Raw genomic sequence first — 57,671 nt, 5'->3', positions numbered from 1 at the left:
TTGATTGAACGGTTGAAATAGCATATTGAATCATTGAAAATGCCCACAAATGTGGGCATTTAAAATTACAGATAATTCACTTCAATACTGGCATGTACGATTTCTTCATGGATCGACAAAGCATGTTTGATACTTTCAGGTGTAATCGCATGATTTTCAGTTTTGATAGCGAGAATGCAGGAAAATTTTTCTCGACCAACTTGCCATACGTGCAAATCTGCCAGTTCAACATCTAAATCCTGCATCATTTCTTTAATTTCTACGACGACAGGTACATCCATTTCAGCTTCAAGGAGAATTTTTCCTGTCTGACGAATCAGTCCTAAAGCCCATTTTGACACCAAAATTGCGCCAACAATGCCTAAAATTGCATCTAAAAAATCCCACTGCAAATATTTTCCAGCGAATAAGGCGATGATTGCCAGTACAGATGTCAGTGCATCTGCGATGACATGTAAAAATGCAGCACGTTGATTCAGATCATGGCTATGGTGAGTATGCGTTGCTTCATGTTCATCGTATGAATGTTCGTGATGAGAATGATCATGGTCATGATGATGGTGGCTATGATGCGAATGTCCGTGATGTGCGTGTCCATGGTGTTGTGAATGCCCTTGATGTGCATGATCATCATGCAGTAACCATGCACAAACGACATTCACGATTAAACCTAAAATCGCAATGCTGATTGCTTCGTTATAATGAATTTGCACGGGATGAAATAGGCGTTCAATCGAGCTAATACACATAATTAACGCAACGAGCATGAGTAAGATCGCACTGCTATATCCTGCGAGAATTTCGATTTTCCATGTGCCAAAGCAAAAGCGTGGGTCATTGGCATAATGACGTGCGGCACGATAGGCAACATAAGCCAAGCCAAGTGCCAACATATGCGAACTCATATGCCATCCATCAGCAAGTAGTGCCATGGAGTTGAAAATCCATCCACCAGCAATTTCTGCAACCATCATAACGCCAGTAAAAATGGTCGCAATCAGAATTTTTTTCTGAGCAAGCGGATTGCCTTGATCAAACTGATGAGAATGATTGGCTTGGAGGGGATTTGAGGTAGATGAAGCCATGATCGCTACTTTTTTAAAAATATGTTAAAATACTCCCCTATAGTATTTTGGATTTCATGAAGAATTGCAATGGGTCATTTATCAAATAATCGAAAAGTTCTGAATCGGATCAGTCGTCTACAAGGACAGGTCAATGCGACCTATAAAGCGGTATCAGAAGGGCAAACGCCTTGTATTGATGTGTTACAGCAAGTGGCTGCGATTCGTGGGGCGGTGCATGGTTTGATGAATGAATTGTTAGAAGCGCATTTGGTGGAGCATATTTTGCCTGAGCAATATGATGAAGCGCAGTTGCAAAAGTTTTTAGATTTAATCAAAAAGTATAAATAGTGATTTGAATTAAAAAGGCAGGAAAATCAATTTCCTGCCTTTAGATTTTGTTTGCGATAAATATAAAAAAACAATCTTAGCTATTTTTCTCACGTGCAATGGCACGGTAGCCAATATCGCTACGATATTGCATCCCTGTAAAAGTCACTTGACCGCACACTTCTAAAGCATTGATTTGTGCTTCAAGAACACTCTCACCAAGCGCAGTCACACAGAGCACACGACCACCCGCCGTAATTACGTGACCATCTTCAGAGAGTGCTGTACCTGCATGGAAGATTTTGGTGTCTTCTGGAGATTGACCAAGACCTGAGATCACATCACCTTTACGTACACTTTCAGGATAGCCTTCGGCAGCTAAGACCACACCGATTGACTTGCGCTCATCCCACTTTGCTTCATTGGGTAGATTGCCAGCAATACCTGCTTCAACTAAATCGACCAGTGAAGATTGCAAACGCATCATGATCGGCTGAGTTTCAGGATCGCCAAAACGACAGTTAAATTCGATCACACGAGGTTGACCTTCCGCATCAATCATTAAGCCCGCATAGAGGAAGCCAGTATAGTCATGACCGTCTTTTTTCATGCCGTCTACGGTTGGACGCATGACTTGTTCCATAGCACGTTGGAACACTTCATCAGTCACCACAGGCGCAGGGGAGTAAGCACCCATCCCGCCAGTGTTCGGACCTTGATCACCTTCAAAAATACGTTTGTGATCTTGCGAGGTCGCCATTGGTAAGATGTTATTGCCGTCGATCATGCAGATAAAAGAGGCTTCTTCACCCTCTAAGAATTGCTCAATCACCACACGGCTACCTGCATCGCCAAATTTATTGCCTGCAAGCATGTCGTCAATGGCAGCAAAGGCTTCGTCATTGCTCATGGCAACGATCACGCCTTTACCCGCAGCAAGTCCATCAGCTTTGATCACGATCGGTGCGCCATGTTGTTCGACATAGGCTTTAGCAGGTGCAACCTCAGTAAACACTTCATAAAAAGCCGTTGGGATGTTGTGCTTTTTCAAAAAGTCTTTGGCAAATGCCTTTGAGCCTTCAAGCTGTGCAGCGTATTGGGTTGGTCCCCAAATTTTTAAGCCTGCAAGACGGGCAGCATCGACTACGCCATTGACCAGCGGTGCTTCTGGTCCAACGATGATGAGGTCGATTTGGTTATTTTTAGCAAACTCGACGATGGCAACATTGTCCAAGATGTCGAGCTGTACATTTTGACATTTGTCTTCATTGGCGGTGCCTGCATTACCCGGTGCAACAAATACCGTGCTGACTTTGGCATCTTGAGCAATTTTCCAAGACAAGGCATGCTCACGACCACCACTACCCAAAACTAAAATATTCATCAATTATTTTCCCTTTTCATCTCGCAATGAAATCGAATTTATCAAAATGCTGTGATGCAAAAAATTTCATCAAAAATTATGAATGAAAAAATCCCGATGTACTAGCCCAAAATGAGGTATTGAACTGTACAAAGGGATTTTAAAAATCAGTGACGGAAGTGGCGCATGCCTGTAAATACCATGGCAATGCCGTGTTCATTGGCTGCAGCGATGGTTTCTTCATCACGCATCGAACCACCCGGCTGGATAATACATTTGATGCCAGCTTTAGCCGCATTATCAATACCATCACGGAATGGGAAGAATGCATCCGATGCCATCACTGCACCTTCAACCACGAGTCCTGCATGTTCTGCTTTGATCGCTGCGATACGTGCAGAGTTAACACGGCTCATTTGACCTGCGCCAACACCGATGGTTTGACGATTTTTCGCATAGACAATCGCATTTGATTTGACATACTTCGCCACTTTCCAAGCAAAAATAAGATCGTCAATTTCTTGCTCGGTTGGTGCACGGTCAGTTACGACTTTGAGATCAGAGGCTTTGATCATGCCTAAGTCTTGATCTTGTACCAAAAGTCCACCGTTGACACGTTTGAAGTCGAACTGCGGTGCACGTGCATCAATTGCAGGTAGTTCGCCACAAGTCAAAACACGTACATTTTTCTTAGCGCCAGTGACTTCAAGTACGCCATCGGCAATACTTGGCGCAATGATCACCTCGACAAACTGACGATCAACAATTGCTTGCGCAGTTGCCACGTCTAACTCACGGTTAAAAGCGATAATGCCACCAAATGCAGACTCAGGATCGGTTGCATAAGCAAGATCATAAGCAGTTTGAATACCCTCTAAAGACACTGCCACGCCACATGGATTGGCATGTTTTACGATCACACAAGCAGGCTTAGCAAAGGTTTTGACACATTCCAGTGCTGCATCGGTATCAGCGATATTGTTATAAGACAGTTCTTTACCTTGTAATTGCGTTGCAGTCGATACAGAAGCCTCAGTCGCTGTACTTTCCACATAGAACGCTGCGGATTGATGTGGGTTCTCACCGTAACGTAAATCTTGTGATTTATTCATTTGCAGGTTGAAAGTACGGGCAAATTGATCGGCTTCACCTTCTGCTTTGTCAACACGTGCACCAAGATATTGCGCAATCATGCCGTCATATTGCGCTGTATGTTCAAAGGCTTTCACTGCCAAATCAAAACGAGTCGCATGTGAAAGTGTACCTTCAGCTTTTAATTCAGCAACTACGGTATCGTAGTCAGAGGCATTAACGATGATACCGACTGATGCGTGGTTCTTCGCTGCAGCACGTACCATGGTTGGACCGCCGATGTCGATGTTTTCGATCGCATCTGCAAGAGAGCAATTTGGCTTAGCCACAGTTTCAGCAAATGGATAAAGATTGACAATGACCAAGTCGATTGCATCAATATTGTGCTCAGCCATGACAGCTTCATCAAGCCCACGACGCGCCAAAATCCCGCCATGAATCTTTGGATGTAATGTTTTGACACGACCATCCATCATCTCTGGAAAGCCAGTGTGCTCAGACACTTCAATCACAGGAACTTGGTTGTCTTTAAGTAGCTTATAAGTGCCACCAGTTGAAAGAATTTCAATATTCAAGCTTGCAAGCGATTGTGCAAACTCAACGATACCAGTCTTATCAGAAACGGAAATTAAAGCACGAGAAACAGTCATAGCGGTATGTTTAAAATCAAAAGTGAAAGGGGAAACATCTAAAAATTAGGCATAAAAATGCCCGCTCGTTGGCAGGCATCTTATCATTTATTCAACTATTCAGCCATTAAACCGTGAGCTTTTAACTTCTTACGCAAAGTGCCACGGTTAAGTCCCAGAATCTCCGCAGCACGTGTTTGGTTGCCACGAGTATATTCAAGAACGACTGATAATAATGGTTTCTCCATTTCAGCCAAAACCATATCGTAAACTTGCGCAGGCTGTTCACCTTGCAATTGAGCGAAGTAATGGCGAACTGCACGGTCTACGTGAATACGTAGCGCAACGTCAGATTGTGCAGTAAAAATAGGAGACTTACTATTCATGCGATAAATCCGAAAATTTTGACCACTAGATAATTAATGTAGTTCATCAACATTATCTTAGCGGTGGGTTAATATGTTAAGCATCTAGTGACCCATTCAAGACCATCAAAATAATGATCGTTTAAACAGTCACAGCTTCATCCGAAATGAAGCACAAACAATTCATTTTGCGGTGCAACTCAAGCGTGTTTGACTGTATGAAAAATATACATGTCAAAAACAACGAAAAACAAAACCCTACACCAACCAACATTGGCAATTAAAAGGGAATAGTTTTCAAACTGCTAGAACCAGCAAAGGAGACAAGTTAAAACTTCAATTGCACATATCATAGCATTTTCTCGCCCAAAGTGAGCAAATAAAGTTCATTTTTTCGTAATTATTTTGCTGTATATTTGGAAAGTTTCAGCGTATATTCCTCAACTTTTTGTTTTTCCTGAATTGTTTAAAAAATATGCAAAGCTGCTTTTTGTAAATAAAGTCAAATTAATTTGGAATTTTGGACAACAAGACGGGTTGATGTGACGGATTAGATGTAGTGAAAGAAGAAAATTTGAAAAATCAATAGAAGCACCAGTAAAAAATTGAGCACACCCCAAGTCACATAATAATTGCGCTGGTTATCTGTCATTTTCGCCTTACGAACATAACGGACTTCATTCTTTTTAGGATTGATCTTGGGTGTTGCGACCGTTACTGCTTTCAAACCAAACTGATTTGGGCTCATGGTGTCAAGGTGATTCAGATAGGTGTACAGATTCAGTCTTGAGCCCTCTACACTACTATTCATCATATCCATCACATGATCAATGATACTTGCATTTTTTGAGGCATGTGCCATCAAATCAAATGGGTTTGTTTGGATATCTTTGGTGTCGTGTTGTAGAGAGTAGTGGATAAAGTTTTGCGCATTGGTGTTGGGTAGATAATCAGGATCGAGAATAAAATGCGCAAAAGCATCAAATGTTGCATGACATTCTGCACAGCGCACTTTGCCCTGAGCTATGTTAAGTTGCATTAAGGTCAGTTCATAAGTGCTTTGGCAGTTTGGACATTGGCTATAGTAGCGCATTGATTCTCAATCCAGTGTTTGTTTAATATTCCAGTTTAAGCCTTTCGATGTCCTGAAAGGCGACACCAGTTTTCTTCACGCATCTGTTGCCCAGTGATTTCAAAATACGGTGCGTAAGCAGCTTTGACATCTTCGATCTGTTCTTCGATCAATCCTGCAAGTGCAATCTGTGCATTCGGTACAGTGAGATTGTAGAAGGTTTCAACAAGCATCATCAGTGGTTTTGCTAAGATGTTTGCGACCAAGATTTCTGTTTTGTCTTGATAATGTGCTTCAAACTCTTCAGGTAATCCGACCCAAAGTCGATTTGCCACACCATTCAATTCGGCATTTTGCTTGGTTGCAAGGACGGCTTGCGGGTCAATATCTGTGGCATAAACATATTTTGCACCCAATAATAGTGCAGCGACACCTAGAATCCCTGAGCCACAACCGTAGTCGATCACCACTTTATCTTTGAGGTCAATGCTTGCAAGCCATTGTAGGGAGAGGAAGGTACTAGCATGGTTACCCGTACCAAAAGCAAGCCCTGGATCAAGTTTGATATTGGTCACTTCGGGATTGGGTGCTTCAAGCCATTCAGGGACGATCCAAAGATTGTCTGCGACTTGGATCGGCTCATAATAATCCATCCAAGCACGTTCCCATGCTTGATCTTCGATGACTTCTGAGCGGATTGCAGTATGCTCGATCTGCGTAGAAATAAACTGCGATAATGCATCTGCATCTATAGGTTGCTCTTCATCTTGCTGAAAAATACCAGTCACAATGACATTATCCCAAAGCGGTGTTTCACCCGGCAATGGTTCAAGCAAAGCTTGATCTTCCGCATCGTCTAAAGTCACGCTCACTGCACCTAAAGATAACAGTAGCGATTCGCAGATTTCGACTTGAGATTGTTGTACTGTGATATGGATTTGCAACCAGTTCAAAAGATGTCACCAAAAAATTCTATTGTTGCGATGTATTGTAGCTGATAAGCACAATAAAAGATTGGGCACTGTGAAAATTCGCACAAAAAAATAAGGGTCTTAAGAAAGTAAAGCGCATCAACAGTGGCTGTTCATGCGCATTGATTGGTTGAATTTTTAGCGAGAATTAATGATTGAGACTCTCAGCTGTTGCATCTTCAGGTAGTGGCGCAATGCGATTGAGTAGAAAACCAAATGCCACCGCAAAAAAATACATAAAGATCGAATACACCGCCGCAGGCATGGCAATGGTGGTACTTGCCATGATGGTAATGGCGATGGTAATCGCCAAAGTGCCATTATGAATACCGATCTCAAACGCCGAAGCACGTGCTTGGCGTGCGCTGATACCAAACATTCTCGGAACGAAATAGCCAATGCTTAGGCTTATTGCGCAGAATAATGCGGTTGCGACACCGACTTCGCCAATATAGTTCACGAGGTTTTCACGCTCGCTCATGATCGCACCAAGAATGATAATCACGAGGAAAACCACAGCAAAAATGCGAGTAGGTTTATTGAGCTTATCCGCTGTGCTTGGCGAGTAATGACGAATTAACATCCCGATCAATACAGGTACGATAATGATCACAAACACTTGCACAACTTTGGCAAACTGTAGACCAATCTGTTGATCGCCTTGCATAAAATGATTAATGGCGAAGTTCACCACGATCGGTAAAGTGACGGCAGCCAAGATTGAATTGATCGCTGTTAAGGTAATATTTAGAGCAATATCACCTTTAAATAGATAGCTCAGCAAATTGGCAGTTGCACCACCTGGGGATGCAGCAAGTAGCATCAAACCGACTGCGAGTAATGGTGAAAGGGCAAAGATTTTACACAATGCAAAAGCGACACCGACCAACAAGACCAATTGGCAAAACAGTGCCACAAATACGGCTTTGGGATGTTTTCGAACACGACTAAAATCTTTTGGTGTCAGCTCTAAACCTAAGCCTGCCATGACAATACCGAGTGCAATCGGTAAAAATACGGTAACGAGTGCGGAGTCCATTATTATTCATCCTTGAATATTCTAAGCGATTGATTTTGAGTGTAGCGTAATTTACTTGCTTTACAAGCGGTTTAAAGCAAGCAGTTAAAATGGTGTAATTAAAATCATGCCATTAGAGTCATGTAATACAACATCGAAATGATTCCATTGCAGGCTACAACAGTTTGTCTAAAAAATCTGTCATCGTCATGACAGTCTTGCACATGTTGCACAGCAAAATAGGCTACACTATGCCAAGTTTTAACTATACATTTTGATTGTGCAGAAATTTGATGAGTAAACAGCAAGCGTCGAGTCGATATTGGGTGACCTGTGCCGATGGTTTGGAAAACCTATTGCAGGAAGAAATCACTGCATTAGGCGCAGAGGTAGTCGATCGCAAAGCAGGGCGATTGATTATTCAAGGTCAGCTTGAAACTGCATATCGTATTTGCATGTGGTCACGCCTTGCCTCACGTGTGTTGTTGCCGATTTTCTCGCAAGAGATTGAACAAAATTATGATGATCGTGATGTCGCAGAAGAGCTATTTGAAGCGGCAGTCAATTTTGATTGGTCATTGATCTTTGCACCGCAAAGTACCTTTGCCATCCGCTTACATACCGAACGTGAAATCAAGGTCAATACTCAGTTTGCGACTTTACGTGTCAAAGATGGCGTGGTCGATAGCTTTATGGAAAGTCAAGGTCGCCGTCCAAGCATTGATACCAAACAACCTGAAATTACGCTTTACGTGCTTGCAGGCAAGTTAGCGCATCATTTCTGCCTTGATCTGTCAGGCGACAGCTTGCACCGTCGTGGCTATCGTCGTTATATGACCGATGCGCCGATCAAAGAAAATCTTGCCGCAGCGATTTTGCAAAAAGCACAACTGACTCAGCGCAAGCCTGACATGATTCTTGATCCGATGTGTGGTTCGGGGACATTTATTATTGAAGCTTTGATGATCTTGACTGAGCGTGCACCGGGCATGGTACGTCGCTTTGGTTTTAATGGTTGGCATGGGCACGATCATGAACTGTGGCAAAGCATCAAGCGTGAAGCGGTCGAACGTCATCACGTAGCGATGGAGCGACCATTGCCGAAGTTTTATGCGTTTGATGCCGATTGGGATGCGGTACAAGCTACTCGCAAAAATATTATCGCCGCAGGTTTTGAATCGGTACTCGATCAAATTCAGATCGAAGAACGTGTCCTTGGGGATTGGTGTGATTTTGGTTTAACAGATGGTCAAAAGGCATTCGTCGTGACTAACCCACCATATGGCGAACGTCTAGGGGATAAAGCTTCGAATCGTGCTTTGTATCAAGGTTTGTCGATGTTGCTACAGGAACAATTTAGCGGACAATATGCGGCGGTAATCGCTGCGCATATTGAGCAAGCCGATGTATTGGCACTGGCTGAACCTGAAACTTTACGCTTGATGAATGGTAATTTGCCGATCTACGTGCGGATGGGGCAGGTCAAAGTAGCGATCGATCGCCAACCCTTTTTACAAAACTGGCAAGCTGAAAAAGTTGAAATCGAAGAAGCACAAGACTTTGCCAATCGTCTACAAAAGAATATGCAAAGCCTGAAAAAATGGGCAGTGAAAGAGCAAGTACACTGTCTGCGTTTGTATGATGCGGATTTGCCTGATTTTAATTTGGCGGTGGATTTGTATGGTGAGCTGTTGCATGTGCAAGAGTATGCGCCACCGAAAAAAATTGATCCTGAAAAAGCCAAAAAGCGTTTTAATTTGGCATTGGTTGCGATCCGTGCGGTCACTGGGATTCCACGTGAAAAAGTCTTTATTAAAACCCGTGCTCGTCAGTCGGGTAAAGCGCAATATGAAAAGCAAAGCCAAGCCTCTAAACGCTTTATCGTGCGAGAGGGTGATGCCAAACTGCTGATCAATATGACTGATTATTTGGACACAGGTTTGTTCTTAGATCATCGTCAGATTCGTTTACAGATTGCCAAAGAAGCACGAAATAAACATTTCTTAAACTTATATAGCTATACTTCAACAGCAAGTGTGCATGCAGCCTTAGCAGGTGCGGCGAGTACCACCAGTGTTGATCTGTCGAATACTTATCTGAACTGGGCGAAAGAAAATTTTGTACTGAATGGCTTAACAGTCGATCACCCTGATGAACAGCATCAGTTCTTTGTCAGTGATTGTTTTGAATGGCTCAAAGAAGGGCATGAACAATACGACTTGATCTTTATTGATCCTCCGACATTCTCCAACTCGAAAAAATTCTACGGCACATTCGACGTGCAACGTGATCATTTGTCATTGATCAAACGTGCGATGAATCGCCTCAGCAATGAGGGCGTTTTATATTTTTCCAATAACTATCGTGGTTTTGAGATGGATGAGGAGATTGAAGCGATGTTTGACGTGGAAGAAATTACCCAGTGGACAATTGGTCCAGACTTTAAACGGAATCAAAAAATCCACCGTGCATGGCGGATTCGTCATTTTGATGTATAAGTTGATTTTTAGTCCATTAAGCCAAAAATCCCTCCCAACCTCCCTTTAACAAAGGGAGGAGAGGTGCAAATTTTTTACTCTTTTTTTTACTCATCTTTTAATGCACATTCAAAGCTCGATGGATTGTGTGAGCAACGAATACGTTTCAGAATATTCATCATATCTTTGTTGTAATAACCTTGTTTGGTCATCGAGATACGAGATTCTCGCATCAGTTTGAGATAGCTTGGCTTATCATCTTCATGCAGTTCTACCCAATATTTCTTTGGAATGCGGTTTTCTAATTTATCAACAAAATCAAAAGCAGGTTGCAATTGCTTAGAAATAATTTCACGTGTGATCGGTCCCATTCCCGCAGGAAACTTATCACGGTGGATGATCAATGTCCCTGTTACTTGGATCAATGGGAAACGGATAATACCGCCTTTTGCCTTGCCTGATTTGTCCGTCATACCACGATGAAGTTCTAATGTTTCAAACAAAAAGGTCGCAAAGGTGATTCGGGGTCATATCAGCAAAGTCATTCAATTTTGAAGACATAAAAAATACGCTATTCAAACTGAATAACGGATTTCAAAAAACTTATTGGAATTGAATTTAGAACCAATTCACTAGCGATACGCCCAAGCCGACATAAGTCGCTTTGTGGTTATAATCAATCAGACTTTCACCGTAGCCATCAAAGATTTGCAAGTGCCCACGAAGTGGACCTGACAGTGGGAATGCCCAATCAAACTGCAATGCACCATGACTATCGTCACCACCTTTTAAGCTATGACGTGCCATTAATGAAAAGTTATGATCTTTCCATTTGTAGTTGGCAGTAATGTCACCATGCCCAAGATAGTCGGTAATGTCAGGATTATTGTCATCAATCTCATCTTCTTCAAGGCGATACCACGGACGAATCATCAATGCGAAATTGTCACGTTCTAAGCCAACGTTGAGCATGACACGGTTCCAACTTCTTGAAAATGGATCAGAGCGACCATTGGATTGGTGATTAAGTGTTACACCGAGCAAACGTCCATGCAGACCAAGTAAGTTGTAATTGGTACGTACAACTAAGCTTGCTTCAGGCTCATAGTTGGTTTCACGAAATGGACGAGATCCGTCTTCGTTATAGACTTGCCAACGTGAAGACTGCGTATAACCAATCCATACGTCACCAGTATCACCAAAGATATCTTCAAGTGCTTTGGTCTTAAATGAAAGTTGAAATTTGGCTTCGGTATTTTTCAAATCCTGTTCAGTGGTGACATCATTCAATGGATTTGGGCTATGCGGTGTGGTATTGGTTTTTGATGTCCACATTGCAGGCAGGAGATAGACTGGCTGATATGAACGAATCTGCCAAGTCCCTAGTTTTGCTTCAGGGCTCAGCTCCCAACGCTTATCCAGTAGTGACGTATTTGGATTAAATGCAGGTGCAGCACCAATCAATTTCAAGTCTTCAGCTTTCTGTTGAATATGTTCTGTAACAGTCTGCGGTTCGGGCTTTGCTTCGACTAATACATTGTCTGCTTCATTTTCAGGCGCAGCGTCAGTCACTGCATTTTCTGTGGCTTTAAAAACCAAGTCATAGCAAGCAAGACGTTCAGTCGCCGAAGTTAAACCAACACATGCAGTTGCTGATGCGGGTGTTGGATCACTAGAATCTGCACCCACCACAGGTAGCGTATCTTCTGCAAAGGCAAAACTTGAGCTAATACATGCACTAAGTGTCGCCATTTTTAATAATTTCACTGAATTGGTCGCATGCAATGGGTAACGCAGTTTAAGCTGTGGGGTAGACATAAGAACTCCAGAAAATCACTTAAAACAAAACATGATAAATATGCACAAATTCTAAATACGTTTGATTTCAAAACCAAGCTCAGACAAGTCATTTTGACGAGCGATCGGGGCAACTACAGATCGAGATGGGCTTTGATCAACGAGGTACTGCGCGGTGACACGACGTAAATCTTCAATCGTCACATCCAAAAGTCGCTGACGAAGTGCCTGACGGAAAGCATGCCCTCGCTGATGAAAGTCAGCGTAGCAACTGGTGATCGCCTCACCTGCAGGTGAACCAGGTTTATCCATACTCGAAATCACCCCAAGAATGGCTTCTTCGATCTGATGCGGTTTGGCATCATGATTCATGAGCCAATCAATCGAGCGCTCAAAATCAGCAAAAGTTTCACTCAAGCGTGGGTCACGATAGCTAAAAAAACGAAAAGCACAGGCATTGGCATCATAGCCCGCACCGCCACCATAAGCACCACCTTGCTCACGAATTGCTTGGTGTAAGAAGCCATCACGTAGATACGGTCCAAGAATGGTCAGTACCGCCGCATCAGGATGATCAATCGCTACCGCAGGGTAGACGCTTGCGCAGAACTGGACATTGGATTGAATCAACCAAGCTTGATCGTGAGTATTGGTTTCAAAAGATGGAATGGTTAATGGTGCAGTTTCAGTTTCTACAGGATTTTTAGACCAAACATCGACAAGTTTTTGCAGAAGTTCATCGCTAAACTCTTTTTCACAAACCAATAAGAATTGTTTAGGTTGATTGAGAATGCGTAGCTGTAAAAATTGAATTTGAGTAATAAATTGAGTGTAGCTCAGGTCATTTTCACGAATATCATCAATCAGCTTCGATAACAATTGCAAGGCAGGCAAACCAGTCACATGATAGTCACGTTTTGCATAAGCACTCATGTTGCGTGAAGCAGTCTGCATGGCATAACCATGTCCTGCATTGCTGAGGCGAGCTTGCCAACGGGCTTTGCGTTGTTGTAAAAGCTCAAGGATACGGCTCTTTTCATCCAAGCGAATATTGCAAAAAGCGTGTTGCAATAGTTGCATCGCCTCAGGATGACGATTTAATGCTTTGGTGGTTAATGTCAATAAGGCACTGATTTGATCAGCATCATCGACCTGACTACGCAAGCTCACACCCATGCCGACACCGCCACTGATTTCTGTCTGACGCTGTTGCAAGGTCAGATAATCATCATCGCCTGCGCCGACTTCACCCATGAGCAGAGCAAAAATCCCTAAATATGGCGATTGCACCACATCATCAGGTAGTTCAATCAACACTTGTTGATAATACAGTCCATTGGTGCCTGCATGATACAGTTTGACGAGTGTTTCATGATTTGCCAGTTGAATGGTGGTGTCGATCGGCTCGATGTGCTTTAGATCGGCAGGAATATCTTCCAAACCGACTTTTGGCAATAACGATAAATCATCTTCAGTGGCTTGACGTGCTTTCAATGCTTCGGCTTGTTCGATCAATTGCGTGCGATCTGCATCGGTTAATTTTTCATTGATTTGATCAAGTCGAGCTTGCTCCGCCGCTTGCTCTTGCGTAGAAATATTTTGATCGGGAATGAGCGTCATACGCACACGATGCGGATTATCAATGAGATAAGTCTGAATCAGATTGGACAGCCACATTGGATCTTGCAAATCGTCACGGATTTGCGACAAGGCTTGATCAACATCCCACACCGCCACAGGATCACCGTGATGAATTGCTGCCCCTAAACCACTTAAAATCAAACTTAAACCATACGGTGTCCCATCACCGCCGACTTCACGTTGATGCAGTTCGATCTGATGCAAAATCGCTTCGATTTGGCTTGGGTCAATTGGCTTCGAGGCGACACTTTTAAGAATCTCAAGCGTACCTTGCTCAAACTGTTCGGCTCGATCTGCTTCTGAACCTTGAATACCGCAGTAGAAAGTCATTTCAAAATTGCTATCATCCACGCCAAGCATCGGACCTATAGACTGACCAAGCCCGCTGGTTTCCAAATATTGACGTAGTGGTGACGCCGAGTTTTCCAACAAAATGCCTTCGACCAAACGCATAGCAAGACGCAGTTTAATATTGGTCATCTCAGGCAACAACCACGCCATGACATGATAGGTTTTTTCGCTTAAATCGTCTTCATCAACCGCATAGGACTCGACCACTTGGATTGGTTGGCTGAGGCGTTGCTCAGGTTCGGAGTGAATGGTGTTGCCTTGATCAAAACCTTGTAAGGCTTGCGATTCCACTTGCGCATGAAATTCTGTCACATCCAAATCGCCAAAGCTCATCAACACCGCATTCGACGGGTGGTAATGACTTTGATAAAAGGCTTTAAGTTGCTCATAACTCAAGTCGGGAATGTCTTTTGGATCACCGCCAGAGTTGTAGTGATAAGTGGTTTTTGGATAGAGATGATGCGCCAGTTTGTGATACAGCTGATCGGTGGCGGCGCTCATTGCGCCTTTCATTTCATTGAACACGATGCCTTTATACACAGGGCGATCATTTTCCAGTTCAACACGAATGCCTTCTTGGGCAAAATCCAATGGATTCAAATTGGCATGAAACGCCGCATCCAAATATACCGAGAGTAAGTTATTAAAATCTTTATCATTTTGCGTAGCAAACGGATACGCCGTCCAATCCGCTGCGGTAAAAGCATTCATAAAGGTATTTAGCGAACGGCGAATCATCGAAAAGAACGGATCACGCACAGGATATTTCTGCGAGCCACACAGCGCAGTGTGCTCCAAAATATGTGCTGTGCCTTTGGAGTCCATCGGCTGGGTACGAAACGCGACTAAAAAGACTTTCTCAGGGTTTTGATTACCCAAATGGTAATGCACCGCATTAGTTTTTTTATGGCGGTATTCAAAGACGGTGGTGGAGAGCGCAGGGATGAATTGCTGACGTACCAAATCAAATGCAGGGTGAGTAGATGGGGCGACTGAATTTGAACTGGTCTTCGACATACGGACTCCAAAATAAAAACGGTATAGATGCTTCACAAAGCTAAGCATCTAAAAAATACAAAACAGCTTTGGAGTATACCTAAAAATAGAGGAGAGCGGAAAACTTGAAATTTTTTCTTTGATTTTGAACGTGCGAAATGAGCCATGCCATTGTTTGTGGTAATCTAAGGCAATTTTTTAAAAACATTGGAATATTGCACATGACTGCGCCTGCACTGTTTTCACTTGGAAATGCTTTGGTCGATCAAGAGTTTTTGGTCGATGACGAATTTTTAGGTCATGCCGAGCTGAATAAAGGCACCATGCAACTCTGTGATGCAGCACAACAAGCCAAATTGGTGGAGTATTTGGCAGATGCGGAACACAAAGGTCAAGCCAGTGGCGGTTCGGCGGCGAATACCACAGTTGCCTTCAGTGCACTTGGTGGAACAAGTTTTTATGCTTGTCGTGTGGGCAATGATGAATTAGCAAGTTTTTATCTCAATGACTTGGCATCCGTAGGTGTGCAGACCGACGAAAAATCAATTAGCGAAGGGCAGACAGGTTCCTGTATCGTGCTGATTACGCCAGATGGCGAGCGTACGATGTACACCCATCTTGGTATTACTGCTGAATTAAGCGCAGATCAAATCCATTTTGATGCGTTAAAGTCTGCCGAGTGGCTCTATATCGAAGGTTATCTTGCGACCAGTCCAAGTGCGATCGAAGCGGTTAAACTCTCTCGTGATATCGCCAAAAAGCATCAAGTAAAAATGGCAATTTCTTTGTCTGATCCTGCGATGGTGCAATATGCAAAAGCAGGTCTAGATGCGCTGATTGATGATGGTGTAGATGTGCTGTTTTGCAATGAACAAGAAGCCTTGATGTTTACTTCGACAAGCCATCTTGATGATGCCGTGCAGGCGCTACTTGAGCGTGCAGAAACCGTTGCCATTACTTTGGGTGCAAAAGGCGCATTAATCGCCAATCGAGAGCAAGAAACATTTATCGTACAAGGGCAGGCGGTACAGGCTGTGGATACTAATGGTGCAGGTGATGCTTTTGCAGGTGGGTTTTTATCGGCATTGGTCAAAGGGCAAACTTTAGAAGAAGCGGCGACTTTGGGTAATTTGGTCGCATCAAAGGTGGTGAGCCAGTTTGGACCTCGTCTAAGCCTTGAACAGTATCAGGCTTTGCTATAATTTCCAATTAATTAATACTTTAAATATATTGTTTATCATCAAGGTGTGGAGTAAATATGCATCTGATCTGCCAAACTGAAGATGTGCCAGAACGTGAAGCACGTGGCTTTGAAACGCCAGTTGGGGAGTTGATCGTCACGCAACGTGATGGTTCATTCTACGCCTACAAAAATATCTGCCCGCATCTCCAAGTCAATCTTGAATATATGGAAGATGAGTTCTTAGATATGGATAAGGAATATATTATTTGCTCGACGCATGGTGCACTGTTTAATGTTGAAGATGGTGAGTGTATTTGGGGGCCGTGTCAGGGCGAGTCATTGACGAAGGTTGAATTAGAAATTCATTCCGACGGTGGCGTATATCTCAAAGATTAAAGCAGTCGCATATTGAACTTGTTTAGATCGAGGATAGAGGAATAAGGCAAATGACAATAACCACAGCGTTATTTTTTCATAGTGCATTATTGCCTTTTCATATGAGCGTGTTGACGATTTTTATTCTGATCATTGGTGAAACCATTGGGATTTATATCAAGCATCGTCCATCACAGTTGATCAGGCAGATGGTACCGATGTGGCTTCGAGATGCACCACTACTCCAAGTACAAATCTCTCGATTTATTATTTTGTTATTCTTTTTGATCAATTTTAGCTTCGCAGGCTATTTGATACAGCTCAGTGCTTTTGCCTTTTCAGGAGATTTTGTGCATACAGGTTTTGTGCTGATTCCTGCGTTACTCATGGCATGGTTTTTTACCTTATTTATGATGCATTGCTTGGATCAAGTGATTAAACCGACGCAATCTTATCAACAGGTCTTTTTGCTCGGGCGATTTGCCACGATCGTCAGCGGGACAGCCCGTCCAGGCTCGAGTGCACAGGCGAAAGTGCGTGATCAGTTCGGACGACTACATTATGTACAAGTTGAGCCTGAGTTTGGCGAATTGATTCTCCAAGCAAAGGTCATGCTCGTTGATTATCGAGAATCACATTACATTGCCAAAGCAATCGTCAACAGTGAAGAATATCATATTGGTATAGATTCGAAATAAGCGACGCTGACATTTATTCTAAATTTGTCGTATGTAAAAACTTAAAACGTGGGACGATTTGTCCATCACTTATTTCAACGGTTTCTTTAAACATCTCTAAAGGACGCACCCAAATCGAATAATCGCCATAGAGGCATTGGTAGACGACTAAGGTTTCTTCAGTTTCACTATGTCGTGCGGTATGTAAGACTTGATAAAGCTGACCTTTATAATGTTGATAAATACCTGCTGGAAGTGCATGATTTGTCATAAATAATTTGAACCGTTTTAAAATTAAGACTATTTCTTAGAATTATAAACTTAACCTAATTCTGCATGCACCTATTAATTGCCTCTGAGAAAGCACTTTTGAAATGATCATTTAAGGAAAATCATTGAGTCTTAACGCTTCTAACTGCGCTTGATATTGCTGTTGCCATTCTGCTTCAGAAAGTTGTTGTTTTAACGGTGCCATGTCTTGTTGTAACTGTTGGACTGCTTGCTGATAACGATCAACTTGCTGTTGTTGCTGTGCCTCTCGTTGCGCTTTAAATTGCATATCGACTTTTTCTTCTGGGCTTAAATATTGTTGTTGCAACTGTTGTATTTCGGCACTGAGTTGTTGGTTGGTCAACTGCTGAGTGTTAAGTAGTGCAACGGCTTGTTCATAGCGTCCAATATTGCTTTCTTGGGTGGTTACATTTGAATATTGTTGTTGTAGCTGTTCAAATGCGGATAAGCGCTGTGCAGTCGTGAGGTTTTTGTTGTTTTGCAATTCAGCATAAGCAAAACGATAGTTTGCATATTCACGTTCTTGTCCAAATCCAAGCATCGCCTCATCACGTCCTAAAGTTTGCTCACGGAGTTGCCATAAGGTTTCAAAGCGTTCTTTTCCAGAAAGTAAGGTGGAGAGCACGGTGCTTTGCATCTGTTGTTCATATTGTGGCAGTCGTTGTAATAGGCTTTGCACCAGTTGGGCAAATCTTTGATCAGGGTAATTACGCAAGGCTTGCGCTAAAGCAGCATCACAATCCTTAAGTGAACAATTGGCTTTAAATTCATTTAAAAATTGCGTGATATTCCCTGGATTTTTTTGAAGAACTTGCAGGCGTTTGCTTAAATCATCTTGCATAGTTTGTTCACGGTTTTTATTTTGCATCTGTTGTGATTCTTCGCTCTCAGTATTTTTTCATTTTGTGAAGTGTACTCAAATGATGCGTTTGCAGCAGAAGAGCCTGAACTCTTCCATACCGCAATTCCAAGCAAGACGAAAAGGATAATAATGATACTGATCCATAATTTCTTGTTCATATCTTCGATTCCGCTTTGCCTAGCTATTTTTTAATGTAAGGATTAAAAGTTAAAGTGACCTAAAACAGGGAAGTGGTCAGACAAATCCCAAGTCAAATACACTGGATCGGCTGTTGAGCGAAGCACGCGAACATCATTACGTGCTTGGATTGGTTGACGATGTGTATTTGAAGATACGACATAATCAAGATATTCCACCGTTGTTCCGCCTGAGCCTGCGGCACCAGCAAGTTGATTGACACGTGGATCGAATGTCGAAGCTGTGTAGCCTGTACTCATCGGATCAGTTGCATTCAAGTTGCTGAGCATGTTTTGATAATCTTGTGGCCAAAGTAGTTTGTTGACATTGAAGTCACCACCCATCAATACCGCATCAAAGCTAGGAATGTTTTGTTGATCGACAAGGTTACGGATTTGTTGGAATTGTACCTGACGCAATGCACGTGCTGCATCTGTATCGAACGATGCTGTATGCGTTGATGTGACATGATACGCCTTACCATTTTTAATGATTTCTGCGTAGATCACACCTTTATCTGCAAAGCAATCTGTCCCTGTACAATCTGGATAGATCATTTCCGCAGTTTTCACAATCGGATAACGACTGGCAACCAAGACACCGCTATCAAATAAGTTGTTGCCTGAGCCAATTGGAACGTGCGTTTGATATGGATATTCTTGAGCCAACTCATTTAACATCGCTGTACGTGACGATGAAAAAGCTTCTTGGAACAGAATCGCATCATAGCCTTTGAGATGTTTTGGAAGCTCGCCTAGACGTTCATCAATCTTACTTGCGACCAGCGGTAGCGCATAGATGTTATACGACAACACTTTTAACTCATCGGCACTGGTCGATACAGGCTCTTGCACTGTATTTTGGTGAATGGTGTAATGAAAATCGTCATAACCACCTGTATATTCTGCTTTCACCGCAGCTTGCGCAGATAGCCCAGCGTAGGTCCTGTCAAGACGATGAACATTTCGGTCTGTATACCACGGCGATGTTGTTGAAGCTGTCTTGATACCATGCTTGATGGTACTACCATACCAAGTACCGTTCATGGTTTGCTTGAATGTCACTTGAGAATTACCGCTAGTCACTACGGTATCAAAATTGTAGGTTTTACCTGATTTCAATCCAGTGCAACGGTTGATACGAAGAACTCGTTTGGTTCCTATGGTGCGATTTGTGTGGCTTCGTGCGCCCACTGATTGCCATGTTGTAGAATATGATTACCTGTATGAGTGACTTGTAGCGTGACAGTTTGCGGTGTGGTGTTTGTGACAAATACACAAGAGTCAGCCGTTGTGTTTTGCATTGCAAATACACTGGTCAAAAACATTGCCCCAACGCCTAACTTTATTCCATTAAATCCCATCTTAATCTCCATGATGTGATGTTAGCCTAAAAAATGTGTCATCGTGCGAATTTCCATTCAGATACGAAAACACTTTGATCATAATTTTTCTATTTTTAATAATAATGAAAATATAATGTAAATTCATGTAAATTTACGACCATTCATCGCTTAAATATGTGACTAAATATGCGTTTTATAAATTGACTATGAATATTGTCAAATTAGTGGTTTTTTAAATATGAGAAATATTGAAAATTTAAGTTTAGAAATGAATTTTGTTAGTTAGGGAATTGATAAAAGATAGAAATGCAAAAGAGGGAAAATGAAAAACAAGAAGATTAAAAACAAGAGAAATGATTGATTAGGACGTTGTGCCGAAGGTCACGAGTACCTTCAACACATATTTTTTAAAAGAATGGAAAAACCGACTACAGCTCCAACAGTTATTTCAAGCGTTATTTTAAAAATAACTGATAACCTAAATTGTTAGTGATCTCATTGAATGGATAATTAATCTGTTCCAACGTCGTGAGCAAGCTATCTTGAGCTTCATTTTCTTGAGTTGCGCTTTGCTGTGAGTTTTTACCTGCTTGAAGCCCCATGAGTACACGACCTTCTGCGGCCCCATGATTACGATAGTGGAACAGGCTGATATTGTGTTCAGGTCCAAGACTTTCTAAAAAGCGGAGTAAAGCACCAGGGCGTTCAGGGAAAGATACACGGAATAAGCGTTCATCAGGCAAATGACCATGACCACCGATCAAATAACGAATATGCAATTTGGCAATTTCATCATCGGATAAATCCACCACATTATAATCGGCTTGAAGTTGCTCGAAGATTTCTTGACGTTCGATATCGCCATTTTTCAGGCTAATACCAACGAAGACTTGCGCTTTTTCACTACCGTTGTAGCGATAGTTAAATTCGGTAATATTACGACCTTGCAAAGCACGGCAAAAAGCGAGGAATGCGCCTTTTTGCTCAGGTAAAGTTACGGCATAGACCGCTTCACGATGTTCACCAAGCTCGGTGCGCTCAGCGATAAAACGTAAGCGATCAAAGTTCATATTGGCACCGCAGACGATCGACACCATATTTTGATTTTCGATATTGTGCTGTGCGACGTATTTTTTAATCCCTGCCAGCGCCATTGCGCCAGATGGCTCAACGATACTGCGATTTTCATCATAAGTATCTTTGATCGCTGCACAGATTTCATCGGTATTTACGGTCACAACGTCAGGTTCAATGATCTTTCCTGAACCGTCAGACTTATCCAATTGCAACACTTCAAATGGCAACTCACCAATTTGCGCCACCGCTGTACCATCTGCGAATAAACCGACATGAGGTAGGATTGCTCGCTCACCAGTTTCAAGTGCGAGTTTTAAGCAGGCGGATTCTTCATACTCCACTGCAACGACTTTGACATGCGGTGCCACGTCGCCAAGATAGGCCGCCACACCTGCGATCAAACCACCACCGCCGACAGCGACAAAGACATATTCCACATCACGCCATTGACGAATGAGTTCGTTGGCAATGGTACCTTGTCCTGCGATGACCAGCTCATCATCATAAGGCGGAATAAAAGTCAGACCATCATCTTCCGCGCGTTGCTTGGCATATTTATTAGAAATATCAAAGCTATCACCGTGCAAGACGACCGTACCACCAAGGCGCTTGACTGCTTCAACCTTGATGTCAGGTGTAGTCGTTGGCATGACGATGATTGCAGGAATACCGAGCTTCTGACCCGAAAGTGCAACACCTTGTGCATGGTTGCCTGCGGATGCGCAGATCACGCCTTTTTGAAGCTGTGCTTTTGGCAATTGACTAATGCGATTGTATGCGCCGCGCAGTTTGAATGAAAAAACAGGTTGCAAATCTTCACGTTTAAAGCGAATGTTATTATTGAGTCTTTGGCTAATTTTTGGTGCAATCTCAAGTGGGGATTCGATGGCAACATCATAGACAGTTGCTTGTAAAATTTGTCTAACCCAATGAGACAGCATGACATTCTTCCAAATTTAACAGTAAAATATACGCCATTGTAGCAAATCAAAATTCATTACGCTGAAGATTTGCTAGAATTCCGAGCTGAACCGCCAAATCTTTCAATAGAGACGATCAATGACTTTATATGCTTCGCAAGATGACAAAAAACGTGCAGCCGCAGAAGCTGCTATTCAACATCTACCAAAAGGTGGAATCTTAGGGGTGGGCACAGGCAGTACGGTCAATTTCTTGATTGATTTACTTCCAGAGTTACAACTTGAAGCCGCAGTATCGAGCTCGAAAGCCACCGAAGAACGTCTAAAAAAACTCGGCATCGAAGTGGTCGATCTCAACCATGTGGGTGGTTTGGATGCTTATGTCGATGGTGCTGATGAGATTGATCGTCATCTACATATGATCAAAGGTGGCGGTGCAGCGCTAACACGTGAAAAAATTGTGGCATCAACGGCAAAGCAGTTTATCTGTATCGTTGATGATTCAAAATGGGTGACACAGCTTGGGCGTGAATTCCCACTACCTGTCGAAGTGATTCCGATGGCACGTTCGGCAGTGGCACGAAAATTGGTCGCTCTCGGTGGTGATCCTGCATATCGTGAAGGTGTGATCACGGATAATGGTAATGTGATTTTGGATGTATTTAATCTGAATATTTTAAATCCGCTTGAACTTGAGCACACCATTAATAATATTCCAGGTGTCGTGACCAACGGTATCTTTGCACAAAATTCTGCGAGCATTGCCATTGTTGCAACGGATAATGGCATTGAAGTCAGAAAACCTGAATAATCCGAAAGCTAGTATAATGACTGTGGTCGAATGATTTTAGAACAAACTGAACAATCCAGTCCTCATTTACCTGAAATTCACATGGTCAGACATGCTCGTGCCAAGCGTCTGAAACTTGCCGTTTCAGCGCAAGGTATTCGGTTGACTGTGCCACCGAATGCAACCAAACGGCAGGTGCAAGATTTTTTAGTGCATAGTCAAAGTTGGTTGGAACAGACATGGCTAAAGCAACAGTTATTAATATCGCAAAAAGCAGAACAATCCACACAGATCGAGTTACCAACGACTTTGGATTTAAATTTTTTCCCGAAAACCATTCGTGTTGAATATCAAAGCATGTCACGAGCATTTAAGTGGTCGGAAAACGATGCACTTTTATTTATTAATGCGGATCATGCCGAGAAAGCATTAACCCAGTTTGTTTTTCAATTTGCCAAGCAGGTTTTACCCGAGCCGTTAAATTATTTTGCAAAAGTTCATCAGCGAAAGGTGAATACGGTGCGTATCAGCAAAGCAAAAACACGCTGGGGCAGTTGTAGTAGTGATCAACGTATTATGCTCCATGCAGGATTATTACTGATGCCTTTAGAGAGTGCAGAATATGTAATTTTGCATGAGCTTGCGCATACAGTACATATGCATCATCAAACTAGTTTTTGGCAACAACTTGAACAATGGTGTCCACAAGCAAAGTTGAAGCAAAAGCGATTAAAACAATATCGTTTACCGCATTGGTGGCAAGTCTAAAGATAAATATACTTTATTTCGGTATATTAAAGGTGAGAGCTTCAGATTTATCGATCTGAAGCTCCAATTAGTGGGGTGAAAATAAATATACTTTAAGTATTAACTACAACTAGAAATTTCATTTGTATCAGAGGAGATGTCATTTTCAGATGGAAATTTATTTTGACTGTATCCAGTTCTAGCATCAAGAATCACGGAATTTTGAAGTTCAAGCTGAATAAAATGAGGTCTTTGCATATCTCCTGAACCAATATTTAAAAGATAGCTACGAGTTGTATCATTAGTGCGTAATAAATTGTCACTTTGATCGCGATTGATTTGCCCGGTAATGGTTTGGCTGTTCTTAGTTAAAAGTACATCGCCTGTTGCAAGTATATCAATTTGACAATTTTGAACTTGATGTCTTCCAACCAAATATTCGATATCAGAAATGCTGCCTAGTATGTCATCTGCATTTAAACCTTGTCTGCACGGATAGATACTTGTTTCACAAAGTGCTGTACTGACAAAACCAAGCGCCGCTCGATAGTCGCCTGCACCAATCCAGCGGAATCGTACACCTGTGTCAGAATGTGCAGTATCTTGATAGTATGAGAGTTTTTCGAGTTCTGTTAGTCCTTCAGGATTTAGAATATCTTGAGAAGTTGCATCAGCATATTCTAGAGTTGCCTGTTTAAAACTTTCGCCAAAAGTAGAACGTGCCGATTCTTGCAGTTCACCGATATCTATAGGGTTGTTTTTACTCGGATCAAGATTTTTAGGTGTAGTGACTAATTTTAGGAAACTGGTGTTATCACCTTGAATAGTGCGACCATCAAGATAGCCATCACGCAAATCAATACCGATATTTTTACTTAATGCCACATAACTGTTACCACTTGTAGGGTGAGTATTATGCCAAAGTTGCATCATGCCTAAACTGATAAATACATTGAGATATGGTTTTGGATTTTTACTGTTATATTCAACGGCACGAATACTTTGACCGTAATTCATATTCGGAAAATTCGTCAAATTGAATGCTTGGTTTAATGTTTGAGTGATTTCATTATAAGAAGCATTGATATGTTTTGCTTCGATTAAGGATATGTCAGGATTCTCAAACTCTATATTACCTGAACGAACTAAAGATCGTTGATAAATAGCTTCAGAAAGCGGTGATAACGTGATGGTCAGATTGTTTCTAACTAAGTTAACAGAGTGGATCGAACTGTCAAAACTTGTATTTTTATCAGTGATAGGATCATAGACTAAGCTATTTGAGTTTGGTGAAAGTGTCACAAAAATTAGTTTATTACTGTCTTCAGTATTCACTAGAATAGGATCGGTGCTGAAGCCTGTAAAATTATTATTACTATAAATTGGTTCAGATTTGCCAATCATATAAACATTGAGAGAAGCATTTTGAACTTGCATCGGCATTAACACTTCGAAAGAAAGCTTAGTGCTATCATCGTCATCAGTCGTATTTGAGTTACTTCCTCGTGATGTACCTGAGCCTCCACCACATGCGACTAATCCCGCACAAGCAAGTGCCAACCCCATCTTGTAAAGTGATGAAAGTGTCATTACATCTTTTGTTTTTATCGAAGGCATCCGCGCACTCCATTGCTATTATGTATAAAATCCCTGAGGCTAGTATTAAAAAGTAAAAAAAACCATTCGTCTAGTCCATTCCTCGATTTTGTTTCAATCGTTTTTTTGTCATACTAGTTTATTGAGAGATGAGTCATTGAATCTCTATCAATTTTCAGGATTTTAGATTCAAATTTTCATGGTTTAAGATGGCTTGAACTAACAAAGTCGTGAAAGCGAAATCGTTAAAACTCAGTAACAAAAGTAAGGTGAGGTAAGTGCAGTGATTAATGTGGGTATTGTCGGTGGTACAGGCTATACAGGGATTGAGTTAATCCGTTTGTTGTTACAGCATCCACAAGCTCGAATCAAAATGTTGACTTCACGTACGGAAGCAGGGCTTAAAGTTGCAGATATGTTTCCAAGCCTGCGTGGTGTATTAGACTTGGCATTTAGTCCACTAGATATTGATCAACTCAAGACCTGTGATGTGGTGTTTTTTGCAACACCGCATGGGGTAGCAATGAAACACGCACAAGACTTAGTTGATGCAGGTGTGAAAGTCATCGACTTGGCAGCAGACTTTCGTTTGCAAGATTTAGCGCAATTTGAAAAATGGTACGGTATGGGACATGAATGTCCTGAGCTGTTACAGCAATCTGCTTATGGTTTATCTGAATTAAATCGTGAAAAAATCAAAAATGCGTCAGTCGTTGGTAATCCAGGTTGCTATCCAACGACCGTTCAGCTTGGTTTAGCACCACTGTTAAAGTCTGAACAAGCCTTAATTTCTTTTGAAAATATTATTGTCGATGCCAAATCAGGTGTGTCAGGTGCAGGTCGTAAAGCCAGTATGGGCATGATCTACACAGAAAATACTGACAATTTCAAAGCTTATGGTGTGGCAGGGCATCGTCATCATCCTGAGATCGTTGAAGCCTTAGAAAATATTTCAGGGCAAAAAGGTGCTTTTGATAGTCTGACTTTTGTACCGCATTTAGTCCCGATGATTCGTGGCATGCTGAGCACGATTTACGTCAATTTGACTGAGCAAGGTCAGCAAACCGATTTGCAGACTTTATTTGAGCAGTTTTATCAAAATGAAGCTTTTGTCGATGTGATGCCTGCGGGAAGTCAACCTGAAACACGCAGTGTACGTGGTGCCAATTATTTACGTATTGCATTATATCAACCAATACCAAAGCGCTTGGTGATCGTGGTTGCACAAGACAACTTAGTCAAAGGTGCATCAGGTCAGGCCATTCAAAATATGAACATTATGTTCGGTTTAGAGGAAGGTCTGGGATTGCAGTCGATCGGACTTTTACCGTAAAACTACTTTAAATGTTTGTACAAATCGGCATAATAGCGAGCAGTTTGAGTTTTAATGATTTTTGACGACATGTTAAAAGTTCTTAAAATTCAAATTGCATTAATTTGCTGACAATAGCCAAAAACTTTTCGACATTTGAGCATCTCATTGTTATGGATTATTCAGAACAAACGCCTTCAAACCCTGAAGAAAACAACAATACGCAAAATAGCACAGCACCAAAGTTGCCATTTTGGAAATCACAGTCGGCAATACTCATTGCGGCGATTTTGCTAGCAGGTGGTGGTTTTGCTTTAGGCTACGGCGTAGGACATAAGCAAGGTTTGACCGTCGTTGGTTTTGATCAAGATGCACAAGAGTTGTCAGAGATTGTTGCGAAACAAAAATCAGCTTTAGAGGCTGTGAGCGTGAGCTTAAATACCTCGACGCAAGAGCGTGACGTAGCGATCCAAAATGCAAAAGAGTTGAATGAGGCGCTCGGTCTAGCCAATCAAGATAAGGGTTATGCACAGTCACTGAGTGCAACCTATCGTGAAAAATTGCGTGAACGTGGTGGTTTGAGCTTAACCATTCAAAATATCAAAATTAAACCATTACCAAGTAATGCTTATGAGTATGTGCTTGATCTCGTTCAAGTCAGCCCAAGTAAGCGCCGTGCGGTGGGACGTGTAGAAATTCGTTTAATCGAAGGTAATGAGATTCTTACTGTGCCTTTGGAAAGCTCAAATTTTAATTTTGACAATTTTGAACGCTTAACAGGGCGATGGACGATGCCAAGTGGCTTTGCGCCACAGTTTATCGAAGTGCATTTGAAAGGTTCGGGTGATGCAGTGATTCAACGCTTTGCGTGGCGTCGTGGAGCAAAAGACGTAACTTCTTCGGCATTTTTAGGTGAAATCCCACAAGTGGCTGCTGATGCGGATTAAATTTATAAAAGCGTGTTTTCATTTCAAAAGTTAAAATAGTTTGAAATAAAATGTTTTACAATGCGGTTTTAAAAGTAGAATGTGCGAAAATTTACACAACTTGGCGTAAATAAAGCAAATTATTGGATTTAAAGAATAAGTGTTATGACCAATTTTTCACCCTCAAAAGGTCGAAAATCAACGACATTGACCAAACAAGTCATACAACAACGTTTTCAGCAAATGGGGGCGGTGGACTGGCATATGCCTCATGACCAGTGTGAACAAAAAGCGACAATAAGTATCGAAAAAAATCTTTCTCCTCTGCAAGATCAAAGCAGGGTTTTGACCAAGATGTCATTGCCAATTTTGCATGATGAAGAGCATCCTGATGATGGGCATCATGAAGCCGATGTCATGGTTGCGCCACCAGTTTTAAAGCGTCCACCGCAGTACGCTGTAGTTTTATTGAACGATGACTATACGCCAATGGACTTTGTCATCGAAATTTTACAACAATATTTTGCATTAGAACTTGACCGAGCTACCCAAGTAATGCTACAGGTACATCATGAGGGTAAAGGTATTGCAGGCATATATCCTCGAGATATTGCTGAGACCAAAGCCAATCAAGTGAATAACTATGCTCGATCACAAGGACATCCATTGCTTTGTCAGATTGAGCCACAAGAATAGAGGTCATAATCATGCTCAGTCGTCATTTAGAAGTTTCTCTCCGTTTGGCTGTAAGCATGGCTCGTCAAAAAAGGCACGAGTTTCTAACAGTTGAGCATCTTTTACTTGCATTATTGGACAATGATTCGGCTGTAAATGCGTTAAAAGCATGTGGTGGTGACATTATGTCACTGCGTAAAGAGCTTGAAGAATATATTGACTTACATACGCCAAAACTTCCTGAAGATACCGATCAAGCACCGCATCCAACAGAGAGCTTTGATCGTATTTTGCAACGCTCAATTTTTCATGTGCAATCAAGTGGCGGTGATCGTGCGGTCGAGGGCGCAGATGTATTGGTGGCAATGTATTCTGAGCGTGATGCGTTTGCGGTGTATTTACTCAAACATCAACAAATCAATCGCTTAAATCTGACTCAATATCTCTCACATGGTGCGCATAAAGAAGCCAGTGCATCTGAAGAAGAACAAGAGGAAATTGATCCTGAAAATGGTGGTAGTGCAAGTAGTGCAGGACCGTTAGAGCTTTATACTGTGAATCTCAACCAAGAAGCGCAAGCAGGTAAAACAGATCCGTTGATCGGTCGTCAAAAAGAAATTGAACGTACTGCGCAGATTCTTTGCCGTCGTCGGAAAAATAATCCGTTATTAGTTGGTGATCCAGGTGTTGGTAAAACCTCGATTGCAGAAGGTTTGGCGTGGTTGATTGTCAAAGGTCAAGCACCGAAACCACTGGCTGATGCAGAAGTCTATAGCTTAGACATCGGTGCATTGGTTGCAGGGACGAAATATCGTGGTGACTTTGAAAAGCGTTTGAAACAATTACTCAATGCGTTGAAAAAGATACCTCATGCGATTTTATTTATTGATGAAATTCATATGATCATCGGTGCAGGCTCAAGTATGGGTAGCACGATGGATGCCTCGAATTTGATCAAGCCTGCATTGGCGAATGGTTCATTACGCTGCATTGGATCGACGACCTTCCAAGAATATCGTCAAGTTTTTGAAAAAGATCATGCGCTTTCGCGTCGCTTCCAAAAAGTGGATATTGTTGAGCCAACGATTGGTGAGGCGATTGAGATTCTCAAAGGGTTAAAACCAAAATTTGAAGAATTTCACAACGTCAAATATGATGATGATGCAATCAAATCTGCTGTAGAGCTCTCTGCGAAGTATATTCATGAGCGTTTCTTACCTGATAAAGCCATCGATGTAATTGATGAGGCGGGTGCACAGCAGCGCCTTCACGCAGATGGTGAAGAAAAGCAGATTGGTCTAGCTGAGATTGAAGATATCGTGGCGAAGATTGCACGAATTCCACCGAAAACCGTATCTAAAGATGATAAGTCGGTTCTTGAGTATTTGGAACGTGATTTAAAACGTGTGGTGTTTGGTCAGGATGAGGCGATTAGTGCATTGTCTGCAGCGATTAAACTGTCACGTGCAGGACTCAAGTCACTTGATAAGCCAATTGGTAGCTTTATTTTTGCAGGTCCTACTGGTGTCGGTAAAACGGAAGTCACTCGTCAGCTTGCAAAAATCTTGGGTGTAGAGCTTATTCGTTTCGATATGTCTGAATATATGGAGCGTCACGCAGTTTCTCGCTTGATTGGTGCGCCTCCAGGCTATGTCGGCTTTGATCAAGGTGGTTTACTCACTGATTCGATCAATAAAACGCCACACTGTGTATTGCTCCTTGATGAAATCGAAAAAGCACACCCTGAAGTCTTTAATTTGTTGCTACAAGTCATGGATCATGGAACTTTGACTGATAATAATGGTCGTAAGTCTGATTTTAGAAATGTGGTGTTGGTGATGACCACCAATATCGGTGCGGAAAGTATTACGCGCACCAGTATTGGTTTCACTGAACAAGATAATAGTGCGGACAACCAAGAGGCGATGAAACGTGCCTTTACCCCTGAATTCCGTAACCGTTTAGATGGTGTGATTCAGTTTAAAGCATTGCCAACGACTGTGATTGATTCGGTAGTTGATAAGTTCTTGACTGAGCTCCAAGCGCAACTTGATGATAAGAAAGTGGTGCTCGAAGTCGATCAAGATGCACGAGATTGGCTCGCTGAACAAGGTTATGACCGCATAATGGGCGCTCGTCCTATGCAACGCCTCATCCAAGATCAGCTGAAAAAACCTTTGGCAGAAATGATTCTGTTTGGTGCACTGGTCGATGGTGGTACGGTAAGTGTGAGCGTACATGGCAAAGACAGTGATAAAGATGGTTTAAAATTGGAAGTGATCGAAGATCATAGTCCAGAGCCAGCTTAAAGACTGAAAGGTAAAAATTTAACATTACAAGGTTAACCACTTTGTAGTGTAAAAAGCAGAGCACAGGCTTTCGAGTTTGTGCTTTTTTTCATAATGGTTTTGAATGAGAAAGATATCATCGTGGACTATGTAAAGTTGCTCAGCACATTTGTCTTATTTGTCTGCACGGCGATTGCTGAAATCGTTGGTTGTTATCTACCTTATTTGATTTTGCGTGAGCAAAAATCGTGGTGGCTGTGGTTACCAACCATTTTTAGCTTGGCGATCTTCGTTTGGCTTTTGAGCTTGCATCCAACAGCAAGTGGTCGAGTCTACGCAGCTTATGGTGGGATCTATGTGGCGATGGCGTTGATATGGCTACGTTATGTCGATCAAATTCCACTCACATGGTGGGATATCTCTGGTGGTTTAGTCGTGGTTTGCGGTGCGTTGATCATCATCTTGCAACCAAGTGCGTTTATTCGCTAATTTATATTCCTGTTTTAAACTCATTTAAGCCATTCCAAAATGCAAACTTCAAAACATCAAGCAATTCATCTCCGAAACATGCAACACACTGATATCAATGCAGTGTGTGCGATCGAACAGCAAGTTCAATTTCATCCGTGGACTGCAACTCAGTTCGCCGATAGTGTTGAGCGTTACCAATCGACAGTGGTCGAGCAAGATGGAAAAATTCTTGGTTTTTGTATCATGCAAAAAGTCTTAGATGAGGCGAATTTACTTTTGATGGCGATTGACCCGAAGTATCAAGGGCAGGGCTTAGGTACAACAATGTTAAATGATGCGATCACTCGATTAGGTTCGGCATGTGTACAAATTTTTTTAGAGGTTCGGGAAAGTAATCTTTCTGCGATTGCGCTGTATGAAAAAGTGGGATTTCATCAGATTGATCTACGGAAAAATTATTATCCTGCGCCAAATCATCAAAAAGAACATGCCGTAATCATGGTGAATATGCTAAATGAAGATGCTTTCCAATTTGGTCAATAAATCGGTATTTCAGAATAATAATTTGAAATCAATCACTAAAAACATCTTCAAAGATCATGAATTGTAATTTAAGATATGCAAAACTGTAGTTGATCAGAAAAACTCATTATCAATTTGTTATGTGAGCGCCTTTTCGCATTGTCAAATTAAAATAACCACTTACACTATACAGTCGGATTTTGTAGTGTGTTGCTCGTCATTGTATTGTACGAAATATTTTTGAAATATATAGGGCAAAGGTCTTATATGGAAATGTTTTGCAGTTGAATATAGTACGGGAACATATTACGAAAATATGGTACGGAAATACAGCAATGACCTGTGAGCTGAGAAAGATGGTCTAGTTTAATATGATCTTGGTTAAATTTGAAAACATCAATCAACTTAGCTGAGAAAGCTTTACATTGAATAGTCTTAAAACTAGACAATCATGAAAATAGCACTGATGTGTAAATCATACTGAATTTCAACAGGCAGAAATTGTAAATAAGACTATGTACGAGATTAAATCCACGCCGTTCTTCTTACAGAATTTTAAAAATAATCTGATTGCAGGAATGTGGCTATTTATTGGCTCTCGTCGTAGCTTGGCTTGGGTCGCACCGACACCATTGCAGTTGTTGTTTTGGGTGATCGCAGGCTGTGTGGCGAACTCGCTGTTTAGTTGGATCATCGCCGATGGGCAAGGACATTTTAATCCACAGGGGCTGATTAGCTATTTATTGTGGCCGTTCTTGGCGTTGATTGTCGGTATCTTCTTATCACAGCGTACCGAATTGCAACGCATCATGTTGGTTCCTGCGTTGCTATGGTTGATTTTAGATGTGCATGTCGCTTTATTGCAGAGCTTTTTGCAATATTTAGGGACATTGGATCTGTTGCCATATTTCACTTATAGTTTTTTACCGCAGTTGTTTTTAGCGCTTTTCGTATGGCAAAGTTTGGCTGTGGTGTGGGTACTTGCGCGGACTTTGAAATGGCCGTGGTGGGAACTATTGCTGATCATGTTTGCCACGTTATTTACAATGGTGGTATGGCAGTCTTCTGTGAAAAGTCAGCCGATTTGGAAAATTGCCGAAGTACAACCGAGCATCTCTGAAAAAGCCTTATATGCTCAATCAGAACTGCTAACCCAAGCTTTGCAAAACCTACAACCAAGTAACTTTGTCGATGCCCAGTGGTATTTTCTCGGTGTTGCAGGTGCAGGTTATCAAGATGTTTTCCGCTCAGAAGTGGAGCGCATTAAAGAGCAGTTTGATACCCGATTCGGTACATTTGGACGTTCGATCGCATTGGTCAATAACGATCAAAGTGCCGAGCAATTGCCAATGGCGACACCAACCAGTATTTCCCGTGCGCTTGCTCGCATTGGTGGCGTGATGAACCGCGAAAATGATGTGCTATTCCTGTACATGACCTCACACGGTTTGGTCAATGAGTTTGAGCTTGCCAATGCGCCGATTGCGATGGATTCGATCAATCCAAAATGGCTTCGTGAAACATTGGATAACTCGGGTATTCGATGGCGTGTGATCGTGATCTCGGCGTGCTATTCGGGGAGTTTTGTTCCTGCGCTACAATCTCCTGATACATTGATTATCACTGCGTCGGCTGCCGATAAAAGCTCATTTGGTTGCAGTAATGAAGCAGATTATACCTATTTTGGTCGAGCTTTCTTTGATGAAGCAATGCGTGAGCAAACCGATCTCAAAGCAGCATTTGATCAAGCTAAAGCGACAGTGGGTAAATGGGAAGCTGCACAAGGCTTTGAACCGTCAGAACCGCAGTGGGTGATTGGTGATAACATCAAACTAATGATGCCTCAGTTAGAACAACGTCTGTTCCCGAAAAATGCAGTGACTTTACCTAAGCAAGAAGGCGTTTTCCTGCCATTACGCCAAAACAAATCAACGCATTAATTTGTTTCATATTAGCTTTTCAAAGTTAAATTTCTTAACAGTGAAATGGTCAATTTTCGGTTTAAACTGAACTTGTTTAACACACGATTTTAAAAAATTAGTTTAAGAAATTAGTTTGAATGATTGAAATGTCGCTTTAGCTATGGAGAACGCCGTGTCTGCTATTGAATTATTACAAAAACATCACTGCTTTGCAGGTGAGCAACGCTTTTATAGGCATCATGCAAAGAGTCTACAATGTGACATGAAGTTCGGGGTATATCTTCCAGAAAAGGCATTGAAAGGTCAGGATTGTACCGCAGTGATTTATCTTGCAGGATTGACTTGTACCGAAGAAACTTTTGCCATCAAAGCACATGCGCAACAGCTCGCAAATGAATTAGATTTGATACTGATCACACCTGGTACCTCCCCTCGGGGTGAAGATGTCATGGATGATGCACATTGGGATTTGGGGCAGGGTGCGGGATTTTATGTGAATGCAACACAGCCATTGTGGGCGAAGCATTATCAGATGCAGACTTACATTGCCGATGAGTTATATCAACTCATTGTAGATAACTTTCCGATTGCGACAAACCAAGATGTGAAATATAAAATTGGCTTAATGGGGCACAGCATGGGAGGTCATGGTGCATTGAGTTTGGCGTTTAAGTTTCCTGAAAAGTTTCAATCTGTATCGGCTTTTGCACCGATCTGCGCGCCAAGTATTTGTCCGTGGGGTGAAAAAGCATTTAGTCATTATTTGGGCATGGATCAACAAGCGTGGTTTGCACATGATAGTTCGCACTTGATCATTGAACGTGGTAAACAATTTCCAAATATCTTAGTCGATCAAGGTTTAGATGATCAGTTTTATTCACAGCTTCACCCTGAAAAACTGCAACAAGCATGTGATCAGGTCGGACAAAATCTAACGCTTCGATTCCATGAAGGCTTTGATCATGGTTATTATTTTATTCAAAGCTTTATTGCTGATCATTTACGACATCATGCAGAGCAATTACATGGTGTTTGATCGGTTATGCTGACTTGAATATTGAATTGAATGTTGAGTAAGTTGTCATAATAATTTTATCGAATTGATTAAAAATTACAGTATAGTACCTACTTTAGCCGACTTCTCCGAATAGGTTTTATTTGGAGGTGAAAAGGTATTTAAAAATCGTTGCAGATTTGCAGTGAACAACTTATCGCAAGCTTTCAGTAGATATTAAAATTTATGAATAATGACAATCAACCACCAGTAGAACCACAGTCTGGGGACAGTGGAGCCGTTGGTAGCACCAATGCTTCTGATCAAAATTCCACTCATCTAAGTGGTACAAACTCAAGTTCTACAAATTCCAGTACTACGAACTCGAATACATCTCATACAGATGCTTCCAACGTGGACAGTGGCAGTGTAGCTAGCTCTAATGAAGTCAGCTCTAATTTAGCCACTACCAATGTAGCTAGTCCGACTAATGCACCTGCGTGGAGTGCGGTCGCTTCTGAGCCGACAATGCAAGAGATTCATCAAACATGGCGTTTCGGTTTTAAGGGTAATGGGACGGAATACTTTAAGATTTGGATTAGTAATTTATTTCTGACCATTATTACACTGACGTTGTATGCGCCGTGGGCAAAAGTACGTCGTCTACGTTATTTCTATGGCAATACGTATTTGAAAAATCGTAAGTTTGACTTTACAGGGATTCCGTCACGTATCTTGGTCGGACGATTAATTGCATTAGGTGCGTACGGTATTTTTCTAGCATCGAGCTATGTGTCACTAGAGGCGAATGCGATTTTGACTATTGCATTTTTACTGGTGATTCCGTGGTTGATCCGTTCGAGTCTGCGTTTCCATGCGCGTAATAGTAAGTATGAAAATAGCCGTTTCCATTTTTCTGCGGATATGAAACGCACTTATCTCATGGCACTAGGCTGTTGGTTAATTACAGTATTTTCACTGGGTTTATTATTCCCAATCGCTTTGCTGTGGTTTAAGCGCTATCAAATGGACCACCTCTATATCGGACAGCTCAAGTTTCGCTTAACTGCCGATGCAGGAGATTTCTTCGCTGCAGTGATGTTGCCGATGTTGATGTTTATGGGTGCAATACTCGGTGCGGGTGTATTGATTGCAGTGGGTTATTTTGCAGGCATTGCACCTGAGTTGATGATGATCCTGGCCGCAGGTTTATACCTCATGGCGGTATTCTTTCTTGCACCATTGATACAAGGTTATTTATTTAAAGCGACTTGGTCACATGTACAGATCGGTGATAGCCAGATGAAAACGGATGTCAGTCCGTGGAAGTTTGCATGGATTCAGATGACCAATAGTTTTGCGATTCTATTTTCAGTGGGCTTGATGTATGCGTGGGCGCAGGTACGGATTTACCGTTATAAGATCGAGTCTTTAAGTGTGGTGTTTTATGATGATCCATCGGAACTCATGAATAAAGCGCAAGAAGATTACAATGCGATCGGTGAAGAGCTGGCGGATATTTTTGATATCGACATTTCTTTGTAATCGTCGTCGTTACTTCGATATAAATGCTTTTAAGGTGTAGCGCAATTTATGCAATCAATCGCAATTAAATTTTATGATGGTATCGTCAACCGTGGCTATGATGCGACTTTACGTGCACATGCTAGCGGTGCCATCGTTGAATATACGGATGCTCAAAATACCCATCAGCAGAAGCTCTATCACTATGACGATATGATCTATATCGGACCAATTGGTGTGGTTCTGCCTGCGATTGAATTGCCACATGATGCACGAATAGAGTTTCTCGATAATCATGTGCCAGATTGGCTTGATCTCAAGGCAAAGGAGAATGCACATCGAGTCCATGCGATCGAATCCAGTTGGCGATGGATTGCATTAAGTTTGGTTGTGACGGTTGCAGTGGTGTTTGCAACTTACCGTTGGGGTATTCCGATGGCGTCGCATGCGATTGCACAGCAGATGCCTCAAGATGCGTTAAAGCGTATTGGTGGTGAAGCGGAAGAATATCTGATTGATGTGACTGAAAAAAGTAAGATCACGGCAACACGTCAAAAACAAATTCGGACAATGTATCAAAAGCAAATCCAAGCTAAAGTGCCTGCAAAAATTATCTTCCGTGAAGGTGGTGAATATATTGGGGCGAATGCATTAGCGATTCCAAATGGAACGATTATGCTCACTGACGAGTTGGTCGAATTGGCTGAGAATGATCAAGAACTCCTTGCAGTGCTTGCACATGAGCAAGGGCATTTGGATCAGCGACATAGCTTGGAGCAGGGCTTACAAAGTTTAGGTATTTCGATTTTGTATGTGTCGATCACAGGTGATGCTTCTGATCTGTTTGGAAGTTTGCCTTTGGCTGTGGTGTCTGCGCAATATTCGCAGAAGTTTGAACTTAAAGCCGATCAATATGCGATTGATGAGTTAAAACGTCAGGGCATTTCTCCGAAATATTTGGCAGATTTTCTCAAGCGTTTAAGCGATGAAATTGAAGAAGAAGCGGATGCAGACGCTACAGACTTTATGCAAAGTCATCCCGCAACTGCAAAGCGCATTGCACAGGTAGAAGCACAGCTTTAGTTTGAGGCTGACTTAACTATATTTCTATGGAATGATTGGTTTCATCAGATCATTCCATTTTTAATTTGGTCGAAAATACAAAGCCTAGCTCTGCTATAATGCGTCCACATTTAGCCAACTGACATTCAGGTGAATCATGTCTAAGCCATATCTTATTGCCCCATCTATTCTTTCTGCCGACTTTGCTCGCTTGGGCGAGGATGTAGAACGTGTACTGGAGGCAGGTGCGGATGTGGTGCATTTTGATGTGATGGACAATCACTATGTACCGAATTTGACCTTTGGAGCAGGTGTCTGCAAAGCCTTAAAAAATTATGGTATCAAAGCGCCGATTGATGTGCATCTGATGGTGTCGCCAGTGGATCGCATGATTGGTGATTTCTTAGAAGCGGGTGCGGATATTATTACCTTTCATCCTGAAGCCTCGGATCATATCGACCGTTCATTGCAATTGATCAAATCAGGCGGTGCAAAAGCAGGTCTTGTGTTTAATCCTGCAACGCCTTTGCATTATTTGGATTATGTCTTAGATAAAGTCGATCAAATCCTATTGATGAGTGTCAACCCTGGTTTTGGTGGTCAGAAATTTATTCCAACCACGTTGGATAAACTGCGCCAAGCACGTCAAATCATTGATGCCAGTGGTCGTGATATCAATCTTGAAGTCGATGGTGGTGTTACACCTGCCAATATCCGTGAAATCGCTGAAGCGGGTGCGGATATGTTTGTGGCGGGCTCTGCGATCTTTAGCAAGCCTGATTACAAGCAAGTGATTGATCAGATGCGGAGTGAGCTTGGTAAGGTTGGCAATCGCACTGTATAAGTCATTGCATTTGCATTTCAGTTAATTTGCGTTAGTATCGTTAAAAATTTAAATCATTTAATGGGAGCTTCTAAAAAACCAAGCGAGTAGCGTAAATTTCAAGGCGCCCCTCGCACAGCAACCGCAGTGTACGGTTAAGTACATGAGGATTGCGAGCAAGGCGTAACGCAGAAATTTGCCTATGTAGATGGTTTTTCGAAGCTTCCTAATTAAGTAAGTAGGAACAATATGGCAATCAAATCTGATCGTTGGATTCGTGAAATGAGTGAGCAACATGGCATGATCGAGCCGTATGCTTCAGGTCAGATTCGTTATGATGAGCATGGCGAAAAGTTGATTTCCTATGGCGTATCGAGCTATGGCTACGACGTGCGCTGTGCACGTGAATTCAAAGTATTTACCAATGTGCATTCTGCGATTGTCGATCCGAAAAATTTCGATGATAAAAGTTTTATTGATATTGAGTCTGACGTTTGTATCATTCCGCCAAACTCTTTTGCACTGGCACGTACTGTCGAATATTTTCGTATTCCACGTAATGTATTGACCATTTGCTTGGGTAAATCGACCTATGCACGCTGTGGCATTATCGTTAATGTCACGCCACTTGAACCTGAATGGGAAGGTCATGTGACACTCGAATTTTCTAATACGACGAATCTGCCTGCACGAATCTATGCGGGTGAAGGCGTGGCACAGATGTTATTCTTTGAAAGTGATGAAGTCTGCGAAACCTCATACAAAGACCGTGGTGGAAAATATCAAGGTCAAACAGGTGTGACTTTGCCGAAGGCATAAGTATTTCACTTGAATAAAAAAATGCGAGTATCGGAAGAAGATGCTCGCATTTTTTATGGAAAAACTATTTTGTCGAATTGGGTTTAAGTAAAACGACGTGGCATCTTCTGTCCATCGATATGCGGACTATCAGCACGCTCTAATGCACGATGTAACCATTTTTCCGCAAGTTCAACGGCTTTTTCCAATGAGTCATTCAGCGCCAATCGCCCTGCGATAAAGCTCGCCAATGAACAACCTGAACCATGAAATTCACCGTCGATGCGTGGCATTTCACTTTCATAGACTAATTCACCTGCGACATATAAGCGGTTGATGATCATATCGGCAGGCAGTTTCTCATGTCCGCCTTTGACTAAAACGGCTTTTGCACCCAGTTCAAAAATCCGTTGCGTGGCATCGGTCAAATCCTCACAACCTGTCAATGCACGAAGCTCAACCGTATTTGGCGTAATCACTGTTGCACGTGGAATCAGCACCTTAAATGCTTCAACTAAGGTTGGTAGGTCACCCAAACTGCCACCACTATTCGCCACTAATACAGGATCAAGCACATATTTTAAATCATTATGTTGATCTAAAAACTCAGCTAAAGCAGCGATATTATCTGTGGTACCGAGCATGCCTGATTTCACGGTATTAATGGGTAAATCATCAATCACTGCATTGGCTTGGGCGAGAAGTAAATCTTTTGAAGTCGCTTCGAATCCAAAGACATTTTGCGAGTTTTGAATGGTCAGCGCTGTGCATGCAATCGCCGCATGTGCACCGCTTAGTCCGATGGCTTCGATGTCAGCTTGCAAGCCTGCTCCACCAGAAGGGTCTAATCCTGAAAAACATAATACGGTTGGGCGCACAGACATTTCCTTTGATTGCAAATGAAGATTCAATACATGACATTCTAGCAAGGGCATTGTTAAAATTCATCTTGAACGACATGAAGTGATAAATGATTGTACAGATGAAGATAGAAAATATTTTGATTGATTTAGATGGTACTTTGACCGATCCAAAGCTCGGTATTACCACTTGTATTCGTTACGCCATGCGAAAACTCGGGCGACCGCTTGCTGATGAAGTGGATTTGGACTGGTGTATCGGACCACCACTGAAAGCCTCTTTAGCAAAATTATTACAATTGGACGATGACACTTTCAATATAGATCAATTGGCTGAACAGGCATTGGTTTTGTATCGAGAACGCTTTGGCACCATTGGTTTGTTTGAAAATGAAGTCTATCCTGAAGTCGCAGAAACCTTAGAAAAATTACAGCAACAAGGTTATCGGCTTTATGTTGCAACAGCGAAACCAACCATTTATGCTGAGCAAATCTTAGTGCACTTTGACTTGGCAAAATATTTCAAAAAAATCTATGGCAGTGAGCTCACAGGGGAGCGAACAAATAAGACGGAGTTGATCGCTTATCTTTTAGAGCGAGAGCAGTTAGATGCGCAAGCCAGTGTAATGATTGGAGATCGTGAGTTTGACATCTGCGGTGCACATCAAAATGACGTCAAAAGTATTGCGGTCAGTTATGGCTATGGCATAGCAAGCGAGTTGCAAAATGCGCAACCGATGACAATAATTGACAGTTTTGGTTACATTTTGACTACAATTGACCAAATTCTTAATAAACAATAATTTAAGGTGAATTTTTAATTTTATTAAATAATATTTAAAAAAAGACGTATTCACTTATTTTTTTTAATGTATAAAATTTCGCCGACTTAGCTCGGATTTTAAAAATTAATTTCTAAAGCTAAATAACCAATGAATAAGCAATACCGTCGATGGATATCGCTGGCTGAACATGAATAACTTTGCAGACCAACTGCAATAAAATTTTCTCCAATATAAATTAGGGGTGTGATGTGGAGCATCAAGACCAAACGCAAGTTTTTGCACGCCGAAAAAAAGTATCATGGATGATATTGAGCGTATTGATCATTTTGTCATTGATCGCAGTCGCTTATTATTTCCTTGTTTATCGTTACTTTCAGTCTACTGATAATGCCTATGTCAAAGCAGATGTGACATGGATTGTGCCTCGTATTGCTGCAGAAGTGGCGACGATCGAGGTGAAAGAAAATCAATATGTCAAAAAAGGTGATGTCTTATTCACTTTGGACGATCGAGATTATCAAGCACGTTATGATCAAGCTGTGGCGCAGGTCGATGCCAAGCAAGCGAACCTACGTGTGCAAAAGGGTAATCAATACGCCGCAGAAGCAAAAATCCTAGAAGCCAAAGCACAGCTCCGTGCGACACAGGCTGAGGTCACTCGACTGAGTGAAGAATATCAACGCTATGAGGAGCTGATGAATGATGGCGTGATTACACGTCAACATTTTGAATCTATCCAAGCCCAGTACAGCAGTGCCAAAGCACAGCGAGATAATGCGCAGTCTGCGGTCGCAGCTGCAACGGCGCAAGTGGCGAGTGTGAGTGCGGAGAAGGGGCGATTAAGTGCTGATGTGGAAAATGCCAAAGCATCATTAGCACTGTATGAGATTGAACGTCATGCAACCACCATTGTATCGCCAGTCGATGGAAAAGTTGGCGCATTATCCGTTCAGCTCGGTTCACGAGTCACACCACAATCTCGTTTGATCGCCATCGTTCCAGATAAAACCATTTATGTCGAAGCAAACTACAAAGAAACCCAAATCGAGAAAATGCACATTGGGCAATTGGTCAAACTCCAGCTCGATGCGTATCCAAATCAAGAGTTTCAAGGGAAAATTGAAAGTTTCTCACCTGCGTCTGGTGCGGTGTTTACCATGATGCCTCCTGATAATGCGACAGGAAACTTTAACAAAGTTGTGCAAAGAATCCCTGTGCGGATCGCCTTAGAAGACAACCCGAATAATGATGTGTTTCGTCCAGGCTTGTCGGTCGTTGCTACTGTCGATGTGCGTAGCTAATTATTTGTATCGTTTGTGTAGCTAAGTCAGGCGCATAGGAAAGAGTTGAGGGATACCATGGATCAGGTGAACCAATACGAAAGCAATCAGCCATACCACTCTCAACAGTCAGATTGGCAGTTTAGCCCGAAAGTCGCTTGGGTGATTTTCTCTGCGATGATCTTTGGGAACTTCATGGCGATCTTGGATATTCAAATCGTTGCCAGTTCACTCAATGAAATCCAAGCAGGGATGAGTGCTAGTCGCTACGAAGTGGCGTGGGTGCAAACGACGTATTTGATCGCTGAGATTATCGCTATTCCATTGTCCAGTGTATTGGCGAGGGTATTTTCTACACGTACCTATTATGTGATGTGTGCGGTGGGATTTACCATCAGTTCATTGCTTTGTGCGATGGCGTGGGATTTGGAAAGTTTATTGTGCTTTCGTGCCATTCAGGGCTTTATGGGCGGTGGCATGATTCCAACCTCGATGACCGCATTGTATTTACTTTTTCCTGAAGTAAAGCGCACCTTGCCTTTAGTGGTCTTTGGTATGGTGAGCACACTAGGTCCTGCGATCGGTCCTACAATTGGCGGTTGGCTGACGACAAATTTTTCATGGCATTGGATGTTTTTGATCAACATCATTCCTGGGATTTTGATCGCAGTGGTGATCTATGCCAATCAAGATATTGATCGTGGCGATGTGAGTTTATTAAAAACGATGGATTGGATTGCGCTCATAGGTTTGGCGTGCTTCTTGGGTGGGCTTGAGTATTTTCTTGATGAAGGTGCACGGCATGACTGGCTACAGTCTTTTGGGGTACGTGTTGCATTGGCGACGTGTCTGATCGGTGCTGTGGTGTTTTTTCATCGAAGCTTTACACGACCAAAGCCTTTGCTGGATTTATCCGTTTTTCAAAATAAAAACTTTAGCCTGAGCTGTATCGTCACGTTTGTGATCGGTATGGCGTTATACGGCTTGGGTTATATGATTCCAGTTTTTCTCGGTCAGGTACGAGAGCTCAATAGTAGCCAAATCGGTCACATCATGATGGTCACAGGTGTGGTGATGTTCTGCTTTGCGCCATTTTTGGCATGGTTAATTCCAAACTTTGATGCACGCCTTACGGTCTTTATTGGCATGTTGTTGGCAGCGTGTGGTGTTTTGATGAATGCCAATCTGACTATTCATAGTGATTATGATTTTATGTTTTGGCCACAGGTCTTTCGTGGGATTGGGTTGATGATCTGCTTGATCGTGGTGTCCCATCTTGCCATGAGTACCTTACCACTGGAAAAAGTCGCAGATGCCAGTGGTGTGTATAACTTGATGCGAAATATTGGAGGTGCGGTTAGCTTAGCTTTGATTAATTCGTCGGTAGATTGGCTCACGGCATGGCATGCCTCAGAGCTGAAAAGTATGCTGACACCTGAAAATCTGATGTTTGTTGAACATCTGAATCAACTCAAACAGATGTATGCAGAAAGTGGCGAAAATGCTGAGCAGCTCGCATACCAAACCATGAATAAAGACATCTATGCGCAGGCATTGACAGGAAGCTTTAGTGATCTATTCAAGCTCTTGTCGATCATTATGTTTGCTGCGGCAGTGTTGACCTATTTCATGGATAAACCGAAAAAAATGCCGACTTAAATGTAGCTCATTTAAGCCGAATAACGATGTAAATCATTGAACCCAAACTTGTCCCAAATGCGATTGAGCAAGTTGATGAATCACTGTTGTATTGAACTTCGAGAACAACAGATGTTGTAAAAATAATTGCTGTACTGAACTGATGTAACTATTTGATGTAAAACTGCTTTCTAAGTGTTTTAGAAAACAGGGGTGAAATAATAACTTGATGTAACATGGAGAATTATGATGAATCTTACGACAATCCGAAATAAGGTCATTAAAGGAATCAAAGCACAAGATACTTATGGAAAGTACTTATCTTTGGCGCAGATTAGTCATCGCCAAAAGGAAGTGATGTATGACATTTACAAACAGTATTATCAAAATACCAACTTTGAACTTTTTCTCAGTGATTTCAATGGAAAAGATGGTGCGATTCTCGTCTTTGAATCGAAGTCGAGAACCATTGTTGGGTTTTCTACCGTTGTGCTCAACAACTTTGATTATCAAGGTAAAAAGTATCGTTTTATCTTTAGTGGCGATACCGTGATTCTCAAAGAGTTTTGGGGCTCACGTGCGTTGCAAAGCACGATGTTTAAACTCAAAGTCAAAATTCGCCTGATGTATCCACTCGAAGAAGTGTATTGGATGCTGATTTCTAAAGGCTATAAAACGTATCTGTTACTTGCCAATAATTATGAAGTCTACTATCCAAATGTAGATGGCGAGCATCGTAACCTTGCACCTATCGTCGAGGAATATTGCAAACGCTTCTACGCCAAGTTTTATGACAATCGCAGTGGTTTGCTCAACTTCGGTGAAGATTATCAACCATTAAAGCAAGACATTGCGCCGATCACCGCTGAGATGAAAGCGAAAAACCCGAAAATTGGCTTTTTTGAACGTATGAATCCAACATGGATCAAAGGGACAGAGCTACCGTGTGTTGGGAGATTTGGTTGGAAAGATATTGCACGTTATCCAGTGCATTATTTATCAAAACAAACTAGTGTTGGCAAGTTTGAGGCAATCCGCCATCGTAAAGCAACGTTCAAAAAGCTGGAGAGCAACGTATGAGCTCTCCACGATCGAGATTCAGTCTAGGCAAACAATTGCTGAACCGAACTTGGTATTCACATTTGCTGTTGCGCAGTATGTGTAAAGTCGCAGATGTGAAATTCCAAGCGGGTAAATATCAGATCAAAAGCATACAGCGCAAACGCTTAAAGCAGATATTGAGCCATGCCAGTCAACCGAATATTCGTAATATTCAAGATTACGAAGAATTTCGAAAGCTTTCGCTGACACGCTATGCAGACTGGAAAAGTGACGTCATGGATTGGCGAAATGGGCAAGATGCACTGTCGCATAGTGAGTTGGTGCGCTTTCAACCGACCAGTGGTTCGAGTGATCAAATCAAGTTTATTCCTTATACCAAAGCCTTTCTTGACGAACTTGATCAGGCGATTGCGCCGTGGTTGAGCAGTATGTATCGCAAGTCTTCGGGTCTAGCCAAAGGTAAACATTATTGGTCGGTATCTTGGCTTCCAGAAAGCCAACGTGCCTTGATTAAAGAAGACAATCTAAATGATGACAGTGCATTACTGAGTGTGGGGAAGCGTCTGATTACCCAGTTTACGCAGGCAGTGCCACAGCATGTATCATTTGCCGGAAATCCTGATGATGCGATGTTTGCAACCTTATGCTACTTGGTCGCTACCGAAGATTTGGCGCTCATCTCGGTATGGAGCCCAACCTTTGCCTTGCAGTTGATTGAACGACTCAATGAGCAAGCTGAAGACATTGTGATGGTATTGATGACTGGGTCTTGGGCGAAGCGTGAAGCATCGTTGCAAAATGTCGATGCACCATTTGCACCGAAGCGTGCCAAGCTGTTGATGCAGATGATTGATGAAGGAGAAATTGACCTCGAACGCTTGTGGACGCAGTTGAAGCTGATCTCATCATGGGATACGGCAGGAGCGAAGCAGTGGGCAAAACTACTTCAACAGGAAGTACCTCATTCAGGCTTTGAAGGTAAAGGGCTGTGGGCAACGGAAGGTGTGGTCACGATTCCTTATCAAGGACGCTATCCACTTGCCTATAAAAGCCATTTCTATGAGTTTGAATATCTGCAAGGCGACAAGCTTGGTCAAATCGTCCCATCTTGGGAGCTGAAAGTTGGTGATCACGTCAGCCCGATTATCAGTAGTGGTAATGGCTTATTACGCTATTGTCTTGATGATCATCTCAAAGTCACTGAGTTTTGGGGCAATGTGCCGTGCTTTGAATTTCAGGGACGACGCTTTGGCGTGGATTTGGTCGGTGAAAAACTATCGCCTGATGTTGCACAGCAATTACTTGGAAAAATCAATCAACACGATAATGTCAAAGCGATTTCTTTACTCGCAGTAGAAACCAATCAAGCTTCTGAACGTCCGTTTTATGCAGTGTTGATGGAACCTACGCAGGTCAATCAAGCTGACAGCTCAGTTCAAGATGGCGCGACAAAACAAAGTCTACATCAAGATCAATCTGTCCAAGCGGAATGGGTCGATCGACAGCTTCGACAACATTTCCATTATGAGTTGGCTCGTGATCTCAAGCAGTTGGCATTACCTCGCATGCTTATGGTCGAAGATGGTTGGCAAGGCTATAAAGATCTTGTGATGCGAGAGGGCATGATTGAGGGGAATATTAAACCTGAACCATTGAAGAAAATAAGCATCGAAAGCTACAAGTCGTTGATCGCAAAGTTAGATTCAGCGCTTGAAGTCAAGTTTAAAACACAGCAAAAGCATCCATTCAATTGATATGAGCATGATCGAAGCTAGAAGATTTGAAGCTAAATAGTTCAATCTGAAAGAAAGATTGACTCTCAGTCGATAAATAAAGGGGATGTCTTTGAAAATTAAAAGAATGATTCGGGGCAAAGCATGTTAAGAAAAATGTGGATGCTTGGCATGCTGAGTGCTGTCTTTGTATCGCCATTGCAGTCGGTATCGGCTATCAGCTTGAGTGAGGCGATCGACGCTGCATTGAAGCATGAAGATCAAATGCAAATCAGCCAACTGCGTTTGGTACAGCAAGATGCAGTGGTACAGCAAGCACAGCGTCGCTATGGGCTAGATGTCAATCTCGTTGGGCAGATCGGACGTGAAAAAGTCGTGGCACATCATGGCACGATCTTCCCATCTGAGGGTTATAAAAGTATCCGTAGCGCAGAGTTGCAGGCAGATTACCCATTGTACACATGGGGGCGAAAACAACTAGAAATCCAATCGGCAAAGTTGCGCTCATCAGCGCAAGTGCAAGCACTATCTGGACAGCGTGCACGAACGATTTTGACTACGGTGCAAGTCTATACTGATGTGTTGAAGCAGTATGCTTTGTCACAACTTCAGCTCAGTACCTTAGAGAATCTACGTCGCTCGGTCTATGAAGCGGATAAGAAATTTTCCGCAGGTGTGATTACTCGTGCCGATCTTGCCCAAGTCAAAGCACAGTATGCACAAGGTCAGGCAGATAGTGTTTTGGCACGATCCAACTTAGATATCAGTCAAACAGAGTTTTATAAAATCACTGGCGTGGATATTTCACAGATGGACGACTCGGTTGCTGTGCCGAACTACAGTCCAAATTTATCTGAAAGCCTTGAAATGATTGAGCGTCATCCAAGTCTGCAACAAGCCAAATTGGAGCTTGATGCAGCGTCTAGTCAATACGATTTGGTCAAAGCACAGCTTAAACCAATGTTGTCTTTGACCAGTCGGATCGGTACACAGCACGAATTGCATAGCATCAGTAGTGAAAGTGAAAACTACATGATGGGCGTGCAACTAAAAATTCCACTGTTCGATCATGGTCGCAATGCTGCCGATCGAAAAAAAGCCAGTGCGGATCGAATGCTCGCAGCACAGCAAGTCGAAGTGGTGCGTCACGACCTAGAGGCTGAAACCAAAACTGTTTATTCACAGCTTGGTGCGGTTCGGGAGAATAAAAAGGCAATTGACGAAGCGATCGAATCCGCAGAGATCGCATTGCACTTTATTACCAGAGAGTTGGAAGTTGGGACGAAGACTTCTTATGACTTTCTGATGGCGGAGCAAAAAGTCTTGGAGCTTCATACACAAAAAATTGTCAATCAACAGGATGAGGTGATTTTGGTATATCGCTTATTAGACCTGACAGGGCAGTTATGATTTTCGAAAACACATTTTTGAAAGCACATTTCGCAAGGATATTTTTACAGCTTTATACTCAAGGAATGGGAAAATAATGATGGATACTTTAAATAAAACGCATACGCAGAAATTAGACGCACAGCACACTCCGTTAAAACAATCAGAATCGGCACATCAAGTACAAACTTTGATGCCACAACAATCAAATGCACCGCAACAAAAGAAAAGCTCAAACTTTAACGTGCGAGCAGCAGTTGCATCAGATGAAGCGGCTTTATTGAAATTGATCTGTGTGCCGATGACCACCAAAGGCGTAACCATTAGCTTTCAAAGAGAGCCGAGCTACTTCAATGCCAGTCAAGTGATATATCAGGTCAATGATCATTGTGTGGTAGAAGACATCGCAACGCAAAAACTGGTGGCATGCTACAGCAATGGTCATCGTCCTTGCTATATCAATGGTGAAATCCAACCGATGCGATATGCGAGTGACTTACGTATTCATGCCGACTATCGTGGTACGACCTTGATGAAAGAGATGGGCTATTACATGCGTAAAACCATGCAACAGCCAGACTTTAACCATATGATTATTTTTAATGACAATCTCGCTGCACGAAAAGCGGTACAAACTGGTAAGGTCGGAATTCCTGACTATTACGAGGAAGGTAGCGTTGAAACTTTAACGCTCACAGCCATTCATCGCAATAAACACAAAGAAAGACTGCTAATCGAGTCGGAAGATCAACATTACCTGAGAAACTTGCATATTAAAACTGCGGGTATAGATGCTATTGAAGCAATGAATCAGTTTGTACAGCGTATGGCAAAGTTTTATAACTTCATTCCTGCTTATGATTTTAACGAATTGTTAGGTGGTTCAAAGTATTATCAAGGTTTGGAGCTCTCCGATTTTCAACTGTACTATTTAAATGATCAGTTGATCGGCATGTTTGGATTGTGGTCACAAAGTAGTTTTAAGCAAACCAAAATTTTGGATTATGGTTGGACGATTGGCATGATTCGACCGATTTACAACCTATGGGCGAAGCTACGAGGCACGATGAAATTGCCGAAAAAAGGCGATTCGATCAAATACCATGCGCTGCATTCATTACTGTGTAAGCCAAGCTACAAAGCCTTGCATGATTTGATGTTGAATGATGCGTTGAAACTATCGAAGTCACGAGGCGTAGGCTGTGTAAGCTATACATTGTCACATCGCGATCCACGTCAGAGTTTGAATCAGTATTATCGGGGAGAGCTGTTGACTGGGATACATGGTTTTATGTGTCCGAGCCGTGACCCACGTCCTGAGATAGATTCGCATCGTATTCCATATTTGGAAGTTGGGCGGATTTAACGATTTTATTTTCATATTTTTAAGATTTATGAGAAAGATAACAATGTCTTGAGTCGATGCTTTTTGATCAAAATTTTAATGCAATGCTTTGGTCAAAAAGCTAAACTTAATAAAATTTCAAAAAAGTTAAATTTAGGATGTTGTTAAAAAAATCAATTAAAACATTGAGTTGTTTTGCCTTAATATTTTTAATTTGGGGAGGTATTTTAGCTTTTCTGTATTGGATGACACTCGATGATCCACTTTCCCAAGTTGCACAAGATTTCCTTGCTATCTATCCGAATTATCAACCTGATTTAAAAGAACACCCTTATTTCTTAGAATTAGGTTTTGATGCTAAAAAAGATATAGACCCAATGGTTTTGGGGAGATTGCGTTATCATGCAGGTTGGGCGGAATGGTATCAAACAAATCTTGAAAGAGATAAATGGAAAGAGCATAAACTGACTGAAAATGTACTATTAGATAATGATCTCGATCAACAGTTAACTGCTATATTTGAAGCTGACTCTCGTACCATTCGACAACAGCCTAAACTCAATGACTTATTGCCAATCACACAAGAAGTTGAAGCAGAATATAAAAATAAGCAATATCTAATTGATCGGTACAAAATGCTTGTTTATCAGGGAAATCTAGAAAATTCTGAGTTGCTACTCCCAATAACATGTTGTGATATGTCTTGGTTGCGTTTGAGGAGTATTCAATATTTATATTTATCGCATCTTATTTTAAATCAAGATATTGAGCAATTACATTTATATGCGAATGAATTAACGACGATGTTAAGCAATCGAAATGATATGATCGAAAAGGCAGTTTTGATTAAACAAATTGACACTGTTGTGAATATTATACATTTGCTCGAAATCGAAAATCCACAGCGAGGACATGAGCTGGAAATTAGTCTTGAGCCACTTGGCAATAAAAGCTTTTCAATTCGAAGAATGACCTCACTAGATCTGATTGAAATATTATCTTTTCTGTCCGAAGAGCGAATGAATGCTATTTTTGTGGAGTTGGAAGAGGAGTCTACTAGTCTGCTTGATCTTTTAAATACATGGAAAGGTCGATTGATTTTCAAACAAATATATAAAAATAATATGACAGCGAATCTGTATGCAGAGTGGGCGAAAACACAAATAAATTGGTCAGAATCAAATTATGTAGATTATGTGCGTATGGCGCCAAGTGGTGTGGAAAACGATCATCCAAAACTTGACGCTTCAGCTAAGTTTAGAAACCAAATTGGTGCAGAGATTTTAGAAACACTTTCCGTTGACAGAAAGCGTATATCAATATGATTAAGGCTTCTCGATAACAAAATCCGAGTTTTTAACGTCTTACACAGTGGACAAGATTGGACAGGTGAAAAGCTTAATCAGACTACACAAGGTAATACGTATTATCAGACGGAAAGTGAGCTTTGTATTCAGTCACCACTCAAAGAAAAAAGAGAGTGGAATCACGATAGTTGTTTGGCATTCGAAAATTAGAGTGAATCGCTTTTCAATAAAGTTGAGAGGGTGAGAAAGCTTTAGAACTGATTTTTATATCAAAACTGAGGCTTTACCACGACCAAAATAATACATGCAATTAAAATTACCGTAGGTAATTCATTGAAAAGTCTCCAAAATTTATGGGATTTATAGTGTGCATTGTCGATCAATTTTTTACGGTAATAGCCACAGGAAAAATGATAAATGACTAATAAGCCAACCAAAGCCACTTTGATATAGAACCATGTCGCTTCATGATAGTGACGTGTTGCATCGCCCCAATCTACTAAGAAGTGCGCAGTGATCAATGTGCCAATCATCGAAGGCCACATGATGCCACGATAGAGCTTTCGTTCCATGATTTGAAAGCGTTGATGGCTAATCGCATCATCGCTCATGGCGTGGTAGACGTATAAACGTGGTAGGTAGAATAGGGCAGCAAACCAACACACCACCGCAATGATGTGTAAGGCTTTGACCCATAAAAAGGCTTCTGACGGTGCGTCCATCAACGACTCAAATAATTACAATTAATGATCTATTTTAGCAAATACTTGTTGTTGAGGGCATGATTTTGATGACATAGTTTAGATGTCATGAATTTAATTTTATTATTCAGCCCATTTTCTAAAGATCAAACAAGCGTTGACACCACCAAAACCAAAACTATTACTCATGACTGTATTTAGTTTGGCGTCACGTTTTTCTAGGACAATATCAAAGCCCGCAGTACCTTCATCAAGTTCAGTCACATTGATATTCGGTGCGATAAAATCATTTTGCATCATCAGCATACAATAGATTGCTTCTTGTACACCAACAGCACCCAAGCTGTGACCTGTCATAGATTTTGTTGAGCTCAGTGCAGGGACTTTGCCTTCACCAAAAGCACGTTCCATCGCTTTAAGCTCGGTGACATCACCCGCAGGCGTAGACGTACCATGCGTATTGACATAATCAATCGTATCGACGCCATGTTGTTTTGCTTCTTCGAGTGCCATCAAGATACAACGTGTTGCACCTTCACCACTTGGTGCGACCATATCGAAACCATCGCTATTTGCAGCATAGCCAACGACTTCGGCAATGATATTTGCGCCACGTGCTTGTGCATGTTCAAGGGATTCTAGGACAACAAAACCACCACCGCCTGCAATGACAAAGCCATCACGATCTTTCGAATAAGGGCGTGATGCGGTTCCAGGTGTTTCATTGTATTTTGAGCTCAGCGCACCCATTGCATCAAACAATAAGCTTTGTGACCAATGGTCTTCTTCGCCGCCACCTGCAAGCATCAAGTCTTGTTTACCCAGTTGAATCATGTTGTAGGCATATCCAATCGCATCAGCGGAGGTTGCACATGCACTGGTAATGGTGTGTGCAATACCTTGCATTTTAAATGCGACGCCGACATTGGCGGTAATGGTATTACTCATGTTACGAGGGACAAAAAATGGACCAATTTTACGTGCGCCTTTTTCCTCTAAAAGTTTGACCATTTCAGCGACAGATGCAGTCGAGTTGCCACCACTACCACCGACGATACCGTAGCGTGGATTACCACCAATATCTTCTACTTCCAAACCTGCATGTTGCACTGCATCAACTGCTGCGTTGTAGGCATACATCGCACAGACACCCATAAAGCGTTTGAGCTTACGGTCAATTTTGTCAAAATCTTGTTCAGCTGCTGCGCTGACTTGGCTTTTAAAGTTGAGCTCTGCATAGGACGCATTGTGGCGTGTGCCTGAAATACCGTTTTCGAGAGAATGTTTGACATCTTCTAGGGTATTTCCAATACATGAATTAATGCCCATACCAGTAATGACAACACGACGATTCATGGAGAGTCCTTTATAAATATTCAAAAAATCACATTGCCGACATTTAAACGGTTTTCCAAATGCTCTGCAATGGCGAAAGATATTAGTTTTAAAACGCTGAGTACAATGTGCTGAGCAGGTCTAAGATTTTAACACGATGGCTGATTTTGCCAATTCTAACTTGTTTGGGAATTATTTTTTGACGTCATCATTTGATCAAAGCGTTCGTAGTTTATCTAACTTATAAATTTAAGTGACAGAAATCTAACTATGCACACAAAACTTAGTTGCAACACGTTAGGAAATTTCATTTAATCATAAAAGTATCTTAAAAACAGACAGGAAAAAGTAATGGGAGTTAAAAAGCTGATCGTTGAGCGAATTCGCCAACAAACCTTGAAAGTTTCGCCACTGAATAAAAATAATCAACAACACATGTTGGCAAAAAGTGGGCAAGTAATCGAGGGTAAAGCGCAACAACGAGATCAATTTGATTTGGATTATGAAGATATTCATCAACTGTTTCGCAATCAATTTCCAACCATTACCAAACAAGTGCTGGGCAATCGCTACAATGCGGTAAACAAATATTCAAAGTTTGTCCTGCCAAATGGTTTAGATTCAGCTGCTGATGAGGTGCTTGAGCTACTTGCAAAAGCTTCTATGGCTCTGGCATCCACAGAGCGTGTCCTCGCAGAAACAGGCGCAAAATCAATTCAAGAACTTCAACAAAATGTAGATCGCTCTGCACGTGCTTCATCTGCGCTCAAAGAAGTAAATAAAATCTTTGCAGCGTTACAAGGTGGCGTGAGCGGTGTCGCAGGTATGGTTTGGGCAGTGGCAGATTTGCCTTTGTCTGTTTTATTGGCGTTAAAAACCATTTATGAAACAGGTCATGCTTACGGCTTTGAGCTAGATAATGAAGAAGATCAGCAAGCGGTTTATCAGGTTTTAGTCAAGTCGGATTTAGGCTTGATCGCAGAAAAACAGGTGCTTTTACTAGGTATTCGTAATTTTAAAGATGTGCTTACAACAGGAAATTATTCGCAATTGCAAAGCTTTTTAGATAGCAATTATAGCTTTGAAGGTTTTAAAAATGCCTTGAGTGATGCCAATGGACAATATAAGTGGAGCATGCTCAATGTATTGGGTAAAGTAAAATGGTTGCGCTATACCACGCCACTTTTAGGTGGTTTAGTCGGTGCATTTTATGGTGTGAAAATGATCGAAGAGGTCGCAGAAAAAGCGGATGAAATTTTTGCGCATGCACGTCGTTATTTGATCGACAATCCTGAACAACACATTGCTGTACTTGAAGCCTATCAACGTGGCTATACCCATCAACAGCAAATCAACGCTTTGGCAAAAAATGATGTGTCTGCACTATTGGGACATACTGCCAACGATCAAAATCGAGCTCAATCTCAGCAAAAATCGGCACAACAACATCTTGATGACAATCCTGATATTGTGAAGGTTAAAGTTGAAAAGCAAGTTCATACTGAAAAACAATCTGCACCAACGACGGAAGCTGAGATTCATAACGCAGTCGAAGATTTGGCAAAGAAAGAAGTAGCAACAAAAACCGTAGTGAAAAAATCGACGACTCGTCGTGCACCCGCAAAGACGACTAAAGCGACTACCACAAAAACTGCGCCGAAAGTCGTTACAAAAGCACCTACAGAACAAGCGACGACAGAAAAAGCAACGACAGCCAAACGAAGCACGACAAAGTCCACGACGACCAAATCAGCTGAAGCAAAACCGAGTGCTCGCCGTACAGCGAACTCACGGAATAAGACCGCAACCAAAGCTGAGGGAAAATCTGCAACATCCAAACAGGCTAATGACTCTAATCAAAAGGAAAACTGATTGATGTGTTGAGTGAAATTTGTAATCTAAGAAACTAAAAAATGACTGCAATTTGCGGTCATTTTTTATGCTTATTTTATGCTTAGTTGTGCTTTGAAAGAATGATTTCGAAACATTTGCGCTTATTGACCCAATAGGGATTTTGATCTACAATTTCATGCCCTTAAAAAGTGACTTTTTTTAAATTTTTATTTTGAGCATTTTTTGAGGTTGTTCAATAACGGGAGAATTGCCATATGGCAACAACAAATCAGTTGATCCGTAAGGGTCGCACAACTTTGATTGAAAAATCAAAAGTTCCAGCGTTGAAGGCTTGTCCACAACGCCGTGGTGTATGTACTCGTGTATATACAACTACACCTAAAAAACCAAACTCTGCAATGCGTAAAGTGTGCCGTGTACGTTTGACTTCAGGCTTTGAAGTATCAAGCTATATCGGTGGTGAAGGCCATAACCTTCAAGAGCACAGTGTTGTATTGATTCGTGGTGGTCGTGTTAAAGACTTGCCAGGTGTACGTTACCATACAGTACGTGGTTCTTTGGACTGCGCAGGTGTGAAAGATCGTAACCAAGCTCGTTCGAAATACGGTGCAAAACGTCCTAAGAAGTAATTCTTAGAACGAAGCATACACACCATATTAGCGTTTCGCTTGTTTGAGTTCTTTGTAAGATATGAAATTCAAGCGGCGTATAGTAAGGCCAGCGTAAGTACATGACACTCGTACAAACTGCTGGATTCCCCTGAAGTGTCATCTAGTCATAGGACTAGTATAGTTAGGTAGATTAAAATGCCAAGACGTCGCGTAGTCGCTGCCCGTGAAATCCTTCCGGATCCTAAGTTTGGTAGCCAAACAATCGCTAAATTCATGAACCACGTTATGCAAGACGGTAAAAAATCGATTGCAGAAAGTATTGTTTACGGTGCTTTAGACCGCGTTCAAGAAAAAAATAGTAGTGTTGACCCAGTAGAATTTTTTGAAGATACACTTGAAAAAGTTCGTCCTATGGTCGAAGTAAAAGCACGCCGTGTTGGTGGTGCTACTTATCAAGTACCAATGGAAGTGCGCCCATCCCGTCGTACTGCCTTGGCTATGCGTTGGTTAGTAGATGCTGCTGCTAAGCGTTCTGAGAAAACAATGGCTTTACGTCTTGCTGGTGAGTTGCTTGATGCATCTGAAGGTAAAGGCGCTGCGGTGAAAAAGCGTGAAGACGTACACCGTATGGCTGAAGCCAACAAAGCCTTTTCTCACTACCGTTTCTAAGCGGATAAAACAGGGCTTTCTCAGGAAAATGATAGCGATCTTCATGAGTAATTTTCATGATGCTGTCATTTAAGCGCATTAAGTTGGTTGAACTTAAAATGACACTGACTTAATGCGTCCTGTTTTAACAATAACATTTAGGAATGTAAGATATGGCTCGCCAAACTCCAATTTCTCGCTACCGCAATATCGGTATCTCTGCGCACATTGACGCAGGTAAAACAACGACAACAGAACGTATTTTGTTCTACACAGGTGTATCTCACAAAATTGGTGAAGTACACGATGGTGCAGCAACAATGGACTGGATGGAACAAGAGCAAGAGCGTGGTATTACCATTACTTCTGCTGCAACGACTTGTTTCTGGTCAGGTATGGGTAACCAATTCGATCAACACCGTATCAACGTAATTGATACACCGGGACACGTAGACTTCACGATTGAAGTTGAACGTTCTATGCGTGTACTTGATGGTGCGTGCATGGTGTACTGTGCAGTTGGTGGCGTACAACCTCAGTCTGAAACTGTATGGCGTCAAGCAAACAAATATAAAGTGCCTCGTTTGGCTTTCGTGAACAAGATGGACCGTACAGGTGCAAACTTCTTCCGTGCAGTTGAACAAGTAAAAACACGTTTGGGCGGAAATCCTGTACCAATCGTTGTACCAATCGGTGCTGAAGAAAACTTCCAAGGTGTTGTTGACTTGATCGAAATGAAAGCAATCATTTGGGATGAAGCATCTCAAGGTATGCAGTTCGAATACGGTGACATCCCTGCAGATATTCAAGATACAGCTGAAGAGTGGCGCACCAACATGGTTGAAGCTGCAGCTGAGGCATCTGAAGAGTTGATGGATAAATACCTAGACGCTGGTGATCTTTCTAAAGAAGACATCATTGCTGGTCTACGTGCACGTACATTGGCTTCTGAGATCCAAGTAATGCTTTGTGGTTCTGCATTCAAGAACAAAGGTGTACAACGTATGTTGGACGCTGTAATTGAATTCTTGCCATCACCGACTGAAGTAAAAGCGATCGAAGGTGTACTTGACGATAAAGCTGAAACTAAAGCATCTCGTGAAGCATCTGATGAAGAGCCGTTCTCTGCACTTGCATTCAAAATCATGAATGACAAGTTCGTAGGTAACTTGACGTTTATCCGTGTTTACTCAGGTGTTCTTAAACAAGGTGATCCAGTATTTAACCCAGTTAAATCTAAGCGTGAGCGTATCGGTCGTATCGTGCAAATGCACGCAAACGAACGTCAAGACCTTGACGAAATTCGTGCAGGTGATATCGCAGCGTGTGTCGGTCTTAAAGATGTAACTACTGGTGATACATTGTGTGATGAGAAAAACATCATTACCCTTGAACGTATGGAATTCCCAGAGCCAGTAATTTCATTGGCTGTTGAACCAAAAACTAAAGCTGACCAAGAAAAAATGTCGATTGCTTTAGGTCGATTGGCGAAAGAAGATCCATCGTTCCGTGTACGTACTGATGAAGAATCTGGTCAAACCATTATCGCTGGTATGGGTGAGCTTCACCTTGACATCATCGTTGACCGTATGAAGCGTGAATTCGGTGTTGAAGCGAACATTGGTAAACCAATGGTTGCATACCGTGAAACCATCAAGAAAGTTGTTGAACAAGAAGGTAAATTTGTTCGTCAAACAGGTGGTAAAGGTAAATTCGGTCACGTCTATGTACGTCTTGAGCCGCTTGATGTTGAAGCAGCTGGTAAAGAATACGAATTCGCTGAAGAAGTTGTTGGTGGTGTTGTACCAAAAGAATTCTTCGGTGCAGTTGATAAAGGTATTCAAGAGCGTATGAAGAACGGTGTCTTGGCTGGTTACCCAGTTGTAGGCGTAAAAGCTGTACTTTATGACGGTTCTTACCACGATGTCGACTCTGACGAATTGTCGTTCAAAATGGCAGGTTCTTATGCATTCCGTGATGGTTTCATGAAAGCAGATCCTGTACTTCTTGAGCCTGTCATGAAAGTCGAAGTGGAAACTCCTGAAGACTACATGGGCGATATCATGGGTGACTTAAACCGTCGTCGTGGTATGGTTCAAGGTATGGACGATTTACCTGGTGGTACTAAAGCGATTCGTGCAGAAGTTCCACTTGCTGAGATGTTTGGTTACGCAACTCAAATGCGTTCTATGTCTCAAGGTCGTGCGACATATTCTATGGAATTTGCAAAATATGCTGAAACTCCACGTAATGTGGCGGAAGGCATCATCACGAAATTCCAAACTGGTGGTAAAAAAGGTGACGATGAGTAATCTTTCGATTACTATATTGCCTAACTAATTTTATAGTTAAAATCTAATGCTTGTGCAGTGATCCTGCATAAGCAATCTACAAAGGAAGATGAACATGGCTAAGGCTAAGTTTGAACGTAATAAACCACACGTAAACGTGGGCACTATCGGTCACGTTGACCATGGTAAAACAACATTGACAGCAGCGATTGCGACAATCTGTGCAAAAACGTACGGTGGTGAAGCAAAAGACTACGCAGCAATCGACTCTGCACCAGAAGAAAAAGCACGTGGTATTACCATTAATAC

At 41.9% G+C, this 57,671-nt stretch carries 48 protein-coding genes and 3 pseudogenes (1 of these 51 running past the window's edge); 33 read left to right on the top strand and 18 right to left on the bottom strand.

Features of this window, described 5'->3' with window-relative positions; translation table 11 throughout:
- Positions 1 to 4, top strand: partial view of an acyl-CoA dehydrogenase family protein gene (locus MKI79_RS09325; RefSeq protein WP_241572544.1) — the final stretch only. The gene continues 1,139 nt to the left of window position 1, outside the view; 4 of the gene's 1,143 nt are visible here — the last part of the coding sequence; its start codon lies beyond the left edge, outside the window; it ends in the stop codon at positions 2 to 4.
- 61 nt (positions 5 to 65) lie between these two features.
- Here MKI79_RS09325 and dmeF read toward each other — a convergent pair whose 3' ends face one another.
- Entirely contained in the window at positions 66 to 1,085 is a 1,020-nt protein-coding gene (dmeF, locus tag MKI79_RS09320) for a CDF family Co(II)/Ni(II) efflux transporter DmeF (RefSeq protein WP_274619077.1), read from the bottom strand.
- A 69-nt stretch (positions 1,086 to 1,154) separates the two neighbouring features.
- On the opposite strand from dmeF, the gene MKI79_RS09315 reads away from it, so the two are divergent.
- Complete coding sequence (locus MKI79_RS09315) at positions 1,155 to 1,415, top strand: metal/formaldehyde-sensitive transcriptional repressor (RefSeq protein WP_241572541.1); 261 nt, start codon at positions 1,155 to 1,157, stop codon at positions 1,413 to 1,415.
- A 76-nt stretch (positions 1,416 to 1,491) separates the two neighbouring features.
- On the opposite strand, the gene purD is transcribed toward MKI79_RS09315, so the two are convergent.
- From purD to MKI79_RS09285, 6 genes are all read right to left on the bottom strand, one after another.
- A complete protein-coding gene (purD, locus tag MKI79_RS09310) occupies positions 1,492 to 2,778 on the bottom strand; it encodes a phosphoribosylamine--glycine ligase (protein ID WP_241572537.1) in 1,287 nt (428 codons plus the stop codon).
- A gap of 146 nt (positions 2,779 to 2,924) precedes the next feature.
- Entirely contained in the window at positions 2,925 to 4,499 is a 1,575-nt protein-coding gene (purH, locus tag MKI79_RS09305; RefSeq protein ID WP_241572534.1) for a bifunctional phosphoribosylaminoimidazolecarboxamide formyltransferase/IMP cyclohydrolase, read from the bottom strand.
- 95 nt (positions 4,500 to 4,594) lie between these two features.
- Complete coding sequence (fis, locus tag MKI79_RS09300) at positions 4,595 to 4,864, bottom strand: DNA-binding transcriptional regulator Fis (protein ID WP_092617800.1); 270 nt, start codon at positions 4,862 to 4,864, stop codon at positions 4,595 to 4,597.
- 529 nt (positions 4,865 to 5,393) lie between these two features.
- Complete coding sequence (locus MKI79_RS09295; RefSeq protein WP_241572532.1) at positions 5,394 to 5,936, bottom strand: MJ0042-type zinc finger domain-containing protein; 543 nt, start codon at positions 5,934 to 5,936, stop codon at positions 5,394 to 5,396.
- A 35-nt stretch (positions 5,937 to 5,971) separates the two neighbouring features.
- Positions 5,972 to 6,868 (bottom strand): 50S ribosomal protein L11 methyltransferase, encoded by an 897-nt coding sequence (gene prmA, locus MKI79_RS09290; RefSeq protein WP_241572529.1) that lies wholly within the window; start codon positions 6,866 to 6,868, stop codon positions 5,972 to 5,974.
- A 166-nt stretch (positions 6,869 to 7,034) separates the two neighbouring features.
- A complete protein-coding gene (locus MKI79_RS09285) occupies positions 7,035 to 7,925 on the bottom strand; it encodes a bile acid:sodium symporter family protein (protein ID WP_241572526.1) in 891 nt (296 codons plus the stop codon).
- A 272-nt stretch (positions 7,926 to 8,197) separates the two neighbouring features.
- On the opposite strand from MKI79_RS09285, the gene rlmKL reads away from it, so the two are divergent.
- Entirely contained in the window at positions 8,198 to 10,402 is a 2,205-nt protein-coding gene (gene rlmKL / locus MKI79_RS09280) for a bifunctional 23S rRNA (guanine(2069)-N(7))-methyltransferase RlmK/23S rRNA (guanine(2445)-N(2))-methyltransferase RlmL (protein ID WP_241572521.1), read from the top strand.
- Between the two features lie 86 nt (positions 10,403 to 10,488).
- On the opposite strand, the pseudogene MKI79_RS09275 reads toward rlmKL, so the two are convergent.
- The 3 genes and pseudogenes from MKI79_RS09275 to MKI79_RS09265 all read right to left on the bottom strand — a co-directional run.
- Positions 10,489 to 10,884: pseudogene (locus tag MKI79_RS09275) on the bottom strand (putative solute-binding protein); the annotation flags it as partial.
- Between the two features lie 115 nt (positions 10,885 to 10,999).
- Positions 11,000 to 12,133, bottom strand: a complete 1,134-nt coding sequence (locus MKI79_RS09270) for a phospholipase A (protein ID WP_407651622.1) — start codon at positions 12,131 to 12,133, stop codon at positions 11,000 to 11,002.
- Positions 12,134 to 12,250: 117 nt separating this feature from the next.
- A complete protein-coding gene (locus tag MKI79_RS09265; RefSeq protein ID WP_241572515.1) occupies positions 12,251 to 15,187 on the bottom strand; it encodes an insulinase family protein in 2,937 nt (978 codons plus the stop codon).
- A gap of 200 nt (positions 15,188 to 15,387) precedes the next feature.
- On the opposite strand from MKI79_RS09265, the gene MKI79_RS09260 reads away from it, so the two are divergent.
- The 3 genes from MKI79_RS09260 to MKI79_RS09250 are packed head-to-tail and all read left to right on the top strand — an operon-like array spanning position 15,388 to position 17,422.
- Entirely contained in the window at positions 15,388 to 16,368 is a 981-nt protein-coding gene (locus MKI79_RS09260) for an adenosine kinase (protein ID WP_241572513.1), read from the top strand.
- A 56-nt stretch (positions 16,369 to 16,424) separates the two neighbouring features.
- On the top strand, positions 16,425 to 16,745 hold the full coding sequence (locus MKI79_RS09255; RefSeq protein ID WP_241572510.1) for a Rieske (2Fe-2S) protein: 321 nt from the start codon (positions 16,425 to 16,427) through the stop codon (positions 16,743 to 16,745).
- Positions 16,746 to 16,795: 50 nt separating this feature from the next.
- Positions 16,796 to 17,422, top strand: a complete 627-nt coding sequence (locus MKI79_RS09250; protein WP_241572507.1) for an OB-fold-containig protein — start codon at positions 16,796 to 16,798, stop codon at positions 17,420 to 17,422.
- A 13-nt stretch (positions 17,423 to 17,435) separates the two neighbouring features.
- Here MKI79_RS09250 and MKI79_RS09245 read toward each other — a convergent pair whose 3' ends face one another.
- The 4 genes and pseudogenes from MKI79_RS09245 to ilvA form a co-directional block, all read right to left on the bottom strand.
- A complete protein-coding gene (locus tag MKI79_RS09245; RefSeq protein WP_241572505.1) occupies positions 17,436 to 17,672 on the bottom strand; it encodes a DUF1653 domain-containing protein in 237 nt (78 codons plus the stop codon).
- Positions 17,673 to 17,783: 111 nt separating this feature from the next.
- Positions 17,784 to 18,712, bottom strand: a pseudogene (locus tag MKI79_RS09240) (lipase secretion chaperone).
- A 42-nt stretch (positions 18,713 to 18,754) separates the two neighbouring features.
- Positions 18,755 to 20,094 (bottom strand): annotated as a pseudogene (locus tag MKI79_RS09235) (sphingomyelin phosphodiesterase).
- Between the two features lie 437 nt (positions 20,095 to 20,531).
- A complete protein-coding gene (ilvA, locus tag MKI79_RS09230; protein WP_241572503.1) occupies positions 20,532 to 22,094 on the bottom strand; it encodes a threonine ammonia-lyase, biosynthetic in 1,563 nt (520 codons plus the stop codon).
- 118 nt (positions 22,095 to 22,212) lie between these two features.
- Here ilvA and rpiA point away from each other — a divergent pair, with 118 nt between their 5' ends.
- A complete protein-coding gene (gene rpiA, locus MKI79_RS09225; protein WP_241572501.1) occupies positions 22,213 to 22,884 on the top strand; it encodes a ribose-5-phosphate isomerase RpiA in 672 nt (223 codons plus the stop codon).
- A 30-nt stretch (positions 22,885 to 22,914) separates the two neighbouring features.
- Positions 22,915 to 23,631 carry a M48 family metallopeptidase gene (locus tag MKI79_RS09220; protein ID WP_241572497.1) on the top strand — a complete coding sequence of 239 codons (717 nt, stop codon included), beginning with the start codon at positions 22,915 to 22,917 and terminating at the stop codon, positions 23,629 to 23,631.
- Positions 23,632 to 23,730: 99 nt separating this feature from the next.
- On the opposite strand, the gene MKI79_RS09215 is transcribed toward MKI79_RS09220, so the two are convergent.
- Positions 23,731 to 25,227, bottom strand: a complete 1,497-nt coding sequence (locus MKI79_RS09215; protein ID WP_241572494.1) for a hypothetical protein — start codon at positions 25,225 to 25,227, stop codon at positions 23,731 to 23,733.
- Between the two features lie 262 nt (positions 25,228 to 25,489).
- On the opposite strand from MKI79_RS09215, the gene argC reads away from it, so the two are divergent.
- The 12 genes from argC (at position 25,490) to dcd (ending at position 38,544) form a co-directional block, all read left to right on the top strand.
- Positions 25,490 to 26,539: an N-acetyl-gamma-glutamyl-phosphate reductase gene (argC, locus tag MKI79_RS09210; RefSeq protein WP_241572492.1), complete on the top strand. Its 1,050-nt coding sequence runs from the start codon at positions 25,490 to 25,492 to the stop codon at positions 26,537 to 26,539.
- Positions 26,540 to 26,691: 152 nt separating this feature from the next.
- Positions 26,692 to 27,465 (top strand): DUF6776 family protein, encoded by a 774-nt coding sequence (locus MKI79_RS09205; RefSeq protein WP_241572490.1) that lies wholly within the window; start codon positions 26,692 to 26,694, stop codon positions 27,463 to 27,465.
- Positions 27,466 to 27,609: 144 nt separating this feature from the next.
- A complete protein-coding gene (gene clpS, locus MKI79_RS11755; RefSeq protein ID WP_407651618.1) occupies positions 27,610 to 28,140 on the top strand; it encodes an ATP-dependent Clp protease adapter ClpS in 531 nt (176 codons plus the stop codon).
- 11 nt (positions 28,141 to 28,151) lie between these two features.
- Complete coding sequence (clpA, locus tag MKI79_RS09195) at positions 28,152 to 30,428, top strand: ATP-dependent Clp protease ATP-binding subunit ClpA (RefSeq protein ID WP_241572488.1); 2,277 nt, start codon at positions 28,152 to 28,154, stop codon at positions 30,426 to 30,428.
- A 120-nt stretch (positions 30,429 to 30,548) separates the two neighbouring features.
- Positions 30,549 to 30,896: a YnfA family protein gene (locus tag MKI79_RS09190; protein ID WP_407651617.1), complete on the top strand. Its 348-nt coding sequence runs from the start codon at positions 30,549 to 30,551 to the stop codon at positions 30,894 to 30,896.
- A 78-nt stretch (positions 30,897 to 30,974) separates the two neighbouring features.
- The gene (gene rimI, locus MKI79_RS09185; RefSeq protein ID WP_241572484.1) at positions 30,975 to 31,421 is read left to right on the top strand and encodes a ribosomal protein S18-alanine N-acetyltransferase; all 447 of its coding nucleotides are present in this window, start codon (positions 30,975 to 30,977) and stop codon (positions 31,419 to 31,421) included.
- A gap of 494 nt (positions 31,422 to 31,915) precedes the next feature.
- Positions 31,916 to 33,340, top strand: coding sequence for a C13 family peptidase (locus MKI79_RS09180; RefSeq protein ID WP_241572478.1), 1,425 nt, complete (start codon positions 31,916 to 31,918; stop codon positions 33,338 to 33,340).
- 163 nt (positions 33,341 to 33,503) lie between these two features.
- Complete coding sequence (fghA, locus tag MKI79_RS09175) at positions 33,504 to 34,358, top strand: S-formylglutathione hydrolase (RefSeq protein WP_241572588.1); 855 nt, start codon at positions 33,504 to 33,506, stop codon at positions 34,356 to 34,358.
- Between the two features lie 204 nt (positions 34,359 to 34,562).
- The gene (locus MKI79_RS09170) at positions 34,563 to 35,861 is read left to right on the top strand and encodes a YjgN family protein (protein WP_241572476.1); all 1,299 of its coding nucleotides are present in this window, start codon (positions 34,563 to 34,565) and stop codon (positions 35,859 to 35,861) included.
- Between the two features lie 48 nt (positions 35,862 to 35,909).
- Positions 35,910 to 36,923, top strand: a complete 1,014-nt coding sequence (locus tag MKI79_RS09165; protein ID WP_241572474.1) for a M48 family metallopeptidase — start codon at positions 35,910 to 35,912, stop codon at positions 36,921 to 36,923.
- A gap of 136 nt (positions 36,924 to 37,059) precedes the next feature.
- Positions 37,060 to 37,746 (top strand): ribulose-phosphate 3-epimerase, encoded by a 687-nt coding sequence (gene rpe / locus MKI79_RS09160; RefSeq protein ID WP_241572470.1) that lies wholly within the window; start codon positions 37,060 to 37,062, stop codon positions 37,744 to 37,746.
- A 228-nt stretch (positions 37,747 to 37,974) separates the two neighbouring features.
- A complete protein-coding gene (gene dcd, locus MKI79_RS09155) occupies positions 37,975 to 38,544 on the top strand; it encodes a dCTP deaminase (RefSeq protein WP_092617896.1) in 570 nt (189 codons plus the stop codon).
- Between the two features lie 83 nt (positions 38,545 to 38,627).
- Here the strand turns inward: dcd and MKI79_RS09150 are convergent, their stop codons facing one another.
- Positions 38,628 to 39,401: a hydroxymethylpyrimidine/phosphomethylpyrimidine kinase gene (locus tag MKI79_RS09150; protein ID WP_241572459.1), complete on the bottom strand. Its 774-nt coding sequence runs from the start codon at positions 39,399 to 39,401 to the stop codon at positions 38,628 to 38,630.
- 104 nt (positions 39,402 to 39,505) lie between these two features.
- On the opposite strand from MKI79_RS09150, the gene MKI79_RS09145 reads away from it, so the two are divergent.
- From MKI79_RS09145 to MKI79_RS09110, 8 genes are all read left to right on the top strand, one after another.
- Positions 39,506 to 40,186, top strand: coding sequence for an HAD-IA family hydrolase (locus MKI79_RS09145; protein ID WP_241572457.1), 681 nt, complete (start codon positions 39,506 to 39,508; stop codon positions 40,184 to 40,186).
- 284 nt (positions 40,187 to 40,470) lie between these two features.
- Positions 40,471 to 41,469, top strand: coding sequence for an HlyD family secretion protein (locus tag MKI79_RS09140; RefSeq protein ID WP_241572584.1), 999 nt, complete (start codon positions 40,471 to 40,473; stop codon positions 41,467 to 41,469).
- Positions 41,470 to 41,526: 57 nt separating this feature from the next.
- Positions 41,527 to 43,107, top strand: a complete 1,581-nt coding sequence (locus tag MKI79_RS09135) for a DHA2 family efflux MFS transporter permease subunit (RefSeq protein WP_241572445.1) — start codon at positions 41,527 to 41,529, stop codon at positions 43,105 to 43,107.
- Between the two features lie 225 nt (positions 43,108 to 43,332).
- A complete protein-coding gene (locus MKI79_RS09130; protein ID WP_241572437.1) occupies positions 43,333 to 44,166 on the top strand; it encodes a hypothetical protein in 834 nt (277 codons plus the stop codon).
- Entirely contained in the window at positions 44,163 to 45,902 is a 1,740-nt protein-coding gene (locus MKI79_RS09125; protein ID WP_241572432.1) for a GH3 family domain-containing protein, read from the top strand. Before MKI79_RS09130 ends, MKI79_RS09125 begins: the two co-directional genes overlap by 4 nt.
- A 123-nt stretch (positions 45,903 to 46,025) precedes the next feature.
- Complete coding sequence (locus MKI79_RS09120) at positions 46,026 to 47,291, top strand: TolC family protein (RefSeq protein ID WP_241572428.1); 1,266 nt, start codon at positions 46,026 to 46,028, stop codon at positions 47,289 to 47,291.
- A 172-nt stretch (positions 47,292 to 47,463) separates the two neighbouring features.
- Positions 47,464 to 48,636 carry a hypothetical protein gene (locus MKI79_RS09115; RefSeq protein WP_241572579.1) on the top strand — a complete coding sequence of 391 codons (1,173 nt, stop codon included), beginning with the start codon at positions 47,464 to 47,466 and terminating at the stop codon, positions 48,634 to 48,636.
- 137 nt (positions 48,637 to 48,773) lie between these two features.
- Complete coding sequence (locus tag MKI79_RS09110; RefSeq protein ID WP_241572425.1) at positions 48,774 to 49,940, top strand: hypothetical protein; 1,167 nt, start codon at positions 48,774 to 48,776, stop codon at positions 49,938 to 49,940.
- A gap of 251 nt (positions 49,941 to 50,191) precedes the next feature.
- Here the strand turns inward: MKI79_RS09110 and hemJ are convergent, their stop codons facing one another.
- Both hemJ and MKI79_RS09100 read right to left on the bottom strand, forming a co-directional pair.
- Positions 50,192 to 50,644, bottom strand: a complete 453-nt coding sequence (gene hemJ / locus MKI79_RS09105; protein WP_241572421.1) for a protoporphyrinogen oxidase HemJ — start codon at positions 50,642 to 50,644, stop codon at positions 50,192 to 50,194.
- Positions 50,645 to 50,746: 102 nt separating this feature from the next.
- Positions 50,747 to 51,979: a beta-ketoacyl synthase N-terminal-like domain-containing protein gene (locus MKI79_RS09100; protein ID WP_241572417.1), complete on the bottom strand. Its 1,233-nt coding sequence runs from the start codon at positions 51,977 to 51,979 to the stop codon at positions 50,747 to 50,749.
- Between the two features lie 330 nt (positions 51,980 to 52,309).
- Between MKI79_RS09100 and MKI79_RS09095 the strand changes: the two genes are divergently transcribed.
- The 5 genes from MKI79_RS09095 to MKI79_RS09075 all read left to right on the top strand — a co-directional run.
- A complete protein-coding gene (locus MKI79_RS09095) occupies positions 52,310 to 53,830 on the top strand; it encodes an EcsC family protein (protein WP_241572415.1) in 1,521 nt (506 codons plus the stop codon).
- A gap of 236 nt (positions 53,831 to 54,066) precedes the next feature.
- Positions 54,067 to 54,441, top strand: coding sequence for a 30S ribosomal protein S12 (gene rpsL, locus MKI79_RS09090; RefSeq protein WP_092617921.1), 375 nt, complete (start codon positions 54,067 to 54,069; stop codon positions 54,439 to 54,441).
- Positions 54,442 to 54,618: 177 nt separating this feature from the next.
- Positions 54,619 to 55,092, top strand: a complete 474-nt coding sequence (rpsG, locus tag MKI79_RS09085; protein ID WP_092617924.1) for a 30S ribosomal protein S7 — start codon at positions 54,619 to 54,621, stop codon at positions 55,090 to 55,092.
- Positions 55,093 to 55,244: 152 nt separating this feature from the next.
- Positions 55,245 to 57,383 (top strand): elongation factor G, encoded by a 2,139-nt coding sequence (gene fusA, locus MKI79_RS09080; protein WP_241572414.1) that lies wholly within the window; start codon positions 55,245 to 55,247, stop codon positions 57,381 to 57,383.
- Between the two features lie 94 nt (positions 57,384 to 57,477).
- A partial coding sequence (locus MKI79_RS09075) for a GTP-binding protein (protein WP_241572402.1) occupies positions 57,478 to 57,671 on the top strand: 194 nt, incomplete at its 3' end.

It is taken from the genome of Acinetobacter sedimenti, assembly GCF_022601685.1.
Classification (GTDB): domain Bacteria; phylum Pseudomonadota; class Gammaproteobacteria; order Pseudomonadales; family Moraxellaceae; genus Acinetobacter; species Acinetobacter sedimenti.
This window is presented reverse-complemented; position numbering and strand designations above follow the sequence as displayed.

Coding starts and splice junctions, on each gene's coding strand:
- dmeF (WP_274619077.1), bottom strand. CDS start 1,085: ATGGCTTCATCTACCTCAAATCCCCTCCAAGCCAATCATTCTCATCAG.
- MKI79_RS09315 (WP_241572541.1), top strand. CDS start 1,155: ATGGGTCATTTATCAAATAATCGAAAAGTTCTGAATCGGATCAGTCGT.
- purD (WP_241572537.1), bottom strand. CDS start 2,778: ATGAATATTTTAGTTTTGGGTAGTGGTGGTCGTGAGCATGCCTTGTCT.
- purH (WP_241572534.1), bottom strand. CDS start 4,499: ATGACTGTTTCTCGTGCTTTAATTTCCGTTTCTGATAAGACTGGTATC.
- fis (WP_092617800.1), bottom strand. CDS start 4,864: ATGAATAGTAAGTCTCCTATTTTTACTGCACAATCTGACGTTGCGCTA.
- MKI79_RS09295 (WP_241572532.1), bottom strand. CDS start 5,936: ATGCGCTACTATAGCCAATGTCCAAACTGCCAAAGCACTTATGAACTG.
- MKI79_RS09285 (WP_241572526.1), bottom strand. CDS start 7,925: ATGGACTCCGCACTCGTTACCGTATTTTTACCGATTGCACTCGGTATT.
- rlmKL (WP_241572521.1), top strand. CDS start 8,198: ATGAGTAAACAGCAAGCGTCGAGTCGATATTGGGTGACCTGTGCCGAT.
- MKI79_RS09270 (WP_407651622.1), bottom strand. CDS start 12,133: ATGGCGACACTTAGTGCATGTATTAGCTCAAGTTTTGCCTTTGCAGAA.
- MKI79_RS09265 (WP_241572515.1), bottom strand. CDS start 15,187: ATGTCGAAGACCAGTTCAAATTCAGTCGCCCCATCTACTCACCCTGCA.
- MKI79_RS09260 (WP_241572513.1), top strand. CDS start 15,388: ATGACTGCGCCTGCACTGTTTTCACTTGGAAATGCTTTGGTCGATCAA.
- MKI79_RS09255 (WP_241572510.1), top strand. CDS start 16,425: ATGCATCTGATCTGCCAAACTGAAGATGTGCCAGAACGTGAAGCACGT.
- MKI79_RS09250 (WP_241572507.1), top strand. CDS start 16,796: ATGACAATAACCACAGCGTTATTTTTTCATAGTGCATTATTGCCTTTT.
- MKI79_RS09245 (WP_241572505.1), bottom strand. CDS start 17,672: ATGACAAATCATGCACTTCCAGCAGGTATTTATCAACATTATAAAGGT.
- ilvA (WP_241572503.1), bottom strand. CDS start 22,094: ATGCTGTCTCATTGGGTTAGACAAATTTTACAAGCAACTGTCTATGAT.
- rpiA (WP_241572501.1), top strand. CDS start 22,213: ATGACTTTATATGCTTCGCAAGATGACAAAAAACGTGCAGCCGCAGAA.
- MKI79_RS09220 (WP_241572497.1), top strand. CDS start 22,915: ATGATTTTAGAACAAACTGAACAATCCAGTCCTCATTTACCTGAAATT.
- MKI79_RS09215 (WP_241572494.1), bottom strand. CDS start 25,227: ATGCCTTCGATAAAAACAAAAGATGTAATGACACTTTCATCACTTTAC.
- MKI79_RS09205 (WP_241572490.1), top strand. CDS start 26,692: ATGGATTATTCAGAACAAACGCCTTCAAACCCTGAAGAAAACAACAAT.
- clpS (WP_407651618.1), top strand. CDS start 27,610: ATGACCAATTTTTCACCCTCAAAAGGTCGAAAATCAACGACATTGACC.
- clpA (WP_241572488.1), top strand. CDS start 28,152: ATGCTCAGTCGTCATTTAGAAGTTTCTCTCCGTTTGGCTGTAAGCATG.
- rimI (WP_241572484.1), top strand. CDS start 30,975: ATGCAACACACTGATATCAATGCAGTGTGTGCGATCGAACAGCAAGTT.
- MKI79_RS09180 (WP_241572478.1), top strand. CDS start 31,916: ATGTACGAGATTAAATCCACGCCGTTCTTCTTACAGAATTTTAAAAAT.
- MKI79_RS09170 (WP_241572476.1), top strand. CDS start 34,563: ATGAATAATGACAATCAACCACCAGTAGAACCACAGTCTGGGGACAGT.
- MKI79_RS09165 (WP_241572474.1), top strand. CDS start 35,910: ATGCAATCAATCGCAATTAAATTTTATGATGGTATCGTCAACCGTGGC.
- rpe (WP_241572470.1), top strand. CDS start 37,060: ATGTCTAAGCCATATCTTATTGCCCCATCTATTCTTTCTGCCGACTTT.
- dcd (WP_092617896.1), top strand. CDS start 37,975: ATGGCAATCAAATCTGATCGTTGGATTCGTGAAATGAGTGAGCAACAT.
- MKI79_RS09145 (WP_241572457.1), top strand. CDS start 39,506: ATGAAGATAGAAAATATTTTGATTGATTTAGATGGTACTTTGACCGAT.
- MKI79_RS09140 (WP_241572584.1), top strand. CDS start 40,471: ATGATATTGAGCGTATTGATCATTTTGTCATTGATCGCAGTCGCTTAT.
- MKI79_RS09135 (WP_241572445.1), top strand. CDS start 41,527: ATGGATCAGGTGAACCAATACGAAAGCAATCAGCCATACCACTCTCAA.
- MKI79_RS09130 (WP_241572437.1), top strand. CDS start 43,333: ATGATGAATCTTACGACAATCCGAAATAAGGTCATTAAAGGAATCAAA.
- MKI79_RS09125 (WP_241572432.1), top strand. CDS start 44,163: ATGAGCTCTCCACGATCGAGATTCAGTCTAGGCAAACAATTGCTGAAC.
- MKI79_RS09120 (WP_241572428.1), top strand. CDS start 46,026: ATGTTAAGAAAAATGTGGATGCTTGGCATGCTGAGTGCTGTCTTTGTA.
- MKI79_RS09115 (WP_241572579.1), top strand. CDS start 47,464: ATGCCACAACAATCAAATGCACCGCAACAAAAGAAAAGCTCAAACTTT.
- MKI79_RS09110 (WP_241572425.1), top strand. CDS start 48,774: ATGTTGTTAAAAAAATCAATTAAAACATTGAGTTGTTTTGCCTTAATA.
- hemJ (WP_241572421.1), bottom strand. CDS start 50,644: ATGGACGCACCGTCAGAAGCCTTTTTATGGGTCAAAGCCTTACACATC.
- MKI79_RS09100 (WP_241572417.1), bottom strand. CDS start 51,979: ATGAATCGTCGTGTTGTCATTACTGGTATGGGCATTAATTCATGTATT.
- MKI79_RS09095 (WP_241572415.1), top strand. CDS start 52,310: ATGGGAGTTAAAAAGCTGATCGTTGAGCGAATTCGCCAACAAACCTTG.
- rpsL (WP_092617921.1), top strand. CDS start 54,067: ATGGCAACAACAAATCAGTTGATCCGTAAGGGTCGCACAACTTTGATT.
- rpsG (WP_092617924.1), top strand. CDS start 54,619: ATGCCAAGACGTCGCGTAGTCGCTGCCCGTGAAATCCTTCCGGATCCT.
- fusA (WP_241572414.1), top strand. CDS start 55,245: ATGGCTCGCCAAACTCCAATTTCTCGCTACCGCAATATCGGTATCTCT.